We start from the raw sequence: 56,219 nt of genomic DNA, 5'->3' as shown, positions 1-56,219 counted from the left end.
TCTCAACGGTCTGGCAGGTTTTTATTACGCTCAAGGGAAATACGCAGAAGCAGAACCACTCCTGTTGCGCTCGCTGGCGATTACAGAAAAGCAATTAGGAAAAGAGCATCCTGATGTGGCGACCAGTCTCAACGGTCTGGCGAGTCTTTATCGGTCTCAAGGGAAATACGCAAAAGCAGAACCTCTCTTTTTGCGAGCGCTGGCGACTTGGGAAAAGCAATTAGGAAAAGAGCATCCTGCTGTGGCGACCAGTCTCAACAATCTGGCGAATCTTTATTACGCTCAAGGGAAATACGCAGAAGCAGAACCTCTCTTTTTGCGAGCGCTGGCTATTGATGAAAAAGTTTATGGGGAAAACCATCCATACGTTGCAAATGACATCAACGATCTGGCGAATCTTTATAAATTTCAAAGGAAATACGCAGAAGCAGAACCACTCTTGTTGCGAGCGCTGGCGATTTATAAAAAGCAATTAGGAGCAGAGCATCCTCATCTAGCGACCATTCTCAACAATTTGGCGAATCTTTATCACAATCAAGGGAAATACGCAGAAGCAGAACCTCTCTATTTGCAAGCGCTGGCGATTGGGGAAAAGCAATTAGGTAAAAATCATCCTAACGTGGCGAACAGTCTCAATAATCTGGCGAATCTTTATCACAATCAAGGGAAATATGCAGAAGCAGAACCTCTCTATTTGCAAGCGCTGGCGATTGGGGAAAAGCAATTAGGAGCAGAGCATCCTCATGTGGCCAACAGTCTCAACAGTCTGGCGAGTCTTTATCGCGATCAAGGAAAATACACAGAAGCAGAACCGCTTTATCAAAAAGCGATTGCTATTTGTTCGGAAAAATTAGGAGAAAACCACCCCGACACTCAAACAGTAAAAAATAATTATAATCTGATGCTTTCTCAACTTCCCGATGAGGAATTAAGCCAACGCTTTCCCCCTGAAATGGTGGAATATATCCAATCACTCCGTCATTCCTAGATTCTTTGTAATACCTTAATAATGCTCAAACTGCAATAAAATTACTCCAGCAGATAGTAAATGCCTAAAAAAATACGAGAACTCAAGTCTATACTTCTGAAAGCAGGGTTTACCTATCGCCCCGGTAAAGGTAGTCATACCGTTTGGAGCCATCCCCGTTTAGAATATAGCTTGACCCTGTCAGGCAAAGATAGTAGTGATGCTGATCGCTACCAGGAAAAAGACGTAAGAAATGCACTTCAGGAACTAGCAAACTTAAATCAAGGAGACAACCCATGAATTATTACTATAGTATTTTTATTCAATGGTCAGAAGAAGACAACAAATTTATCGCCCACCTCCCTGAATTTGGCCCCTATGCTCATACCCATGGTGAAACCTACCATGCAGCTCTACAAAATGCCCTTGAAGTTCTAGATCTCCTTATCGAAGACTACACTGCACGAGGCAAATCTCTCCCACCTCTCCGGGCTATTTCCGCATAGCCCAAATATTCTCAGTTCAGTAATATCTCCTAGTATTTAACCGTTCATAGAACATTTTATACCATGATCTCGGAAAAGCAAAAATAAACATTATGCAAGTTACGGCTTAGATCATTACTAAAGTTGTCATATCTCCTTCTTCTCGATCAGAACCAAAAAGCCCAAAATAAATAATGAAAACGTCAGCCAAGAAGCAATTTTTGCTTTATTATAAGACTAATCCCCACAAACCGTAAGCGATTTATGTATCAAGTCACCGTTGATTACGCCAAAGCCAACCTAGAAAAACTCTGCGATTGCACTGAAAAAGAACCCGATGGAGTAGTGATCGTTCGTGAAAATCGCAGTTATATTCTCATCACTCAAGAAGAATGGGAATCCTTAGCTGAAACCTCCGAACTCATGCAAGATTCCAAACTATTACAACATATTGCATCAGCACGACGAGAATATGCCGCAGGAGAAACCCTAACAATGGAACAAGTATTTGGATGACAACCTACACAATTGTCTTTTCTAAACAAGCGCGAAAAGATACCGACGAACTCACCCAAAAACAAAAAGTCAAACTTAAAGAAATTTTAACTAACATAATTGCAATTAATCCCTATATTGGCAAATCCTTAAAAGGCGATTTAGAAGGCTTGTATTCCTATCGCCTAAATCGAAAAGATCGTCTGCTTTATGAAATTTATGAAGACGATCAAACTATTCTGATTATTCGTACCAAAACACACTAGGGAGATTAGGTAAGAGCAGTCATAACGCCTGAAGTCATCCCCGTTTAGAATATAAGTACCTAAGCAAAATCAATTACACATATCTAACCCCCCCTTTGCCTCTTGCCTCTTGCATGAGTGCCTTTCTGCGCTAGGAAATTTATTTTGCACGACTACCTACTTATTTCACATTTATTCAGCAAACCCTAGTTAAATAATCTTTGCAGAAAAGTGCTTTGATCCCGCAGAAAAACCTGAGCGCAATTGCGCCCCGGCATTCCCGAAATTGAGCCGCCGGGGTGAGTTCCTGCCCCAGTTAAATAAAGGTTTTTAATGGGGGTTTTGTAGTTAGCTATTTCTGGCAAAGGACGCAGGAAAATCATCTGATCTAAGGTCATATCAAGATGATAGTAATTACCTTTATAGGAACCCAAACGATTAGCTAATTCGGCCGGACTTTCCACCCGACGGGCAATGATCGAAGATTTGAGATTGGGAGCATAATCGGCCAGTTTATCAAGAACTCGATCGGCCACGCGATTTTTTAATTCTTCCGTCCATCCCGTGCCGTTTAATCCTGTTCCCTCGGCCCCGGCAATCTGATAGGGGGCAAAAAATTCGATCCAGAGGGTATGCTTGCCCTGGGGAGCCATGGAGGGATCGAGAATAGTGGGTACATCTAGGTACATCGAGGGATTTTCGTCGGGAATCTGCCCCAAAATCGTTAAAGCGTGGGCTTGTTCAACGTGACGCACGGAATCGGCGATGAGAATCGTTCCCTGTAAATACTCCTCTTTGTGATCGTAAGCCTCGAACCTTGGCGCTTCGGCGAGGGCGCAGTCAATTTTAAGAATTGTTTCATTGTTATTGACAATTCGTCGTTCTACCCTTTCTCGCAATTCCGGATCGGCGGCATCCACATCGGCGGAGGCGACTAACTGTAAAAAAACTCGTCTAGCGTCAATATTAGAGATAACACCCGCTTTGGCCAGATATTCCTGTCCAGAGTCCACCCTAACCCCGATCGCTTGTCCTTCCTCGATTAGAATCTGTTTAACTTTCTGCTCGGTTAAAATCACCCCACCGAGACTAACAACACATTTCACCAGAGCCTCGGTTAGTGCGCCTGTACCACCACGAGGGCGAGCCACCCCGGGGGAATGACGCATCGCCATCATCATCATCCCAGAGGTAATGCCTTTTTGGGAGGGAGGAGCTCCAATTTCCGCCGCTAGACGAGCCAGGGGTGCTTTGACAAATTCGCTCTCAAACCACTCATTGAGGACATCTTCGGGGGAAGTAATCATCGTGCGGATGAAGTCGAGCAGTTTCTTTTTCGAGCCGATCGCTTTCCAGACACTAGCTAAGGCACTAGAGTTATAATTGCGGGCGATTCTGAGCAAATCTTGGGGCGGAGCGTTAAACCAGGGAGCGATCGCATTCATCAACTGCGCCCAATAGTCGATAAACTGAAGGTAGCGATCGGCATCTCGCGGACAAAACTGGGCAATTGCGGCGTGAGTTTTTTCCAGAGAGCGATAGGAAAGAAAATATTGGCCGGAGGGATGGGGACAGAAAACGGTAGGATCGAAGAATAAATACTCTAATCCGTGGCGTTTTAGCTCCAATTCCTCAATTACTGGTCCTAAAAAGATAAATTCGTGATCGATCGCACAGAGATTAAACTTAAAATCGGGGGCTAGATCCGGGATAACCGCTTCTGTGGTAGCCGCGCCTCCCGGTACGCTACGCTGTTCGAGAAGGAGGACGCGATAACCGGCTTTGAGGAGATAGGCGGCACAAACTAAACCATTATGCCCGGCACCGATGAGGATGACATCGTAACTTTCCATGCAGTTTCAAAAATTCCTATTTTTAATTTTGCGCTTTTCTTGACCCTAATATGTTAAAAATAGTTAAAGATTCGCTGCTATCAGCAGATTTCAGCGAGCAGTTATGAGTGAGCGGGTAGAAAACCTTTAATTTTTCCTTTTTTTTATGAGTTCTGCGATTAAAGTTATTCAACCATCCGGTATTTTAGATGGCAACCAAGCCAGCGAATTTCGCCAAGAAATTGCCGAAGCCGTGCAGGGAGGTTCCGAGGTTATTATCGTTGATTTCCAGAACGTCACCTTTATGGATAGTTCTGGTTTAGGGGCGTTAGTTTTATCCTTAAAAACCGTGCGTTCTGCGGGGGGTAAACTATTGATATGCTCGATTAATGATCAGATAAAAATGTTATTTGAATTGACTGATATGGATCGAGTTTTTGAAATTTTTAATAACCGAGAAGAATTAGAACAAAAAATTTTAGGAAGTTAAGTCAGCGAAAATCCACCTGCATAATCGAAAGATCATCCCTAAAATTGCCATCAAATTGTAAAGCTTGAATTTTTTTAATAAAATTATCGAGATTTTTGGCGTAATTACAATGATAATTTCGCAAAGATTGAATAAAGTTTTCTAGTCCCCACATCCTGCCATCAACACAATCGATCTCGTAAATTCCATCGCTAAAAAGATAAAGGCTACTGGGTAAATTCAGGCATTTAACCTGATTAATATACTCCGCTTCTGGAAACATCCCGATGGGAAAACCGGGGGCTTTCAGTCTGGTTTCAATCATCTGGCCAAAAGGTTTTTGAGTCAGGAGAACTGCTGGGGGATGACCGGCGCTGGCATAGGTTAACTGTTGTTGTTTCCGATCATAAATTCCGTACCAAATAGTAAAATATTTATCATTCTTAGGACTGATTTGATAAACTTGATTTAACCCTTGTAAAACCTGATTAGGTTGATAGTAATTCACCTGACTTAAACCACGGGAACGGAGTAAATTAATCACCGAAAGGGAAGGTAAAGCCGCTCGCAAACCATGGCCCGCCACATCTAAAAGATATAACATCAAATGATCCTTATCTAACCAATAATAATCAAAACCATCGCCCCCCAATCGACGAGAAGGAAGGAAGCGAAAATCGATAGCAAGTTTTGGAGAAATAAAAGGTTCTGGTAACAGCGATCGCACATAGTCCGCCGCCTCCGCTAACTCCATTTCTAGTAATTGTTTTTGCGCTTGCAGATCATGACTTAATTGATGCAAACGCATTCCCGCCCGCACACGCGCTTTTAACTCATTAATTTCGATCGGTTTGCATAAAAAATCATCGGCCCCCGCATCCAATCCCTTCACCCGATCCTCCACCGATCCCAAAGAAGTTAAGAGGATAAAAAAAGTCGTTGACAGTTGGGGATTAAGCTTAATTTGCCGGCAAACTTCCAACCCATCGATCCCCGGCATCATCCAATCACAAATAATCATCGCCGGTTTTAGTTGCCCCGCTTGCTTTAATCCCTCTTCCCCATCACTGGCAACAAAAACCTCGTATTCCTTCTGCAAGGCTCGTCTTAGGAACGTTTGAATTACTCCATCATCATCAATTACTAGAATTCGTACCATCTTTTTTATGACTTGACTATCTCAATCTTACTGCTTACCCCCGACCCCCTAAAAGATGACTTTGCTTATACCTCAAGAGAAGATTAAATCCAGAATCGAGCTAACACATCAGTCATAGTTTGGGAAAAATGGTATAACTTCTAGCGTAAGGCATTGCAGAGGTAAGCTGGGGGTGAAGATTTCTTTTCAGGTAGATAGCGATCTCAGGTCCTTAGATACCGTTTTAAAATATTTTGAGCAACTTGAACCAGCGGACATTCCCCAAAAAGACTGGCTCCAGTGTCAGCTTGCTCTTGCCGAAGGTTTTACCAATGCTGTCCGTCACGCTCACCGACACCTACCCCCCGAAATTCCGATCGAGATCGAGATTGAGATTACCCCTCACCAGATGGAAATTCGCATCTGGGATCGGGGTTCCGTCTTCGATTTAGAGGACTTTATCGAGAAAAACGCCTATCATGACTATAGTTTCTCTGGTCATGGGCAAGGACTGCCGATCCTCCGAAAAATCGCCGATCAACTCAGTTATACTCGCAACGAAGATCAGCGCAACTGTCTATTAATTATTAAACAATTTTCCCGCCATGAATCCGATCGCGCCCCTCGTTTCTCCTAGTTGGTTAGTTAACAATCTCGATCGCCCCGATCTGATGGTTATTGACTGTCGTTTTCAATTAAATGATCCCGATCTCGGTTATCAAGAGTATTTAGCCAATCATATTGAAAATGCCTTCTATTTACACCTCGATCGCGATTTATCGGCTCCCGTTGCCCGTCATGGCGGCCGTCATCCTTTACCGAATCCGCAGACAATAGCCGCTAAATTAAGCTCTTTAGGGGTGATTTCTGGTCAAACCCATGTCATCGCCTACGATGCCTCCCGTTTTGCCTTTGCCAGTCGTCTCTGGTGGTTATTACGTTATCTGGGCCATGAACGAGTCAGCATTCTCGATGGTGGTTGGCAAAATTGGTTAAATGCCGGTTATCCCGTCTCTAATCAGATACCTGTGCCGAAAACCGGCGCTTTCCTCCCCCAAGTTCAACAGGACTGGGTAGTGACGATCGAGGAGGTAAAAAGGCAAAAAGAGCAAGGGGGAGTGGTGTTAATTGATGCCAGGGAAAGCGATCGCTATCGGGGCGAAAGGGAACCGATCGATCCGATCGCCGGCCACATCGAGGGGGCGCTTAATTATCCCTGGTTGGAAGTCACCGATAGTCAGGGTTTTTCTCAACCCCTGGCCCAGCAAACACAACGTTGGCAAGAGCGGCAAGGCGATCGAGAAATTATCCTCTACTGTGGTTCAGGAGTGACAGCCTGTGTTAATATCTTTTCCCTGACCCTAGCCGGATACGAGAATGTTAAGCTATATTCTGGAGGTTGGAGTGATTGGTGTTCCTACCTGATCTAACCAGCCCTATTGATACCCATCTATCGAGAAAGATTATCAAAATGACCTAATTACTGTACAATCCCCCTATTATCACTTTTAATTATTCCGAAACTATTATCTAATTTGTCTCCCAGACAAAAAAGCTAATTTTTATTTTAGTTGCTATCCTTTTGCTCTCAAATCACCGCTATTCCCCAAAGAATAGTCGTTTCCCCCCGTAAAATTACTAAAAAGTAATTTTATAGTTAAACTGTATAAAAAATTAGGTATGTATTTTGTATGACAGAAGCCGGTCTTTGTCATTGTAATGGTGGCACCCGTCCGAAAGATCGCCTTTCGATTTTTGTGGATGGCAATAATATGTTTTATGCTCAACAAAAAAATGGTTGGTTTTTTGACCCGCGCAAGGTGTTAAATTACTTCACCAACGACCCGAATATTATGTTAATTAATGCCTTTTGGTATACGGGTTTAAAAGATTCCCAAGATCAAAGAGGTTTTCGCGATGCTTTAATTAGTTTGGGTTATACGGTGAGAACAAAAATTTTGAAAGAATATTATGATGATAGTTCCGGTCGTTTTTCCCAGAAAGCTAATTTAGATATCGAAATCGTCGTCGATATGTTTAATACCGTCGATCAATACGATCGAGTCATTTTATTTAGCGGTGATGGCGATTTTGAACGAGCGATCGAACTATTGCGCTCTAAAAATACTCATATTACCGTAGTTTCTACGGAAGGGATGATCGCTAGGGAATTGCGAAATGCCACCGATCGCTATATTGACCTGAATGATATTCGCAAAGATATCGAAAAAAGTGATTATTAACCGATCGTTGTGTCTTTAAACCGGCTATTTATCCCCTTTTTCCTTATTGGTAGTCCTCACCCCAAACCTTCTCCCAGAAGGGGATAGGTGAGGCAATTAACCATCTCTTGTTTATTTTTCCTTGAGTCGAAAGAGTAAAAACTGATTGACCTGATTCGGATTAAAATTATCATCGCTGACCAAAATCAAAGAGCGACTACCATCTGGTAATCTTGGACCGAGGGTCATTCCTTCCAAATTATCTAAATCAATCCCCAAAGTACCTAAATCTAGTAATAATTTTTTCCGCAAGGGTTGCACCTGTAAAGCTTCTAATTCTCCCGGTATTCTGGCGATTTTCGAGGTGTCAGTGGCACTCCCATTAACTACCTGAAATAGTTTCGCTCCAAAACCTTCTAAACCAAAAGTTCGCTCTAAACTGAGAAAATAACCCTCTTTTTCTAAAGCTAATAATTCCGTCAAACCGTAGTATCTCGCACCACTGGGTGGCTCATCTAACACATACAATTGTTCCGATACTAACACAGGCGCACCGATCGGATCGATCACATAATGAAGAAGTCGCACTCTGAGATTTTCTGCTCTTTTTCCCGTGGGACTATCTTGAATTAACGCGCTTTCTGTGGCAGTAAACAAACGAAAAGGATCGTCTTTGAGAGTGCTGGTAATCCCTAAAGTTAAGGATTCAAACCCTAAATTATCCTGTATTCCTTTTTGATTGCTATCATCCGGTAAAAAGCGATTAGGAATTAACAAAGACTCCTTTAATTGTCCCTGCAAATCAAATTCAGCAATAAAAGGAGCAATTCCCTCTTTAACCGCACCTTCACTGGAAATAAACAAAGTTTGTCGGGGCGAAAAAGCGATACCTTCCGAGTCGATCGATCCCTTTTTAAAAGTTTCTCCCTTGCCATCTTTTAGGAACGTGACCGCCTCTAAATTCACTTTTTCGATTTTTTCATCATTTATCTGCAAACTAGCCCGATAAAAGCGGGCTGGAGCTTTCTGAGAACGATCATCACTGAGCAGATAAAAGCGGTTATTGGCACGATCATAGGTAATTGCCGATAATCCCCCCACCCTTGTGTCTTGATAATCCGCTTGTGGTAATTGATATTCTCCCAAAAACTCGACCGAGAGGGGTAGAAACATTCGTTGTTCTGCCAAAACTTGTGGGGAGACACCACAGGCAGCCAGACTAAAGGTTACAATTAAACTAGCAATTAAACCCAAAATTGGGAAACGCAAATTTTCGGCAGTCAGTCTCTTATAGAATTGATCGATCACAAAATATAACCCTCTACTACGCTCTTATCAATCTATTATGCTACGTTTTTCTCTCGGTTTATGGCTCTGTTTGATCGGTACTTCCCTTCCTCTCCTAGCACAAACAGAAACCCCTGCACCCAATCCCCTCGAAACTCCCTTAAAAAGTCCTTTATTACCCGCAATCGATCGCCCTTTAACTCCCTTAGAGCGTCGTCAACTGTTATTATACATCGATCAACGCGATGCTGAAGCTCAAGCTAAATACGATGCGGGATTAAATGAGGAAGCTTTTCCTATCTGGTATGAAGTGATTAAATTAAATCGTTATTTAGGGGCCAAAGAAGAAGTAAAATCTTTGGGAAAAGTGGGGTTAGCAGCTTGGAATCGAGATCGAACCGAGGATGTTAAATTAATTACTGCTCGTTTAAAATCTCTGCAACAAACTGCGGAAACTAACCGGACAATGGACGGGGAATTATTAGCATTACTAGGTACATCCTATCAACAGGTACGAGCTTTTAATGAGGCGATAATCATCTATGATAAAATCCTAGCTAATGCCAGACAATCTGGCGATAATGCGGCAGTAGAAGCAACTTTAAATCAACTTGGTCAAATTCATTTATCCCGTTTTGATTATCAAAAAGCCGCCCCAGTCTATGAGGAATTATTAACTATTTCTAAGGCGCAAAATAATTCTTTAACTCAAGGGATATATCTGCAAAGACTAGCAGAAATTTATCGAGAATCTCTGCAACCAGCTAACGCAGTAAAAATTAAAGAAGAAATAGCTGAAACCGAGATCAGAAATCAGCAAATACAGTTAATTCCCGATCTAAAAATTCAAATTGGTTTAGATTATCAAGCTTTAAAAGATGCAAATAAAGCCAGCCAAAACTTTCAAGAAGCCTATTCTCTCGCTTTTGCTTTACAACAGTACGGCACCGCAGGAGAAGCTTTAAGTAAGTTAGCCGAACTTTATAAAAGTTATCAACAGGTAGATTATGCTTTACAAATCTATCAAGAATCAATTAAAGTCCATGAATTAGGCTATAATTACTACGGTTTAATGAATACCTACGATCAAATTGGTCAAATTTATCTAGAGAGAAAAAATTATCCCCAAGCTTTACTCGCTTTCCAAAAAGGTGCGGAATTAGCCCAAGCTATCCGTTATCGTGAACAATATTTTCAAACCCAAATCACCCAAATTAATCAAGCAATAAATAATCCTGAACAGTGATCTTTAAGTCTTTGAATAGTTAACTAATGGACAGAGAAATGGGGAAATGGGGACTAAGAAATATCTTCCCCAACACCCTAAAACCCTAAAACCCTAAAACCCAAAACCCAACCCACCAATGGAAAATTCCTATTCTGAATTAACCGAAGACTTGCTGAAATTGCTGCAACATTTGCCCCACTTAAAAGATAGTAAATGGATTCAAAGATCTCTGGAAGCAATAGTCAGAATTGCTGGCGAGGAAATCGATCGCCTCGATTGGAAAATTTTAACCTATGCGATCGAAGATCTAGAAAAGGGATTTCAGGTATTTTACCCCTACCGTCACATTCGTAAACTGACCATTTTTGGCTCGGCACGCATCAAACCCGAGAGCAGTGAATACCGTCTCGCAGTAGAATTCGCACGTCGTATCAGTCAATACGGTTTTATGGTGTTAACTGGTGCTGGGGGTGGCATCATGCAAGCAGGGAATGAAGGCGCCGGACGGGAAAATTCCTTCGGATTAAATATTCAGCTACCCTTTGAACAGGGGGCTAATCCCTATATCATAAATGATGCCAAATTAATCGATTTTAAATATTTCTTTACCAGAAAACTATTTTTTCTGCGGGAAAGTGACGCAGTAGCTTTATTCCCCGGTGGTTTCGGCACCCAAGATGAGGCCTTTGAGACGCTTACCCTCTGTCAAACGGGTAAATACGGACCTGCACCCCTAGTATTGATTGATGAGCCGGATGGGGATTACTGGCAAACTTGGCAAGAACAAATTAGTGAAAATCTGCAAAAAAGAGGACTGATATCCGCCGAAGATCGGAATTTTTATACTATTACCAACGATCTAGACCACGCTTGTCAAACAATTCGCCACTTCTATCGGGTGTATCACTCCAGCCGTTTTGTGGGAGAATCCTTTGTTATTCGTCTTAATCACGAACTAAGCAGGGAACAGATCGAACAAATTAACCAAAACTTCGGCGATATCCTAGTTAAGGGGAAAATCGAACCTAGTCAAATTCTAGAACGAGAGAATCGGGATTCCAGCCACCATTTACCTCGTCTAGTTTTTTACTTCAACGGCAAGAGTTACGGACGCTTGTATCAATTAATAGATCACATCAACGATTTAAGTCCTGTAGTTGCCCTTGAAGAGCATCCCGAGAAAAAATAAACCCTAGGCTAGAGTTTCCGGACAGTATCCTAAACCCTTAGTAAATTGTTGCCGAAAAGCCTCTATATCTTGCTGATCTGGGGTACCATGGGCAACGATCGCCACTTGGTAACGACGCATGACATCAATAGGAGATTGTCCTGTTTCCAAACTCCAAAAAACCATCTGGAGACGCATTTCTGGTTGATAGGGAATCCCTAACTCATTCATGTAGGCGCGAAAATCCCCGTGTTGGCAAGGAGTAAGCATTTGATTAAACTTTACCTTGACCACCCAACCGTTAATCTGATGAATAACCGTCATGACGGAGGAGGGTAGATGAGTCATCGATCGCAGGTATTCGGTGACTCGTAGCGTTAAACTAGCATTAGCAAGAAAATAGAGATAATCCATAGTGGCCGCTGGGCTGTTGGCTAATAGTCACAATTAGTGTTATATCTCTAGTCTGACGATAAACCGTTCCAGATACCAAGGGGAGAAATCCCCGATTTAGTGAAGTTCGCCTGGGTAGGATTACCCAACTTTTGCGAAGATCTTTATGATGATAACGACGATGATCCCTGACCAATCACTCTCCAGCTACGATTATCACCTTCCTCCGGAGTTAATTGCCCAAAATCCCGCAGAACCCCGAGACAGTTCCCGTCTTTTGGTAGTAGATTCTCCTAATAGTCATAATTTGGCTATTTTTCGGGATTTACCCACTTGGTTAGAGTCGGGGGATTTGCTGGTTTTCAACGATACTCGCGTGATTCCGGCCCGTTTATTTGGACGTAAAACCACGGGCGCCCCCATAGAAATATTACTATTGGAAGAACAGGATGACCATCGTTGGTTATCTCTAGTGAAACCGGGAAAACGCTTTAAAGTCGGTTCAGAAGTCCTTTTTTATCCGAAAACAGGGCGAACGGAAGACAAAGAAAAATTATGGTTAGCGAAAGTAATCGATCGAGATCTGAACACCAGTGGTCGTCTGCTGGAATTTCAACGTCATCCCGGACGCAGTTTTTGGGATATGTTGGAGGAGTACGGTCATATTCCTTTCCCCCCCTACGTCACCGAATCGGAGGCGGAAGAAGACCGTTATCAAACAGTTTACGCTGATAAACAGGGTTCTGTGGCCGCTCCCACGGCCGGATTACATTTTACTCCCGAATTATTCCATAAGCTCGCCCAGAAGGGTATAGATACCGCCTATATCACCCTTCATGTAGGAGTGGGAACCTTTCGTCCCGTGGAGGTAGAAAATATTACAGAACACCTAATGCACCAAGAATTTTTAGAGATTTCCGCCGAAACTGCCGAAAAAATTGCCCAAACAAAGGCTAGAGGTGGCCGGGTTATCGCCGTAGGAACCACGGTAGCTCGCGCCTTGGAAGGGGCAATTAAAGAAACTAAGAGCGATAAATTAACCGCTTTTCAGGGAAAAACCAATTTATTTGTCTATCCGGGTTATCAATGGCGAGTTATCGACGGCATGATCACTAATTTTCACCTACCCAAGTCCAGTTTGATGATGTTAGTCAGTGCCTTAGTCGGACGGGAAAGACTATTGGCATTGTATCAAGCAGCTATCCAAGAGCGTTTCCGTTTCTATTCCTTCGGTGACGCTATGTTAATCCTACCCAGCGCTTGCAGCAGTAATCGGTAAGTAGTTGGACAAAATTACATCCACACCCTAGAAAGAAGGAGGGCTAGAACTGCGGAAAGGGCAACAGGAAAAAGGTAAAAATATGTGTAAGCGGCCCGCGCATCTAAATTGGTCTAGGTCGATTATCGAACCACCTTTGGCCTGTTGTCTATCCTAACCAAGAAATGAAAAGAAAAGATATTAAAATCGGTCGCCGCTATTCTAGCAAACCCCTGCAAATATTTTTAATTATTGCCTTCATCGTCGCCGCTCCCTTTGCTATTTTTTATCTTATTGCCTTGGCTTATCTTTGGCAAGGCGATCGACTTTTGGCCGCGGGGGAGAAGGAATCGGCTCTGTCTGCTTACCGAACAGTTTTATCTTTTGACGAAAATTCAGTCCAAGCCCATATAAAAATCGCTCAGGTCTTGCAAAGTCAAAAACGCTATTCTGAAGCCTTAGAAGCCTATGATCGTGGCTTTATCGTTAATCATAAACCACCGATGGAACCCTCCCAAAGTAATTATTTAGTCGCTTTGGGAGATATCTTCGCGCAGGAAGAAAAATGGTCAGAGGCGATCGATGCTTACCAAAAAGCAATGATCATTAAACCAACTTTTAAAGCGCAATTTCAGCTAGGAAAAGCCCTCTATAGTTTACAACGTTGGGATGAGGCGGCGAAAGCTCTGCAAGCAGCGGTTTTTCTCGATCCTACTCAGGGAAAGGCCTATTTTTATCTGGGAAAGGCCTACAGTGAACAGCAACTCTGGCCAGAGGCCAGTTATGCCTATCAGCAAGCTCTAGAATTGACACCTAGTCAGGGTGAAACCTACAAAAAATTAGGAGAAACCCTAGCAAAACAGGGAAAATGGCAGGAAGCAGAGCAAATATATCGACAGGCTTTAATTTACGCTCCTAAAGATGGGGATATTTATAATTATTTAGGTAAAGCTTTAGCGGAACAGGGAAAACTAGGGGAAGCGATGGCAGTTTTTCAACAGGCACGCCAAATTAGTCCCAAAAATGCCGAGATTTACGAAAATCTCTGTTATATCTATATCAATAGCGGTCAGATCGATGCGGGTCTAAATTGGTGTCGGCAGGCCGTAGAAATCGATCCCAATTTATCAGAAGTTAGATTTATTTTACAGGAAATCCAACGGGGAAGATTAATTCACGACAATCCCGAATTATTAAAAATGCCAGAGATAATTCCCAGTGTTAAGAGTGATCCTCTGGTGAATTTAAAACGCTCAATTGTTAAAATTATCGTGCGCGGCAAAAATAACAATGGTATCGGCACAGGTTGGTTATTAAAACGAGATAAAGATAGAGCTTGGATCGTGACTAATCGCCATGTGGTCACGAATTCTCGTCAAGAAATCGATGCAGGGTCCCGCATTTTTGTGGAGTATTATAGCCAACCACCCCAGGGAAAAATTCGCAAGCGTTCAAAAGCTAAAATTCTCCACACTACCCCCGCTGACGACTGGCTCGATTTAGCAGTATTAGAGGTAAAAAATCCCCCCCCAGATTTAAAACCTTTAGCTTTAGCACCGCTACCTATTGCCCCTAATCAACCAGTAATCTCGATCGGTAATCCTTTTAATCAAAAAGATTGGACTGTCAGCAAAGGCACGGTTAATGATAATGACGAAAAATCCTTAAGTTTATCCATGTTTGTCGTTTCTGGACAGTCGGGAAGTCCAGTTTTAAACGATAAAAATCAAGTGGTGGGAGTGATTTCCCAAGCGAGTTTATTTTGTGATAATCCCTCCACTCCTAAACCCCTAGAAAATGCCGTTAAATTAGGCTGCGGTTTAGCGATTCCCATTGATAGAGTGCGAGAAAGGTTAAGGGAGTGGCAAGTTATTGTCAAGTAAAAATATGACAAATTTAATGATTAAGTAGGGATCATCTTATATTTAATTTCACCTCGCTTGCCCTGAACTAACTACATCCTTGCCAACTTGTTCGGCTAAAACTTCCCCAGTAAACTCGGCAATGGCAGCATCATAGTTTTTCACTTGATCGCACCATTGGAATTGAGAAGATAACTCATATAGCCTTTTTTCAGATCCTCCGGCTTTTCCCACTGATTTCTTGGCAAGCTTGCTGATTTAGCGATCGCCACCCAAAAGGCAATAACTAAGAAAAATTTGATAATCTTTTTCTGATTCATTAGACAGCTTTGGGGGTAGATTTATGGCTGTCATTGGGGAAAATAGATTTTATTTCAATTAAATAATAGCCTAAAATACAGGTAGCGACCACATTTTTTCTAACCATTATCAGTCTGATATTTAGAGTGATATAAGCTATCGGTTCCGATCTATACAATCTGTCAGTATTTGCATTTCGTAGGGAGTGATTGCGTGTTTTGGATCATTTTCTGGAATACCCGCCTCAGATGCACAATTTTTTACAAGCTTTGTCGCTGGATCATCCGCTTGTTGATATTCATCCCATTCTGAAGATGAGGGGGAATATGTTTCCTTTTGAGTTTCTGAAGATGAGGGGGAATATGTTTCCTTTTGAGTTTCTGAAGATGAGGGGGAATATGTTTCCTTTTGAGTCGGAAAATAACTATCGTTTATCCAAGCTAATGCGAACCCACCCAAAATAGTAAAAAAAATTATCCTCTTTATTGTTAGCGACATAACTCTATCCTGTTTTTTACAATAGCGTTACTATCCTACTTTAGTCAAGATAAGGGTTTAAAGGTATAGTGGTTAAATAAGAAAATAACCAATCTCCCCATTTTTCCCTCTCTCCAAGAAAAATTAATAAGAGTTAGACATAAGCGGGAATAGAATACATCCAATCTTATCATTATTTTTGACAAGAAAAACATAAAGAGTAACGAAGATCCTTATTAACCGCGAAAACGAGAGATGGTTTTCACCTGTCCTGGTGTTGCCTGATAACTGATAACTGATAACTGATAACTGGTCACTGATAACTGATAACTGCTATGCTACTCTAGGCAGAAAACCATTTGATCGAGAACACCGTGGCTAACCAAGAAGCAACTTCCCCCGCTATTCGTACCCCCTTATACAACTTAATTGCCCAACAAACCAGCAAATTTACCCCTTTTGCGGGTTGGGAGATGCCGATACAGTTTAGCGGCTTAAAAATCGAACATAATGCTGTCCGCAACGGTGTCGGGATGTTTGACATTTCCCACATGGGCAAATTTATCTTAACTGGAGATAATCTGGTTCAATCTCTCCAAACCCTAGTTCCTTCTAATTTAGCCCGTTTAAGGGCAGGAAAGGCACAGTATAGCGTTTTACTTAACCCAGACGGTGGCATCATCGATGATATTATCTTTTACTACCAAAGCGAAAGCCAAGGCGTATTAATTGTTAATGCCTCAACCACCGATAAAGATCGAGAATGGATTTTAGGCAATTTAGAGGGATCGGGGGTCAAATTAAAGGATTTATCGCGAGAAAGGGTCTTAATCGCCCTGCAAGGACCCAAGGCATCCACAATTTTACAGCCCTTGATCGGGGAAAAATTAAGCGATTTTGGCCTATTTAATCACTGGGAAAGCCAGCTTTTCGGGGAAAAAGTTTTTATCGCTAGGACCGGTTACACAGGAGAAGATGGCTTTGAAATTATGGCCCCTCCTGAAATCGGACAGCAACTTTGGACGGAATTCTTAAATTTAGGGGTGACTCCCTGCGGTTTAGGGGCGCGGGATACCCTGCGTTTAGAGGCAGCTTTAGCCCTTTATGGACAGGATATCGACGATAGCACGAGTCCCCTAGAGGCTGGCTTAAATTGGTTGGTTCATCTGCCAGAAAAAGGCGATTTTATCGGTCGCAATGTCCTTGAAGACCAAAAACTTAATGGTGTGAATCGGCACTTGGTGGGATTGCAGATGTCCGGCAAACATATCGCCCGTCACGATTATCCAGTAGTATTCGCTGGGGAAGTGGTGGGTAAAGTTACCAGCGGCACTTTATCACCAACTTTAAACACAGCGATCGCTTTAGCCTATCTTCCCACACCTTTCGCCTCGATCGGACAGGCGATCGAAGTAGAAATCCGCGGCACCACCTACCCCGCTACCGTCGTCAAAAAACCCTTTTATAAAAGTAAAAAGTAACGTAACTACCGAGGTCTTGACAAATTAGGAAAAAACCAGAACTTCCCCCTTGAGAACTTGAGTAAAAACTTGTTTGTTCTTTGTTCCTTCTTAAGTCCGTCTGTTGAGGGGGCTGAGAACTATTCTGAGTATTTAATCCCAGTCTCTTCTCCAGCTCGGCTATCTTTTCCCGCAGAGCTTGATTTTCCTTTTCTAATGCTTTAATTCTGTTGGCTTGTTCTTCGTAAGTCATGGTTCACATTCTACCGCCTTTTTTCTCTACCTCGGCAGTTACGATTTATTCAGCAAACCCTAAATAAGTAGTTGGACAAAAGTAAAGTTAACTTTGGGGTAAGGAGTCAGTAGCCGGTCGTCGGTCGTCAGTAAGAATTGCGGCAATTTACATTTCTTAAGATAGACAACAGAATTTATGTCCGACTACTTAGCAGTAAGGTTCTTGATGAGAGATAACCATTAGAAAGAGGTAAACTCCCAAACGCATCTACTGCTTATCGGCTCTCCTCGTTTCTGTGTGGAAGGAAGAAGAATAGGGATAATTTTCCAGAAATATACTCTTCAAATCTTCAAAGGGAGCATCTCACCTTTGTAACCCCCAAATCAGGTTTTATGTCAAGCTATTTTGAAAGCCTTGCTAGAAACCAGTTTTAGGGACAAGTATAATGACTCACTTGCATAAATGAGATGCTCCCGAATTGACTCTTCAAAGCCTTGCCGTCGCCAAGACTCCTACGAATGATCAGCACTGATGATCACACAAAGTCGAGAAGAGCAGCTTACCTTCTTGCTTAACATCCTAAACTTCGAGAAGAGCAGCTTATCTTCTCCCTTAACATCCTAAACTTCGATTGTCACTGCTGAAACTTACCCATATACTTGTGAACAAGTTACAACTATAGAGTAGATGCTAAAGTTTTCCCTTTAACATTTCTCTGGAAAATCCTTTGAATAATTGAATACCTTGGCTTATATACCGTGATTTTATCAAGGTTATTTTGAGTGCCAATGAGATAGTTGTAATTGCTAAATGACAATAAATCATAAGCTTTCGGGAAATACCGAAAAAAGACCTGGCTGGGTTCCGTCGCTCCTAGGATAACCAGATAGTTATCAAACACAATTATTGTCCTCAAAACAAGGAAAAAAATGCCGAAAACTCAAAGCGATAAAAGCGATAAAATCGCTAATCCTATAGCCGTTGTCGGGATGGGTTGCCATTACCCTGGTGCCAACCAATTAAGCGAACTTTGGGAGAATATTTTAGCGCGTCGTTGTCAATTTCGCCAGTTTCCCGATCAACGTTTACCACTCTCGGAATATTATGATCCCGATCCCGCCACTCCCGATAAAACCTACGGAACACGCGGGTCCTTCATTGATGGCTTTCAATTCGACTGGGTTAATCGTCGAGTTCCGAAAAAAACGGTCGATGGAACCGACATCGTGCATTGGTTAGCCTTAGAAGTAGCCGACAAAGCGATCGAAGATGCTGGGTATCGTCGAGATACCATTCCCACCCAAAAAACCGGGGTCATTCTCGGCAATTCCTTAACTGGAGAACATACTCGCTCGAATGTGATGCGGTTACGTTGGCCCTATGTACGAAGAGCCTTGCGAGCCGCTGCCGAAGTCAAAGGACTGTCTGGAACAATTGTGGAAGAACTTCTCGAAACAATGGAGAAATTCTATAAATCCGTTTTCCCACCCATTACCGAAGATACCCTAGCTGGAGGACTGTCCAACACCATAGCCGGACGAATCTGTAACTTTTTTAATTTTGACGGTGGTGGTTATACCGTCGATGGCGCTTGTTCCTCCTCCCTAATCGCCGTTGTCACTGCCGCCAACGCTTTAAGTAATGGCGATTTAGACATGGCCTTAGCCGGTGGCATTGATATCAGTCTCGATACCTTTGAATTAATTGGTTTCGCCAAAACCGGCGCACTGACGGCTCAGGATATGAGGGTTTATGATCGCCGTGCCAGTGGCTTTATCCCTGGGGAGGGAGCTGGTTTTGTCGTTCTCAAACGATTAGCCGACGCACAGGCCAATGGCGACTACATTTATGCCCTGTTGGACGGTTGGGCTCTGTCCTCCGACGGCAAAGGAGGCATTACCGCACCCTCCAAGGTGGGACAGTCCAAAGCCCTATTAAGAGCTTACGAAAAAGCCAGTTATAGTCCCCAGTCTCTTCATTTTATTGAAGGACATGGAACCGGAACCCCCGTAGGCGATCGGGCTGAAATTGAAGGGGTAGCCCTAGCCATGAACGCCTCGAAACCTGCCCCCCCTCGTTCCTGTGGCATGACTTCTTTTAAATCCCTAGTTGGTCATACGAAAGCGGCGGCCGGGATCGGGGGTTTCATTAAAGCGGTCATGGCGGTTAATCAGCGGATCGTTCCCCCTACCGTTAACTGTCAAGAACCGAATCCGGTTTTCGAGGAGAGCGCCCAATGTTTATATCCAGTGCAACTAGGGGAAATCTACCCGGAAACGGAGATTTTACGGGCGGGAGTGTCGGCGATGGGTTTTGGAGGCATTAACTCCCATGTGACCCTTTCTTCTGGTGATGCACCCTCCCCCCGGTTAAAACCCAGTTTAGACCAGCGTTCGCTTTTAGTCTCCAACCAAGATAGCGAAATCTTTGTCTTCGGGGCTAATTCTCTTGCCCAACTGCTGGAATATCTGCAAATTTTCTCAGAACAAGCCAAAGGGATGAGTTTAGCAGATATGGTGGATTTAGCAGCGCAGAATGCTCAAACATTGTCCCCTCAGACTTCAATTCGCGCCGCCATTGTGGCAGAAAACCCCAGAGAATTACTGGAGCGCTTGGAGCATTTAATCAACATTCTTCACTCTCAACCCCCAGCCGCGGGAGAAACATATATATCCCAGCGAAAAGACATCTGGCTCGCCCATCAAGTGCAGCGTTCTCGAGTAGCTTTTCTCTTTCCAGGACAAGGTTCACAAAAGCTGAACATGGCCCGGACTTTGGTGGAGCGATATTCTTGGGCAAGAGAGTTAGTGCAACAGGCAGATTTATGGCTGATTGAATCTGGTTTTGAACCGATTAGTCCATTAATTTACCGTCCTCTTGACCGCGCTGTTAACCAACAACAAGTAGAACAATGGTTTAACGCTCTCACCGATGTTGCACCGCAAGCAATCTGCTTGACTTCACTACTGTGGAAGCATTACCTGAAACGACTTGGACTGGAACCAGTGGCACTAGGGGGTCATAGTTTGGGCGAATTGACTGCTTTTGAAGCGGCTGGTGCTTATGATGAAAAAACCCTCCTTTGCTTTGCCGCAATGCGGGGAAAAGCAATGACAGTTAAGGGCGATTCTATCGGGACAATGGCGAGTTTAGCTTGCTCGGATGCCACCGCGCAAAAGCTCTTACAAGGGATTTCTGGTTATGTAACCGTTGCTAATATCAATAGTCCTCAACAGACGGTTATTTCTGGAGAAAAAACCAGTGTTGCTGCTGTTTGTGACCTGGCATTAGCCCAAGAAATTCAAGTCCGCCAACTTCCGGTAGCAAATGCTTTTCACTCCCAAATGGTGGCGAAAGCAGCTGAATATTTGCGAAAAGAAGCTCCCATTCCTGAGATTTTAGAACAGGTTTCTCTGCCTCTATTCACCAGCGTTAACGGACAGATAATTAATTCAGGACTCAACTTAAAAGAACACTTTGCTCATCAGATTGTTGCTCAGGTAAATTTTGTTTCTCTTGTTGAAAATCTGAAGAATAAATGTGACTTGATAGTTGAAGTTGGAATGGGAAAAGTGATTTCTGGTTTAGTGGGGGCAATAGTTCCCTCTCCCCTCTGTTTTCCCCTAGAGTCAAAACCGGGTATCGCTCGCGATTTGAATACTTTTTTAGCCGCTTACTTTGTGCAAGGAGGCGAAGTAAACTGGCAAGCTTTGTATGAACAACGATTGGTTCGTCCTTTTATCCCAGCTGCTGAGCGTCTGTTTATTGATAATCCCTGCGAACGATCTTTTCCAGTATCTCTTGAAGAGATGGAGCCGAGTTCTGCCTTTTCTTGGGAAAAGATACAACAGTCATCACCCAATCTGACTCTCGCTCATTCCTCTAATTTTGCCCAATCAGAAAGTCTTTTTGCAGATGATGAACTAACGACAGTCTTAGCAAATTACCTGCTGGAACGTGGTTCTTTTCTCTCTGAGTTAATCAGTGCCGATATCCAAAGCTTACCCTTTGTAAACACTCACAATGCCTAGAGGACATTATGACTTATTCTTCTGACTCCAAACAAGCAGTTGGCAATCAAGAGATTGTTAAACTTCTCTCCCATTACTTCTCTAACCGAAGCCAGTTTTTGTCCCAAGTTATCAAAGCAGATCTTCAGTCTTATATTTTGCTTAAAAGTCCAGCAACTAATCTGATTCCCTTTCAGAGCAGTGTTCAGGTAAATAGCACTGTTAATAGTAATGGTCATAGCACTGTTAATAGTAATAGTCATAGCACTGTTAATAGTAATAGTCATAGCACTGTTAATAGTAATAGTCATAGCACTGTTAATAGTAATAGTCATAGCACTGTTAATAGTAATGGTCATAGCACTGTTAATAGTAATAGTCATAGCACTGTTAATAGTAATGGCAATAGCAATGGTCATAGCAATGGTCATAGCAATGGTCATAGCAATGGCAATAGCAAGCGAATCCCAGAAACAACAGTAATCCAAACCAATTTAACTGTTGAAAAACGTTTAATTGAGTTAGTTGCAGAAAAAACCGGCTATCCAGTAGCCAGCATCAATCTTGATGCCAAACTACTAGATGATTTAAATTTAGATTCCATCAAAGCTGGCGAGTTAGTAGCGACAGCCGCCAAAACCTTTGGTGTGAGCGGAAAAATTGATCCTTCTGCTTTAGCTAATGCTACTTTGCAAGAAGTAAAACAGGCTATTGATGCCGTTGTTTCTGTGGAAATGCTAACGGAAGTTCCTGAGCAAATAGAGGTTGCGCCTCTGGTTTTGCCGCCTTCAGATTCCCTTGATATTACCCAAAAATTACTGGAATTAGTCGAAGAAAAGACTGGGTTTCCTAAAGATACCCTCAGCCTCGATTTGCGTCTTCTTGATGATTTAAACCTCGACTCTATTAAAGCAGCCGAGCTAGTTGCTACAGCAGTCAAACAAGTGGGAGCAACGGGAAAACTAGATCCCTCAGCCTTAGCGAATGGAACTTTAGCGGATGTCATTGCGGCGCTGGAGAAGGTATCAAACCAACCCTCTGTCAAAACTGCCGCTTCAGAGAAAACACCAGTGCTGCAAGGGAGCCAAAATAATCCCCCCCCGGAAAGCAACTGGGTCCGTAACTACGCCATTGAGTATGTGCCTCAACCTCTGACTCCTCCGACAATTGCCACTGATTGGTCACAAGCTCAAGTCTTAATTGTCTCTGATGCTGCCACATCGATTGCTCAAACTCTTACCAAGCAATTAGAGCAATTGGGCGCTCAAGTCCAACAAAAGACCTACGCCGAAATCGCAGCGGCAGAACCCGCCAGTATCGGTTTATTCTCCCACTATCTAGGGATTTTACCCGATATTTCCCCCTTGCCATCGGAATTACCCCTCGCCGCCATGGTAACTCGCCTCAGCATTGTTGCTACCATGAGCCACGCCAATCCCTCGGCAACTTTAGCTTATGTTCAATTTGGTGGGGGGCGTTTTGGCACTGGTGAGGGGGAATACAATCCCGCAGTCGCTTCAGCGGCGGCCTTTGCCCGCAGTGTTCATCTAGAGCGCCAAGAAGCACGAGTCCGGGTAATCGACCTAGCGGCAGCAATTGAACCAACCCAGGCCGGTAAATTAGTAATTCAGGAACTAGCCGGAGATGAGGGGATTACAACCGTTGGCTATGATGCGACACAAGTAAGGCTAATCCCCCAAGCTCAGTTACAGCAGCCGATTGATTATACGCCCCGTTCCCTCACCTGGTCGGCCTCAGACGTAATTCTGGTGACAGGTGGAGCCAAGGGAATTACCGCCGAATGCGCTCTCGCTTTAGGAAAAGAAACGGGAGTGAAAATGGCTTTGGTGGGGCGAGCAGCAGTGCCAGCAGCCGGAGATAGCAACAGCGAAATTGCCCAAACTCTCAAGCGCTTAGCAGCCCAAGGACTCACCGTTGCTTACTATCGCTGCAATATTGCTGAGCCTACTGAGGTCGGGCAGTTAGTTGACCAAGTGACTCAAGAATTAGGCCCAATCACCGGAGTAATTCACGGAGCCGGACTCAATCAACCCCGTCGCGTCGAACAAGTTAGACCCCAAGATGCTCAAGCAGAGGTCTCGCCCAAACTTTTGGGAGCTTACAACCTATTACAGGCATTAGCCTCTAACCCACCCAAGCTCTTTATCGCTTTTAGTTCGATTATCGGCGTTACCGGAATGCCTGGTAATGCTTGGTATGCCTTTGCCAATGAATCCCTGTCCTTGCTGTTACAACAGTACCAACGGCAACACCCCCAAACCCAGGTACTTGCGCTTGCTTATAGCGTTTGGGATGAAATCGGCATGGGAGCGCGTCTTGGCAGTGTCAAGCATCTAGAGCGCATGGGGATCAAGGCGATTTCTCCCCGTGAAGGAGTCAGCCGCTTTCTCCAGCTTTTCCAAACCGCACCAAGCACCTCACAGGTAGTGATTACCGCTCGTTTAGGTGGCTTAGATACCTGGTTACCAACCCCCTTACCCGCTCCCACCGGACTGCGCTTTATCGAAAATGTCCAATATGTGGAACCACAGGTAGCCTTGACTGTGCGGACTCATCTGAGTTTAGAGAAGGATCTCTATGTCAAGGATCACCTTTGGCGCGGTTCTTATTTATTCCCCACCGTGTTTGGGTTATGTGCCATGGCCCAAGCTGTGGCTTACCTGACAGGAACCGCAACCCCTGCAATTGTTCGCCTGGAAGATATTTCTCTGCGACGACCAATAGTCGTTAATCCAGAGACTGGGGTTGAGATTCAAATTGAAGCAGAAATTGCCGAAGCTACCAGCAATGGGGAACGTCGAGTTAAAGTGGGTATTTATACCGAGCAAACGGGCTTTTCTCTGGCTCATTTTTCTGCCTATCTCATTCTCGGAGAGTTGACTTCTGCTTCTCAGGAAAAACCCGAATTAGGCCAACCTCTCCCAATCGCTCCCAAAACCGATCTCTACGGGGATTTACTCTTCCAGGGAGAACGTTTTCAACGCCTGGGTGAAATTTACAGCCTTAGTGAAAAACAGAGTGTCTTCCGTTCCTACGCTCAGCTTTCTGGCGAAGATTTATCCAATCAAAGCTTTAGCCAGGGATTGAATCAGTCTTTAATCCTCGGCGATCCCTATTTTCGCGATGTCCTGCTCCAATCGGTACAGTTGACCATTCCCCAAGATATCTGTTTACCCGTGGAAATTGCCAAGATTGAGCGATTTAAACCGGCCAGCAGCGATCAAGGTCGCCGCATTGTCACCGTTAACCTATTGGCGCAGGAAGATCGGGAGTATATTAGTGAAGTGATTGCTACTGATGAGCAGGGGAACCTAATTGAACGCTTGAGTGGATATCGCCTACGGATTCTCGAAGAACACCCAGAAAATCCGACGGCGGCTGAGTTAGTTAATCCTGAAATTCGCGATCGCCAACACCTGCGACAAGTGTTACAGACAACTTGCCAGGGATTAGAGATTCCACCGCCTACCGTTGCGCTTGGTTATGCGCCTAACCTGCAAGGGAAATCCTTAGAACAGCGCCGCCAACAGGAAAAACCAATTGTAGAACGGGCGCTGAAAACTAAGCTAGGACTCAAACCCGAGCAAAACTTTGTGTTCGAGCTTGAGTCTCTCCCCTCTGGTAAGCCTCAACTGAGCGGGACACAAGTTTCTGGGTTAAATGTTTCTTTATCTCACTGCGATCGCTATTGTCTCTGCACTGTGGCTGAAACTCCCCAAGGTTGTGATATCGAAGCAATTACCCCTCGCAGCACCGAGGACTGGGTCGCCCTCTTAAGTGATCGCCGCAGTCAACTGATGGAGCAATTGGTGCGCCAAGGAGACACCCAAGAGCGGGCCGGTATGAGGATTTGGTCAGCCACAGAAGCAGTTCGCAAAGCTTTTAATGGTAGTGATCCGCAGTTTTCTCTAGTGGCGAAACAAGGGGATGGGGTCTTGTTATCCACCTCAACCCTGGAGGGTGAGTCTCAAGTGCTGACTGTCCCTGTCAAGTTAACCCGTCCACCGGAACGGATGGTGGCGATTGTGGTTTCCCACACCCCAGGGTCTGTCCCCACAGAAGCTAATTTCCAGTCTCCTCAAGCAACGGAAGCGGCGATTATCCCAGCGACACCGGGGAAAATTGACAGCCATAGCTCTCGCTACACCCATGATGGCCCGCAAGGACAATTAGTCTATGAGCAACGCTATCAAGTCAGTTTCAAAGATAGTGGTAGCATTAGCCGTCACGTTTACTTTGCCCAATATTTTCGCTGGATTGGCAAAATTCGGGAATTGCCGATGGAAAGTATTGCCCAGCAAATGTTAGCCGACTTCCTAACTGGAGATTGGGGCATGGTTACCAATTCCGTTAGCCTGCGAGTTGTGGGAGAAGCCACTTCCTATGATGTGATTCAAGCGCGAGCCTGGGTAGGCAATATTGTCGGCTCCTCCTTTGAGACTTACATCGAGTTTTGTAAGGTATTACCCGATAATTCCCTAGAGCGTCTGGCGATTGCCGAAGTTAAAGCCACTTGGGTGCGGTTAGTTAGCTATGGAGTTCCCGCTCCCATGCCTTTCCCGCCCTATCTCCAAGACTATTTGGCTCGCTTTGCCGCTGACAAACCCGCCAGCCTTGATTTAAAACACCCAGAAACCCTGCCTCTGGCTCCCCTACCTGCGGGCCTTGCTTCCCTCAAGCCGGGGGCTGTCATTGATGACATTCCACAACAAGAAAGCCGCTATGGACGGTTATTGCGGTCTGAGGTCTTCCAAACCACCCTGGAAGAATCGAATTTGGTCGGTAATGTTTACTACGGCAATTATTTCATCTGGCAAGGACGCATTCTCGACCTGTTTCTTTACTCAGTTGCTCCCGAATATTTGCGGATTTCTAATCCCTGTGGGGAAATGGTCTGTCTCTATACCCGCATGGACTATCTACGCGAAGCGATGCCTTTTGACCGCATTCGCACCCTTCTCTATGTGCGTTCAGTGTCCGAGTGTGGCGCATCCTTCAACTTTGAGTTCTTCCGGGAACAGCCTGATGGCACTTTGGAAAAACTCCATGTCGGTCAACAAGATGTGGCTTGGGTGGAGCGGCGAAAAGATGGAACGGCTGTAGCCGCACCCTGGCCCGAGGCGGTGAAGCAATCTTTAGTCGCAAGGGCGACCACCAGGGAAGCCGCTCTGTTAATGGTCTAGAAAAACCTGCTCTCTAGGATGGGGGGGGAAACCCATCCTCAGACCAACCTACTGACTAGATTCTGCTTTTTCACTTTTCTCCATCTACCCAGGAAAATTTGTCATGTACAAGCCGAATAAATCATTGAGAAGCCTACTCCGACTGATCCACATTTTGGCATCACTTCTGTTAGGGATTTTTATCTATTCCCCCTGGCGCAATCATCCAGGAATGCTGATAGCCGTCGGGATTGTTGTCTTTCCCCTCCTAAGCTTCACTGGACTTTGGATGTGGCAAGGGCGACGCATCGAAAAATGGTTAATGGAGAGCCGAACCATACTTTCCTCAGAGGATTCTCCCTCTTAATTGAACTAACTTAACGTAATTCTGGTTCTTCGGTGTGTGTTATGTAATAGACGGGGATTATACGCGATGAAAACCTTTGTGGTTGATCTAGAACCAACTAATCAATTAAGTCTCTTGTCAGATCAGGATTTAGTCGATTTATGCCCCCCGATCAAACCGGACCTAGTAACGAAGAGCCGGATTGCATTGCATCTTTCATATTCTGATCTGACAACGCCGCAAGGATTGCATTGCATCTTTCATATTCTGATCTGACAACGCCAAATTCCGCGTTCCTTTTAAGCTGGATACCTTGGCACTGAAGGTAGCTACCCACACTGTTTTCGGTTTAGTTAAGTTGAGTTGAATTGAGGTTTTTTCGCTCGCTTTCCCCTAATAATCCTCCCAGGTAATGTCTAAAGCCTGTTTTTTGGGCTTTGGTTTTGAGGCAACCATCGAAGCGTTGACACCAGTTGTCAAAGCAGGGGGGCATAGCCGATGGAGTGTTCTCTCTCATAGGGGCAGTCTCGATGTGAAACGTTAATCTGTCAATGATTATACCCTGATTTGCCTTTTGTTGTCGTTTAAGTCCCACTAACTCAGCTTAACTTCTTCTTAAAATCCTAAACATCTCTGGTCTTATCTCAAGAGTTTAGAGAAACTAAGACTCAGAGACATTCCAAAACTAAAACAACAAGTACAAGGAGAAACCAATCATGGAAGAATTTTTGATCAATTACGTCAACGGAACCCCAGGAAATGACCTCTTATTAGGCAGTAAAGGTAATGATGCTATTGATGGGGATGCTGGCAATGATATTTTAGTTGGTGGTTTGGGTGATGATGCTCTTAACGGCGGCGATGGCAATGATGCTCTCTTTGGCGGTGCTGGCACTGATGTTCTCAATGGCGGTCCCGGTGAGGACACAATGTTCGGAGAGGAGGGACTTGATGCCATGTTTGGCGGTGATGGTAACGATGCCATGTTTGGCGGAGCCGGTCAGGATGCCATGTTTGGCGAAGATGGTGACGATGCCATGTTTGGTGGGAGTGGGATTAACTCCATGGATGGAGGTAATGGTAACGATGCACTCTTTGGCGGTCAAGACAACGATATTCTCAATGGAGGTGCTGGAGACGATGGCTTGTTTGGGAATAAAGGCGATGACGTTCTCTTCGGCGAACTGAACAACGATGTCATGTTCGGCGGTGAGGGAAACGATCGTCTCAATGGAGGAGATAACAACGATGCGATGTATGGCGAAGCAGGAAACGACATCCTCATTGGTGGCAATCACAATGATATTCTGATCGGTGGAACAGGAGATGACATTTTGATTGGTGGTAATGGCACAGACGTTCTTACTGGTGGTAGTGGTGCTGATTTGTTTGGACTTTCTTCCGCAGGAGGAACTAAAATTACCGACTTTGTAGTCGCTGACGATACCCTCTTCGTTTCTGCTGCCGATCTCGGCGGTGGAATCTCCCCAGAAAATGTGGTGGCTGTCGCTCAGTTTGTCATTGGTACAACAGCTACTAATGCTAACGAACGCTTTATTTACGACAATACTAATGGGTCTCTTTACTTTGATGCTGATGGCATTGGTGCGACTCAGCAAATTCAGATAGCAAGTCTAGCCTCTGGTCTCACCTTGACTAACAATGACATCTTTGTTGTTGCCTAAAATAATCTTAACAGCAATAAGTTGTCGATTATTGCTGTTATTTTAGTACAATTCAAAACCACAAAGGAAATGGCAATGAAAATTTTCAGTCCGCGTGTGCATGGGTATCTAGACTATTTCGTAGTTATTGCTTTTTTGTTCGCCCCCATGCTTTTCAATTTTTCTGGCATACCAGCGAAGATTTCTTATGCAATTGCTGGCGTTCACCTATTGGTGACAATAAGCACGGATTTCCCCCTGGGATTAATCAAAGTAATTTCTTTCAAGTTACACAGCACCATTGAATTTATCGTGCCGTTCATTCTGATAGTCCTACCGTGGTTGCTTGGTTTTGCCTCTATTTCTTCAGCTCGTAATTTTTACTTGGCTGCTGGAATAACCATTTTTATAGTCTGGCTAATAACCGATTATAAAATTGCTAGATAGAACAAACTCGAAATACTCTAAGTCTTGATTAACCCCATCTCTCTCTCAAAGGAGTTTAAAATGTCCCGAACACAATCAAAATCTCTCGAATATGATGTAGTCATTATGGGTGCTGGTTTTGCTGGCCTATGTCAAGCGCGACACCTGATGCTCAAGATTCCCAATATCAAAGTTGCTCTAGTGGATCCTCGTCCCGAACAACGCACAGATAAGGACTTAAAAATTGGCGAGTCCACCATTGAAATTGCCGCTCTTTTTCTCGCTAAAGAATTGGGACTACATGATTACCTAATTGAAAATCATGCTCCCAAACAAGGGCTTAACTTTCACTGGCCCAAAAATCCAGCAAAAACTGAAACAATCGACGACTACTATCATGCTGGCTCGAACCGACAAGTTCCCATTCCCTCTTTTCAAATCAACCGCTCCAAGTTTGAACAAGACTTGCTAAAAATGGATAAAGCCATGGGAATCAACTTCTATAACGGGCAAGTTGTTGATGTTGATTTAACTCCTGGCGATGCCATTAAAACAGTTAAAATCAAGGTAGGCGATGAAAGAATGGAACTGCAAGCCAAACACGTTATCGATGCAGCAGGACGGAAATTTATTATCGGACGGAAGACTGACAACCTCCTATTTGGTCCAGAAAACTTAATGGGATTAAACACGGGTTCTGCCTGGGTGCGAGTCAAAAATGTAGATCGTACCATCTTTCACAGTGGCTACGATCCTCTTAATGCCTCAACCAGCCATTATTACTCGACTAATCACTATTTTGGCGAAGGACATTGGCTGTGGATGATTCCGATTGACACCCAAACAATGGAATTATCTATTGGCGTGATTCATCACCATGATGTGATTAATTCTACTCAGGTAAACAGCCGGGAAAAATTCCATGATTTCCTGCGAAATAACCACCAAATTCTTGCCAATATTATTGACAGTGGAGAAGCAGTAGATTTCCACTATTGGCCGAGGATTTCTCACACAAGCAAAACCCTATTTTCTCCCGATAATTGGTATGTCCTTGGCGACGCTGCTTACATCTTCGATGCTTTCTATTCCTACGGAACCACCACGATTGCTTTAGCCATTGAAGGGATAACGGAGATTGTGCGGGCCAAACTGGCAGGGGAAGAATCGGCGGAACAAAAACGGGCTGCTTACAATGAGTTTAACTTAGCCTACTCCCGTAGTGTCAACTGTCTCTATCGGGGACACGCCAAACAGTTAGGACAAGCCAGTGTGATGAGTTGGCGCATTTACTTTGAGTATATGTGGTGGTTTGGGGTGCAAGTTCCTATGTATGTAGGTAAATGGCATTTGGACCTCACCTATATTCCCATCTTTCTCAAAACTCTAAACAGCAATATTGATGGACTGTTTGCTGATTTAAATGAACAATTTACCGAACTAGCAGACAAGGATGTCAATATTGGCTTGATGGATTGTTACCGGGGCGATCAACTTTTCAAGGGTTATCACACTCTCAAACACTTTGATGACTTCCTAGAAAATACCAAGTTTGAACCGCGGCGGTGTAATGTCTTTGCTGGTTTAAAAGCTACCTGTTTTTATGCCGCTCTCTGGTATGCACTCTTTCAATGGAAAGGATTTGGTATCGAAGGTTGTCTCAATCCCAGCCATATTTACCATTTCTTGCGCCTATTAGGGTTATCAGGACAAGCAACTATCGGCGAGTTAATTTATAAGTTTAAAACCAAAGGACTGCCCGCCAACAGCGAAATTGAAGCGATGCGTCAAGAGTTTAAAACTTATCAATATCAACCAAAACTCCAGCCTTGGCTGGCAGAAGCTACCAATTCTTAAGGATTTTGACTTGCATCAAATTCAACGCTCTTCTCTCAATCATCTGTGAGTGTCAATTACCTCATCAACTATCAAGGAGTTAACCATGAATTATACCATTACTCAATCCCGAGAATACGATGTTGTCATTATGGGAGCAGGCTTTGCTGGACTGTGCCAAGCACGACATCTCATGCTCAACATCCCTAATATTCGGGTGGCACTAATCGATCCCCGTCCCGTTGAACGTACAGACAAAGATTTAAAAATCGGTGAGTCTTTAATCGAAGTTGCCGCTTTATTTCTCTGCAAAGAGTTGGGACTACATGATTATTTAATCGAAAACCACCCCCCCAAATCTGGTCTCAATTTCCACTGGCCAAAAGATCCAGCAAAAACAGAAACCCTTGATGATTATTATCATGTCTGGGCAAACCGTCAAACTCCAGTGGGGTCTTTTCACCTACAACGGGCTAAATTTGAGCAAGATTTACTGGTGATGAATTGTCAGATGGGAGCCGATTTTTACGAGGGACGGGTCAAAGATGTCGCTCTTACTTCAGGGGATGAGCTAAAAACAGTTTATGCCAAAGTTGGCGAGGAAAATATTACCCTTCAAGCCAAGCACGTCATCGATGCCGCAGGCAAGAATTTTATTATTGGACGCAAAACTGATAATGTGCTTTCCGGTCCAGAGAATCTCCTGGGACTCAATAATGGTTCAGCGTGGCTGCGGGTGAAAAATATCGACCGCACGATTTTCCACAGTGGCTATCATCCCGAAGGCACATCTACCAGCCATTATTATGCCACCAATCACTATTTTGGCCAGGGTCACTGGTTGTGGATGATTCCGATTGATAAGCACTCGATGGAACTATCTATTGGCATTATTCACCATCACGATGTTATTCCCGCCCAGAGCATAAATAACCTGGAGAAGTTTTCCAATTTTCTCAAGAGCAATCATACTATTCTCTCTCGATTGATTGAAAGTGGGGAAGTAGTTGATTTTCATTACTGGCCGAAAATTGCCCACAAAAGCAAAGTTCTTTTTTCTCCTGATAACTGGTACGTTATTGGGGATGCTGCCCATATTTTTGATGCTTTTTATTCCTATGGAACGACCATGATCGCTTTTGAGGTAGAAAGTGTTACAGAAATTATCCGTGCTAAATTGGCTGAGGAAGCAGCAGCAGAACAAAAACGATCCGCTTACAATGATTTCAACCTAGCTTATGCTCGTACTGTCAACTGTCTCTACCGAGATCATGCCTATCAACTCGGTCATGCTAGTGTTATGAGTTGGCGGATTTATTTCGAGTATATGTGGTGGTTTGGTGTCCATGTTCCCACCTATATTGGTAAATGGCATCTGGACTTAAATTTTATCCCCCGCTACGTGACAATTGCCGATGGCAATGTTAATGGAATTTTCGCTGATTTATGTCGGGAATTTCATCAATTAGTGTCACAGGGTGCTAATATTGGCTTAATGGATGCCTATCGGGCCGATCAATTGCTGGGTGGTTATGGAACCTTAAAACACTTCGACGATTTCTTAGAAAATACCAAGTTCGAGCCTCGGCGCTGTAATGTTTTTGCCAGCATGAAAGCCGCTTACTTCTACATTGCTATTTGGTATGCTCTCTTTCAATGGAAAGCTTTTGGCATCGCTGGTTGGTTAAATCCGAAACATTGGTATTACTTTGGTCGGATGTTGAAGCTATCGATTCAAGCCACAATCGCCGAAGTAATTTATAAGCGCAAAACCCGAGGAATAGCTGATAACAGCCAAATTGAGAAGATGCGTGAGGAATTCAAAAACTATCACTATCAACCGCAGAAGAAATCGCCTTCTGTTGTTCAAAACGTGGTCGGTGAAAGAGTAACAATTGAGTCTTTTCCTGCTTAGTAGGAGCGAATAGCTGTCACTGGTGTCAACTTAAGCAAAGCCAAACTATAATCTGTCATGGCGAGACGGCATTTTTGTCAATCCCCCCCTCGCTATGACATTCAAAAAATCATCATTTTTACTTAATTTGAGACTAATGATCGCTGTTCACCCGTAAAATTCCTGCTCTTAGTTGAGGTAATTATCATGGAATTAGCCACCTTTGTCTCATCCCAATTCATCTTAGAGCCTAATGAATTGCGCCGGGGAATTAACCGCATTGGCTTGAATCTTTCCGAATCAGAATTTAATGCACTCGTGCAGGGGAACTCAGTTGACTTGGAAGGTAGAGGACTGAGTGAAATTGGCTCAATATTTATCATGGCAGCCGCTGTTGCTCCACTTAATTTAGGTAAGCCGAGAACGCTGCTTAAGTTTTCTGATTTACCGACTCTTGTTGAGCCAAACATTCCGCCTGAAAATGCTAGTTGTCCTGGAATTCCGATTTACTGTTGGCTCTCTGACTTAGACAAAAAACGTTGTGTTTATCTCACCTTAACCGATAGTAAACCAGTTCTCCAGATCGGGTCTTAGCAGAGAATTTTATCAGTTAACTAATGAATCATAGGGAAAAAAGATGAAATTTTGGCTACTCGGCGGAATACTTATTACTTTGGTGGCACTACTGGTACTTTTAGGACTGGTTTACCAGCAAGTTGCCACAATTAAAGACCTAAGTAAGTATCCACCACCTGGTCAATTGATAGATGTAGGGGGTTATCGCTTGCATCTCCACTGTAAAAGTCAAGGTAGTCCCACTGTGGTGATGGATTATGGACTAGGGGGAATATCTCCCCTCTGGCATTGGGTTCAATCGGAAGTGGCAAAGTTCACCTCTGTCTGTGTTTACGACCGCGCTGGCTACGGCTGGAGTGAACCCAGTCCCCATCCTCGCACCAGCCTGATTATGGTTCAAGAACTACACACTCTACTAACAAAAGGGGGAATAGCCGGGCCTTATTTACTGGTGGGTCATTCCTTGGGAGGGTTGAATATGCGCCTGTTTGCCAGCCAGTATCCTTCAGAAGTAGTGGGAGTGGTTTTAGTGGATGCGGTACCGGCAAATGTCTATAGCCGTCTGGGGAATGAATTTAGGAAAAATATGGCAGCAACGCGGCAAATGTTCCGCAGTTTATCCATCATTTCTCGCCTGGGAATCTTGCGCCTCCTGCTTCAACTCAAAGGCAGTGATGTCGCTCCCGAATTTGTCCAAAAATTGCCCCCGTCTGTACAATCTGTTGTTTTAGCAAAGTTCCTACCCCAAAGCTTTAATACTGCCTTAGCCGAAAGCGCATTAATGAAAAAAGATGCTGCATTGGTCAGTAAAACTTCCTTTCCCTCTCACTTACCCTTAGTCGTAATTTCTCACGGACTGAATATGTTTTCCGGGCAAAATGTAGAAGTGTCTAAGTCTATCTGGCGGCAATTACAGGCAGAAACCTCCCAGCTTTCGACTTCGGGAAGCTTACAAATCGCTCACAGCAGTGGTCATAATATTCATATTGATCAACCTGAATTAGTTGTTGATGCAATCAGGAAAATCTTACAACAGACTAACCTCAAGGAGAAGATAAATGAAAAACTCTAAAATTAAAATACTGCCACTTGTTCCAAGCATTATAAGCTTAACAGTTTCCCTATTGCCAGGAGCAATCACTCCCGCCAATGCATCTTCTTTAAACTGTGGTTCAGGGAACAATTGGATTTCTAATTGCTCGAGCCAGATCTATAATTTTTTCAACACAGTTATCGTTAGTGCTAACTTTGGCTTTAGTCCAAATAATTTACCAGATTTTACCGCAATTCTTCAGGGAAACACCCAGATTTTATTAGGAAATCCCGTTGATGCCATTATTGGCGATCCTTTACTGGGTAATGTAGGCAGTGTTGATGGTATTGCCGACGTAGTTCAACTGGAAGTCTTGCACAATATATCTTCAGGTACTACTCCTTTTGTCCCCCTGATTACTGCCTTAGCTGGGGATGGAGTGCCGGATTTAGCTCCGACTCCTTCAGGGTCAACTTTACCCTATGTTTCCCTTTATTCTGCAGTAGCTATCAGCTGATAGATTTATCTATAACCGAGCTAACGCCACTTTATTCTTTGATGTCGATGGTGTAGGCGGAATCGCTCAAATTCAGATTGCTAAACTATCATCTGGACTTGATTTGACTAACAATAACATTTTTGTTAGTAATAACTTCGCAGTCTAAGCAGCGGCGTTCAACTTTTTATTTAAAGGCAAAAGTTTATGTTCAATTATCGCGGCAAAACAGCATTAATCACGGGAGCATCATCTGGGATTGGCGAGATATTCGCCCGCGAGCTTGCTAAACGTGGCATGAATCTCATTTTAGTAGCACGAACCGAAGAAAAACTACGCACAATAGCAACCGATCTTTATCAAGTTTACGGTGTCCGCACTGAAGTAATTGTTGTCGATCTCAGTCGTGAAAATGCTGCTCAGGACGTTTTCAGCGCTGTCGAGGAAAAGGCACTTACTGTAGATTTACTTGTTAATAATGCCTGGTTTCTTAACTATGCGCCCTTCGAGCAAATTCCCCTTGAGCAAGATCACGCACAGGTGATGGTTAACGTAGTGGATTTAGTTGATTTAACCCATAAATTTATCCCAGGAATGCTGGCTAAAGGGGAAGGAGCGGTAATCAATTTATCCTCTAGTGGAGCCTTTCAGCCCATGCCTTACATGGCCGTTTATGGAGCGAGTAAGGCGTTCGTCCTCTCCTTGAGTGAAGCGCTTTGGGCTGAGTATCGCCATCGAGGACTAAGGGTTTTAGCACTCTGTCCTGGACCGACAGCAACACGGTCTTTAGTTAAGATCTTTGATGATGGGAGTGCCACCTCTCCTCAGCGGGTGGTAGCAGTTGCTCTCAAAGCTCTTGAAGACGGGCGCAATTATGTCATTCCCGGACTAAAAAATTACTGGCTTGCTCACAGCGTTCCTCGCTTAATGCCACGCAGTATAACCGTGCAAATCTTGGAACGAATAACTCGACCGAGAAGAAAAGACCTCAATGAAACCAGATAATTAAAGAGAGTAAAGCTTCTTATGAAATCTCAGCTTTTTGTCAAACCAACTAATTGGCTACTTATTACCTGTCTCACCATCGGGACTATGGCAAGTGGCGCTGTAGCGACTTATTCAATTTGGCGCTATCAATCTTTAAAAACAACATCCCCGGCTGTCGCTTCCACTACTCCGAGAAAGCTGAAAGCCGTGGCGGCTTTAGGCTATGTAGAACCGGCGGGAGAAACAATCAAGATTTCTGCTGCTGCTTTTATGGAAGGGTCTCGCCTTGATAAACTGTTGGTAAAGCAGGGAGAGCAGGTTGAAGCCGGACAAGTTTTGGCTATCCTCGACAGTCGGGATAGACTCCAAGCAGCACTAAAACAAGCACAGGACGAAGTTCGCATCGCTCAATCTCTTTTAACTCAGGTGAAAGCTGGCGCAAAACAGGGGGATATTATTGCCCAAAATGCCAGATTTGAAGGGACTCGCTCCGAATTAGAAGGGCAAATTATCACCCAAAAAGCTACTATTGCCAGTTTAACGGCTCAATTACAAGGGGAGAAAATGGCTCAAGATGCTACTATTGAGCGGCTTAAAGCTGAGTTTCACAATGCACAAAAAGATTGTCAGCGTTACCACACTCTATACCAAGAAGGTGCGGTCTCAGAGCAAGAACGCGATCGCTTCTGTCTGATGGCTCAAACTAGCCAAGAAAGTCTGCGAGAAGCCAACGCTAATTTAAATCGAATTGTCACCACTCTAACCGCAAGAATTGATGAAGCTAAAGCTAATCTTCAGCGCACAGTAGCAACTCTAGATCAGAAAATCAAAGAAAATCAAGCGACCTTAGATGCGGTTGCGGAAGTCCGTCCCGTAGATGTTGAAGTTGCTCAATCCCAATTAATCGCCGCTGAAAGTGCTGTCCAAAAAGCAAAAGCTGATTTAGATTTAGCTTTTGTCAAAGCTCCCAAAGCGGGGCAAATTCTCAAAATTTATACTTGGCCCGGTGAATTAATTGGTGATAAAGGCATCCTCGATCTCGGTCAAACCAGTCAAATGTATGTCACTAGCGAAGTTTACGAAACCGATGTGAGTCGGGTTAAACTAGGACAACGGGCAAAAATTACCACCGATGGATTGATTGGGGAACTAAGGGGAACCGTCGCTGAAATTGGCTTACAAATTGGCAAAAAAGATGTCTTGGGTACCGATCCAGTTGCTGATGCAGATGCGCGAGTGGTGGAAGTCAAAATTCGTCTCGATCCATCTTCTAGTAAGAAAGTGGCTAACTTGACTAATTTACAAGTCAATGTGGTGATCGATACGAACAAAACTAATCTTTAAAAGATCTATCGAAAAATTATAACCCAATCACAGTTGGCTTTTAGGTTGTACGCTAACTAAATAGTTCTATATATGAAATGAATATCTATTTAGTTAAATTTCTTATCTAGAAAGACTTTTAGCCTTGAGATAATGTTAGGTCGAAGTCTCAAATAAGGAGTAGTATTTGTCAACAAGTCAGCCGCGATAAATCTAGAATCTTTAGGAGGAGCAAAAGATGAAAATATTCCACTGGAAGTTACCGACAGCTTGGTTGCAATTACGCTACCAAAAAACCAGGTTACTGGTGGCTCTATCGGGGGTTATTTTTGCGGTTGTAATTGTCTTTATGCAATTGGGGATTCGGGATGCTTTGTTTGATAGTGCTGTTCGGCTTCACCAAGCTCTACAAGGGGACTGTTTTTTAATTAGTCCTCGTACCACTTCACTAATTGGCATGGAAAGTTTTCCTCAACGGCGATTACTCCAAACCTTGGCTTTTGAAGAAGTAGATTTTGTCAGCCCGATTTATTTAGATTTTGCTCAGTGGAAAAACCCTGAAACTCGTAATTATTGGCGTAATATATTCGTGATTGGATTTGATCTTAAACATTTGGCATTTGATTTACCCGGTCTCGCAGAAAATATGGATCTATTAAAACTTCCCGATCAACTTTTATTTGATCAAGATTCTCGCTCTGAATTTGGTCCTATTGTTGCTGATTTTAAAAAAAATGGATCGGTTATTACTGAGGTTAGCAATAAGGGTAACAACCGCAAAATAGAAGTCGCTGGCTTATTTAAACTGGGAACTTCTTTTGGTTCAGATGGTAATTTAATCATGAGCCATTTGAATTTTTTAAGAATTTTTAGCAACCGTTCTTATGGATTAATTAATATTGGCTTAATTCGTCTAAAACCAGGAACTAATGTCAATAAATTTATCGAAGATATTCAAGCATATTTACCTCATGATATTAAAGTTTTATCAAAGCAACAGTTGATTCAATTTGAGAAGAATTATTGGCAAAGTAGTACGGCGATTGGTTTCATTTTTAATTTAGGTGTTATCCTGGGAATTATTGTTGGAATTGTCGTTGTCTATCAAATTCTCTATACAAATGTTTCGGAACATCTTTCAGAATACGCCACCCTAAAAGCGATGGGCTATCGTCATAGCTATCTCTTATCAATGGTTTTACAACAGGCTTTTTTAATTGCTGTTCTCGGATATATTCCAGGTTTTTTGATCGCTAATATTCAATATGAGTTTACTAAAAATGCCACCTTATTACCTGTCAATATGTCGCTTGATCGAGCGGTTTTTGTCTTTATCTTAACCTTAGTCATGGCCTTCGTTTCGGGAGCCACTGCTGTTAAAAAATTGCAAGATGCCGATCCAGCCGATATTTTTTAGAAGAAAGAAACAGATATCCACACCTCATTTCAAGGAAAGAGGCTGTCTATGGACATTATTGATATTCAAAACCTCAATCACTATTTCGGTCAAGGAACGCTGAAAAAACAAGTTCTGTTTCAGATCAACTTAAAAATCAAAGAGGGAGAGATCGTTATTTTAACTGGCCCCTCTGGTTCCGGAAAAACAACCTTACTATCCTTAATCGGTGGCCTACGCTCTGTTCAAGAAGGAAGCTTACAGCATTTTGAAAAAGAATTACGGGGGGCTAGTGAAGAACAATTAGTCCAAACCCGCCGTCAAATTGGTTATATTTTTCAAGCCCATAATTTGTTACCCTTTCTAACCGCAAGACAGAATGTACAAATGTCGATCGAGCTTCAGGAAAATCTCGGCGGGCGGGAAACAGAAGAACGCGCTGCTTTGATATTAGAAGAAGTCGGCTTAGGACATCGGATCGACTATTATCCAGATAGCTTATCCGGGGGACAAAAACAAAGGGTAGCGATCGCGCGAGCTTTGGCCGGTAATCCCCCATTAGTTTTAGCCGATGAACCAACGGCCGCCCTCGATAGTAAAACGGGACGAGACGTGGTGAATTTGATGCAACGTTTAGCCAAAGAACAGAGCCGTACTATTGTACTCGTTACCCACGATAATCGGATTTTAGATATTGCTGATCGCATTGTTTCCATGGAAGATGGACGCTTGTGCGGTTGCTAATGATCAACAAGCAATTTAAATGCGCGGGCAGCTGACCAAATCCGTTTTTAATTGAGGAAACAATTTTTTTGTTTTAGCCTTAAGTACCTAAGCAAAATTAATTACATATCTAAGACGTCAGACTTCGGCGTGAGATCAGTAGTTCGAAAAGCTCACTAACACGAACGCTTTTTGCTGTGATTAGTAAACAGTAATCATTAATCAGTGAAAAGACAGTAGGAAACGTCTATTCAATGCTGCTCACTTAAAACTCAAATCTGATAACTGATAGCTGTCTCCTGTCTCCTGTCTCCTGTCTCCTATCTCCTATCTCGACTAGGAAATTAATTTTGCACGACTACTTAGTGGGAAGCTATTATATTTTCATGCTTGGCGGTGCCAACTTTGGCATCGAGAAGATCTCCTGAATCCTGAAAATGCAATCCCTAGACTTTACCACCCTCAGCGCCACTTGTGCCGAAATTGCCGCCCCTTGGCTGCCGGCCAGACTAGAACAAGTGTATCAAATTGATCGCCAAACGATCGCCCTCTATTTACGAACCTTTGATCGCAAGGGATGGTTAATTATTTCTTGGCATCCCCAAGGGGCGCGGCTGCATATTGGTGATCCACCGCCAAAAGTCCCCGATACCTTCACTTTCAGCGATCAATTGCGTCATCAACTCAATGGTTTTGCGCTGACGAAATTAGCATTTGTGGCCCCGTGGGAAAGAGTCATCGATCTGCAATTTGCCAAACGTCCCGATGATCCAGCACTGTGGCATTTGTATATAGAAATTATGGGTAAATATAGCAATGTGATTTTAACTACGGCTGACAATCAAATTGTCACCGTTGCCCATCAAGTCAATGCCACCCAGTCCAGTGTTCGCACCGTACAAACGGGACAAACCTATCAACTACCCCCCGTTTTATTAGGAACAAATCCCAGCTTAGAAGAATCCTTGAGCAGTTGGCAAGCGAGGGTTAGTTTAATCCCTAAAACTATCGAAAAACAGTTAGTTAGTACCTATCGTGGTGTTAGTCCGGTCATTGCTCGATCGCTGTTGCAAAAAGCCAATATTAACCCGAAATTAAACACGGATCAGTTAGATACTAATGATTGGGAAAAGCTCTTTTCGGCCTGGCAAGAATGGTTAAAAATCCTTGAAAATAAAACCTTTCAACCGGGATGGACAAGCGAAGGTTATACAGTTATCGGTGGGGAGATGCTGGCGGCGGCTAAAAATGTCCAAGAATTATTAAACCGTTATTATAGCGACCAAATTAATCACGAAAGTTTTCGACAACTACAGCAAAAGTTAAATCAAAAAATCACATCTTTACTGACTAAAATGCAAACTAAAGCCGCAGGATTTCAAACAAGACTAGCAGAATCTGCTCATGCTGATCGCTATAAAGAGCAGGGAGATTTATTAATGGCAAATCTGCAGCAAATACAGCAGGGAATGACTAGCATTACTTTGGCGGATTTCCAGACAGGAAACCCTGTAATTATTCCTCTTGATCCCGAAAGAAATCCCGTACAGAATGCCCAATATTTTTATAAACAACATCAGAAATTAAAAAGAGCGCGGTTAGCGGTGGAACCTTTATTAGAGGAAGTGGTTAGTGAAATTAATTATCTCGAACAAGTGCGATCGAGTTTAAGTCAACTAGAAAATTATAGCAGCAGCGAAGATTTACAGACCTTAGACGAGATACAAGAAGAATTAATCCAACAGAAGTATCTAGAAAGCAATTACCAGCGTAATCGGACGAATAATCAAGAATCCGAACCCATGCGCTTTATTACTCCCTCTGGAGTAGAATTGTGGATTGGCAGAAATAACCGTCAAAATGATCGGCTAACTTTTCGTAGTGCCAGCGATTACGATATCTGGTTTCATAGTCAAGAAATCGCGGGTAGTCACGTTTTACTCCGTTTAACCCCCGGTACAGTTCCAGAAGCCGCCGATCTGCAATTTGCCGCCGATTACGCCGCTTATTATAGCCGCGCTCGCCATAGTGAACAGGTTCCCGTCGTCTATACCCGTCCCAAATACGTCTATAAACCCAAGGGCGCAAAGCCCGGTATGGTGGTTTACAAACAGGAAACGGTAATCTGGGGCTGTCCTCAGAGGGTTGAGGATTACCGCAAAAAATAATTTTTTAGCAAATTGTTTACTTTTTTTTACACAAAATGGGTATTGTCTGTTACAATTTTTGCTAGAGAGACAAATGCAGTTCAGGCGCTTGGGAACGCAAGAACTATATTTCCTCAGATTACAACAACAAACAACAGCAAACCAGTGGTAGCAGCCGATAGTCTGGTGAAAGACACAAAAAACCGACTATTTAGGTAGTATTGAAGCAACCACTGGTATTTTATATTTATTAACCAGATTTATAGCGTTTCCTGTTCGCAAAAGGTACATTATTAATGCTGAAAAGCTTAATCAGCAAAGGTTAAACTGTGCCAGACAGGTGTGAGAACTGCTATAGTATGAACAGTAAACAGTAATCAGTGAACTGCAGCAATTCTCAGTTTTAGACACAGCAAGCCTTTTAGGGATCTAAAGAACATTTTAAAGGGAGATTTTTGGGGCAACTTTGGGTGTACTATCACGTCAAAAGCCCGAAGACTCGTGAAATGAAATTCGCCATCCCATTGAATTTTACCCCGTATTATGCGAACTAACTCCCAAAAGCCTTGCTACAGGGCAAATTTAGAATTGCTGAGTGAACTGAAAACTCACATCTGATAACTGATAACTGATTCAAGGCTGCCTCCTGTCTCCTGACTTAGCCCTTCAGCAATAAATCGCCAATTTCCGACTGACAATGACCAATTAAACGATTAATCGCTGTTTTTCCTTGTTTACCTTGATAATCTGAGCGATCGCTTTCAGTAATTCCGTAGGGACGACCGATCGCCACCTTGACGCGATGATAAAATACAACGGGATGCCAACCATCTTGATCGAATAAAGGTTCCGTGGTATCTAATAAGCGCAGCAAACGCACGGGAAAAGGACTAATAGCAGTTTCCGACTCGGAGAGAATAGCCACAGGTAAGACCGATAGATTCTCCACGGGACAACGCAGGGCTAAATGGGCAAATCCGCTTTGAAAACGGCTAATTTGACGAGGAGCAGTCAAATTTAACATCGGCGATCCACCTTCTGGAAATAAACCGATCCATCGTCCAGACTGTAAAAAATCCGTTGCTTGCCGAAAAAAAGTCCGGTGGCGTTTTTCCGGGGTATCAAAGGGAAAACAGCCCAATTCTCCGATTAATTCCCGCAAAAGCGGCGTTTTTCCCATGTAGTGATGACAGGCGATCGGGAGAGTTTTGCCCAAAGCTTGAATTAAAATCGGCGCATCTAAAAAGCTACGATGGTTACTTACCACGATCGCCACTCCTTGGCTGGGTAGATTTTCTTGACCGACAGTAAACAGACTCGTGCGTGTGGTATCAAGAATTAAACGAGAGGTAGATAGGGGGGTAAGCAGCGTCATGGGAAAAAAAAATCGGCCTTAAGATTGTTTTTATTGACTTAGACTACAACTAAAGGATAAAACAGAATTAGAGGATCATAAAATATAAGGGATTATGTCCCAATCATCTATAGAACGCCACTGGGGCAGCCTTGTCTATTTAAAAAAATAAATTTCATGAATGATTTGAATGAGCGAAAAACATTTGCTTTAACAACACCCCTTTATTATGTCAACGATATCCCTCACATCGGTAGTGCCTACACAACGATCGTAGCGGATGTTATGGCACGATGGCAGCGGTTACAGGGCAATTCTGTCCTCCTAATTACAGGAACCGACGAACACGGACAGAAAATCGAACGAACCGCGGCAGCCAAAGGACTCAATCCCCAGGAACACTGCGATCGCATTGCCACCAGTTTTGCCAATCTCTGGGCAAAGCTACACATCCAGTATGATCGCTTTAGTCGGACCACTGCCCCCCGTCATCAGGCAATTGTTAACGAATTTTTTGAAAGAGTCTGGGAAAAAGGCGATATCTATCTCGATCGCCAACAGGGTTGGTATTGCGTCGCCTGTGAAGAATTTAAGGAAAAAAGAGAACTGTTAGATAATGGCTGTTGTCCCATTCATACTAACCTAGCCGCCGAATGGCGTGACGAGGAAAACTATTTTTTCCGTCTCTCTAAATACCAAGCACAACTAGAACAACTTTACCGAGAGCAACCCGATTTTATTCAACCGGAAAGCCGACGTAATGAGGTTCTCAACTTCGTCAACCAGGGACTACAGGACTTCTCCATTTCTAGGGTTAATGTGGCTTGGGGGTTTCCCATTCCCCACGATGGTCAGCATACCATCTACGTTTGGTTTGATGCCCTTCTTGGCTATGTTACCGCCCTTCTCGACCCCGAAGACGAACCCACCCTAGAAAATGCCTTGGCCAAATGGTGGCCGATCGATCTGCATCTGATCGGTAAAGATATATTAAGATTCCATGCCATTTATTGGCCGGCTATGCTAATGTCGGCGGGTTTACCCTTGCCCAAAAGAGTGTTCGGCCATGGCTTTTTGACCAAAGACGGGCGGAAAATGGGCAAAAGTCTCGGTAATACCCTCGATCCCTTCGATTTGGTTGAGCGCTATGGGGCCGATGCCGTCCGTTACTATTTCGTCAAAGAGATTGAATTAGGACAGGATGGCGATTTTCAGGAAACCAGATTTGTTAATATTCTTAACGCGGATTTAGCCAACGATTTAGGCAACCTCCTCAATCGCACCCTAGGCATGGTTAAAAAATACTGCCAAAATATCCCTCCCCAGTTGACTGGCGTAGATATCCCCAACGATAATCGTCTTAAGAATATGGGGATCAATCTAGGGGTCATTGTTGAACAGAAGTATGATGCGCTACAATTTAATCAAGCCTGTGAGGAAATATTGGCGTTAATTCGCGCTAGTAACAAGTTTATCGATGAGAGTGCGCCCTGGAGTTTATTTAAACAGAAACAACAGGCAGCAGTAGAACAAGTCCTCTACGCAGTTTTGGAATCAGTAAGACTCTCTGCCTACCTACTCTCACCGATAATACCGACCTTGAGCAGTAAAATTTATCAACAACTAGGTTTTGTTATTGATTTTAATACTTTCAGGTCGGAGGATGGGGAAAACTTCCCTGATGGTGTCTCTTTTTCCCAACACTGTCAATGGGGATTACCCACAAATCCACAACTAGGAACACCTGAACCGATCTTTTCTAAACTAGAACTGCCGTTAAACGATTCCTAAGGGAATTTTTTGATAACTCTATTTTTTAAGGTCTGTTGTCCTTTGGGACACAACTGGCAAACACCCAACACTAAACTTTTAACAAACGAGGAAAAATAAAATGTTTGATGATTATGACACGGCCCCAGTCTTCACCCCCGAACAAGTGCTAGAAAATCGCGGTCGTGTGGCGATTTTCATCGATGGTTCTAATTTATTTTATGCGGCTCTGCAATTAGGTATCGAAATTGACTACACCAAATTACTTTGTCGTTTAACTGCTGGTTCTCGTCTCTTGCGTGCCTTCTTTTATACTGGAGTTGATCGCACTAACGAAAAACAGCAGGGATTTCTCCTCTGGATGCGTCGCAACGGTTATCGAGTCATCGCTAAAGATTTAGTACAATTGCCCGATGGTTCCAAAAAAGCCAATCTCGACGTGGAAATCGCCGTGGATTTAATGGCGCTAGTGGGTTCCTATGATACCGCAGTAATTGTCAGTGGTGATGGGGATTTAGCCTATGCTGCCGATTCCGTCAGTTACCGCGGTGCGCGAGTGGAAGTGGTTAGTTTGCGATCGATGACCAGTGATAGTTTAATTAATGTAGCCGATCGCTATGTTGATCTAGATCAAATTAAAGAAGAAATTCAAAAAACCAGCAAACATCACGTTAGTTATAATAATTTCCCCGTCAGCGTCTTAGACCAAGATCGTAGCAGTCGCTAGAAAAATTCAGCAAAAATCAAGTTTAAGGTGGGTAATTCCCACCTTTTTCAGTGATCAGTGATCAGTTATCAGTTATCAGTGATACTAAATCCGGTTATTAAAGACTGATTATTTATTCCATCTTTTGCCTCTTACCTATTGCCTTTTGCCTGTCCTGATATGTAGCCTATACTCAACAGATTTACTATCAAGCAATACTACTGCGTTTTCTCGCTTCCTTATAAGATGTTCCCACATCCTGTAAACCGACTTTAATCATCTGTTGTTCCAAAAGGGCAAAAAAACGCAAGCGATCGCCACCTTTAATCACCGCTAAATTGTGCGCTTCCGCTAAGGCGATCGGATAACCATAACCTTTTAACACCTGGGCCAGTAAAATACTCAAAGAGCGATCGAGTAATGCTCCCTCCTCCACCACCCAAGCAGGAACCTCTACCCTAGCGATTTCCGTCCCCACATGGAGATAACAGAAGTAAATGCGATGTTCATCCCCATAAAGATCGAGTATTTTCAAAGAACTGCGCCAAAAAGGACTTCTTTGCCCTGGTTCCAATAAATAACCCCAGAGAGAAGCATCCCGGAGAGGATCGACAACGCGACAAGGGGTTTTTTCTGGGTCTAAATCACCGCAATTGATCAAGCAATTGGGAGTATCATGGGGACAAGATTGTAAACGCAGGAAATTTAAGCTTTCCGTGCTACGAGAAGCACTAATATAACCTATAAGCGGGATTTTAGCCGATCGCAAATCGTCCCAAGACTGAAAAATCGGTGGCAAAATTAAATCTTTTGCTTCCGGGGGGAGACTATCGATAAACCAATAGATCAAAGAACCATCCACAAGGGCTAAATTTGGTTCATAATGGGCGCCGGGGGGTTTTACCCAACGAGTAGCCATTTCCGCTAACATTTGGCTTTCTAATACCGTCCGACGATAACTCATCCACTCATCGACGCGAATACCCCACTGTTTAGAAATGTAGAGGTCTTCTGATTTGTAATAGACTTCGGGAATGCTATCGAGGAGCGGGTGCAAATTTTGGCCATAGTGCAACATGATCCTACCGATATTAATTAGATAACAGTAGGCGATTTCGTGGTGAGAAGGGGCAATTTGGGAACCATCCGTGGCAAAAACGCTATGACTTTCGGGAGCGGGAAGGATAGTAACGCGGGTGTCGAGAGGTTCGATCGGTAGCGCGACAGAGAAAATTAGGCGATCGTGCCAGTTATGATAGAGTTCTAGCAGTTTTTCCTGTTGCTGTTGAGCCTGTTCTAAAAGAATTTTAGCCCTTTGCACTCGCTCGCGACTAGCTGTCACTTCCTGTTGAAAATGTTGACTGATCCCCGGCATTTTTGCCGCTAATTTCGCAAGATCCAGCATAACTATCCTCTCCCTGACTTTTTTTGATTTTATCGCAATTTCCTGTCTCTAATGCTAAATTTGTCAATTATTGCCAAATTTAGCATTAGTAATCTCCGCTTACAGCAGTTATCTTAATGGTGAGATAGGAAGTTTTCCTTTTGGGGAGTCGCTCGTCAATACCAAAAAGGAATTCTGCGTATTTAGACAATATTTCTCCTTAAGATCATTATAGTTTTGATAAGAAGTAATTTGCTCATGTTGCATTCTACCAACAATAATACCAGGGTGTATTCCTAGTTGTTCGGCAAATTGATTAATAGCTTTTCTATTCAGAGAATTATTGGCGATAAATCTCTGCCAATCTCTGGGAGCAATTAAGAAATTAGCCGCAAAAACATCCGCCTCTTTTTCTTTAATTGTATCTTGAATATCTTGCCCCTCTAAAAATAAAGTTCGTTTCCCATGTAATAAAATATGACCAGCTTCATGAAAAAAAGAAAACCAAAAATGATCATTTGTTTTGTATCGATCGCTCAATTGAATTAAAGCTCTGTGAGAACCTAACCAACGGGTAGCACCGTGTACCATTGTTTTCGGAAGTTCAGGGACAAAGGCTAAGGCAACCCCCGCTGCCGCACAAAGCTCGATCATTTGCGGTTGAAATACCTCGATAGACTTAATAGTTAACGAACGAATTTGTCGCAAGGCATCTCTGAATTTCAACTCGTTGTAATCAGCACAATTAATTTTCGATGCTTCTATTTCTCCTTGACGTAACCATGCTGTTATTGCCCCTCGATCGCTATCAAATGCCTGAGACTTTCTAAAATCAATCGATAAATTTATCCCCCAAATCTCCTCCCATTGCTCAGGGGAGACAACGGCAAAAAAATTCAAGCTCTCTCGTAATTGCTCTATTTTATCCTCATCAAACTTGAGCCAGCCTAATTCAGTCATCTGGCGATAAGGAATTTGTTTTAACCATCCTAAATAACCTTTTAATCTTTGATTCTCATTTTTTCTCGCTAAATATTCCCGATAAAGTCTTTCGCGCTCTATCCAGAAACTGGCGGGAGTTCCTAACACTAACTGTATCTGTAAGGCGGTATCGATAGTAATCTCCGCTTTACCTTTTATTATCTCATTGATAGTCTTTTTTGGTCTGCCCATGCGTTGGGCGAGTTCCGATTGAGACATATTTCTTTCTTCTAGGATTTCGGCAAGGGTTTCTCCCGGTGGAGAAATAAAATCCGGTGCATATCTGTTCTCAATAGTATTAGTCATGGGTGTCATCTATGCCAATAATTACGACTGCGGTTACTTTCTTCCAATCAATTCCCCCGTCTGCTTTTTGAGGAATCGGTATATTAGCTGGCTCAAAAATTAGTCTGAGAGGATGAACTAAATCTAGAGATAGTTGTCCAGCACGGTTATGTAACAATTCGTGGCAACGTCCCGGCAGCGATCGCATTTCCTCCAGGACAATAACTGCTTTTAAGTCGTCGAGTCTTTGCCTGATTTTCTTAGCCATCTTCTCTCCATACTGTTTTTTCAGTAGTCTTTGGCTATTGCATTCGTTCTCAAATTTTTTTTCCTTAAATACAATATCCATTGTAGATGACCCTTGTAATATTGTTAACCTCAAAGGTTAACAATATTTTATGGCAGCACACCTGGGTTGCATCCAGTACAAACGCTCTAAATATATCGTTAAGAGCTAATAGTCTAGACACCAGTTCTGAAAATGAGGTTAGCTAGAGACAGTTTTTCAGATATTAGCCGATTAATCAGGTGATAATTATCGCTAAAATCGCACTATCAAGCCAAAACAACGAAGCTGTAATTTTATCGCCTAATAACGCCCGAATTGAGTGCCGCATCCGCCCAAGAAAAAGACAATCTCTAACATCTAAACCGAAGAAAAGCACAATCGCGGACTTGACAACAACAGCAACAATTTGCTATAATGACCTTTTGTCAACGATTTGACCTTCGGTAATAGGAGTTCAGAGTAACCTTAGATACAGCCCTATCATGCCCACCATTCAGCAATTAATACGCGACGAAAGATTCAAAGCGAAAAGAAAAACCAAATCTCCCGCCCTCAAACAATGCCCCCAACGTCGGGGAGTTTGTACAAGAGTATATACCACCACACCGAAAAAACCCAACTCAGCCCTACGGAAAGTGGCTAGGGTACGTTTAACCTCTGGATTTGAGGTGACAGCCTACATCCCGGGCATCGGTCATAACCTGCAAGAACACTCGGTCGTCCTCATTCGCGGCGGTCGGGTCAAAGATCTACCCGGAGTCAGATATCACATCATTCGCGGCACCCTCGATGCCACCGGGGTGAAAAACCGTCAAAAGGCGCGGTCCAAGTACGGAACCAAACGCCCCAAACCCGCCGCTAAATAAACAGGGAATTGATTAACCAAAAAAATACTCCCACCGAGTCGGTCAAAGTTAACCCAAGAGACTGAAAACTCGCAGGAGAGGGTTTGAGATGGGCTGTAATCATCCGACTGTCAAGCAAAAGTTAAAGTTAACCTAGAAAATTCAGGAATATTCCGATGTCTCGCCGTAAAAACGTCAAAAAACGTCCTATTCCCCCCGATCCCGTTTACAATAGCTGTTTAGTCAGCATGACCATCCGCCGGATCATGCGCTCGGGCAAAAAATCCCTAGCCGCTAATATCGTTTACGATGCCCTGAAAACCGTCGGCGAACGTACCGGCCAAGAACCCCTAGAAGTATTTGAAAAAGCCGTTAAAAACGCCACCCCCCTAGTGGAAGTGAAAGCCCGCCGGGTCGGTGGAGCCACCTATCAAGTCCCGATGGAAGTACGCAGCAATCGCGGTAGTACATTGGCACTACGTTGGTTAGTCCATTATGCCAGAACCAGAGGCGGCAAAACCATGGCTGGTAAACTAGCCAACGAGATCATGGATGCAGCCAATGAAACCGGCGGCACAATCAAAAAACGGGAAGAAACCCACCGGATGGCAGAGGCAAACAAAGCCTTTGCCCACTATCGTTACTAAGAAAGATACTTTAAAGATACTTTAAGGGCGGTGGACTGCACCGCTGCCGCCAAAAAACTGTCAAGAAAAGTATAGAATTGTAAATAGTGTAAAAAATCCTAGAACAAAATCCCATCACTGGCAAGCAAAGCAAGGAGGTTGCTGTGGCACGGACTATCCCGCTAGAGAGAGTGCGAAACATCGGAATCGCCGCTCACATAGACGCGGGCAAAACAACGACAACAGAAAGAATCCTGTTCTACACGGGAGTCGCCCATAAACTGGGCGAAGTCCACGACGGAACGGCAATTACCGACTGGATGGAACAGGAACGGGAGCGAGGAATCACCATCACCGCCGCCGCCATCAGTACCAGTTGGCAAGATCATCGCATCAACATCATTGACACCCCCGGTCACGTCGATTTCACCATTGAAGTGGAACGTTCCATGCGGGTACTCGATGGCGTGGTGGCGGTTTTCTGCTCTGTTGGTGGTGTACAACCCCAATCGGAAACCGTCTGGAGACAAGCCGATCGGTACAAAGTACCCCGGATTGCCTTTATCAACAAGATGGACAGAACGGGAGCGAACTTCTTCAAAGTTTACGAACAATTAAGAGATCGCCTTAGAGCTAACGCCGTTCCCATCCAAATGCCGATCGGCGCAGAAAGCGAACTGAGCGGGATCATCGATCTCGTCAAGATGCGCGCCTATATATATAAGGACGATCTGGGCAAAGACATAGAAGAAACCGACATTCCCGAAGACTTATTGAAAAAGGCCGAAGAATTCCGCGTACAGCTGGTGGAGGCTGTAGCGGAAGCCGATGAAGAACTCCTAGAAAAATATCTAGAAGGTGAAGAACTCACCGAAGCCGAAATCAAACGCGGTCTCAGGGAAGGGACAATCGCTGGTACAATTGTTCCCGTCCTCTGCGGCTCGGCTTTCAAAAACAAAGGGGTACAACTGCTCCTCGATGCCGTGGTAGATTACCTACCCTCGCCCTCGGAAGTAGCCGCCGTTAAAGGGATTCTTCCCGATGGCAGCGAGACAATCCGGGAAGCTAAGGACGATGCTCCCTTCTCTGCTCTCGCCTTCAAAATCATGGCCGATCCCTTCGGTCGTTTAACCTTCCTGCGGGTCTATTCCGGTGTACTAGCCAAAGGCAGCTACGCCTACAATTCCACCAAAGGAACCAAAGAACGGATCGCTCGCCTGATCGTCCTCAAATCCAACGAACGGATCGAAGTGGATGAACTGCGCGCCGGTGATCTAGGGGCGGCGATCGGACTGAAAAACACCATTACCGGGGATACCCTCTGTGATGAGAAAAACCCAGTTATCCTAGAATCCCTCTTTATCCCCGAACCGGTGATCTCTGTGGCGGTGGAACCGAAAACCAAACAGGACATCGAGAAACTCAGCAAAGCTCTGCAAGCTCTTTCCGATGAGGATCCCACCTTCCGGGTCAAAGTTGATCCCGAAACCAATCAAACGGTAATCGCCGGAATGGGAGAACTGCACCTGGAAATTCTCGTTGATCGAATGCTCCGGGAATACAAAGTCGAAGCAACGGTGGGCGCTCCCCAAGTTGCCTATCGGGAAACCGTCCGCAAACCTGTACGGGCCGAGGGTAAATTTATCCGTCAAAGTGGCGGTAAAGGACAGTACGGCCACGTCGTCATCGAACTGGAACCGGGTGAACCGGGATCTGGCTTTGTCTTCGTCTCCAAAATTGTCGGTGGTGCTATCCCCAAAGAATACATCAACCCGTCAGAACAGGGGATGAAAGAAGCTTGCGAATCGGGGATCGTCGCGGGTTATCCCGTCATCGACCTGAAAGCAACCCTAGTAGATGGTTCTTTCCACGATGTGGACTCCTCCGAGATGGCCTTTAAGATTGCCGGTTCCATGGCGATCAAAGAAGCGGTGATGAAAGCTACCCCCGTTCTCCTAGAACCGATGATGAAGGTGGAGGTGGAAGTACCCGAAGACTTCATCGGTAACGTCATCGGTGATCTTAACTCCCGTCGGGGACAAATCGAAGGTCAAGAAACCGAGGCCGGCATCGCCAAAGTGTCCGCTAAAGTTCCCCTAGCGGAAATGTTTGGTTACGCCACTGATATTCGCTCCAAAACCCAAGGACGGGGCATCTTCACCATGGAATTTAGCCATTACGAAGAAGTCCCCCGCAACGTGGCCGAGGCGATTATCACCAAAAGTAAAGGGAACGGCTAATCAGTGACCGGTGAGCAGTGAGCAGTGGGAATAAACCGATCATTTAAATTTGATCGGTCAACCCTAATAACTGCTAACTTAAAACTGATCTCCGGTGACTGATTAATGTTCACCCACCTGAAGAAGAAAAAAAAACAAAGGAACAGAAAGTAAATGGCACGCGCTAAATTTGAACGGACGAAACCCCACGTTAACATCGGTACGATCGGTCACGTTGACCACGGCAAAACTACCCTCACCGCCGCCATCACGATGACCCTAGCGGCTCTGGGTAATGCCCAAGCTAAAAAATACGATGAAATCGATGCCGCTCCCGAAGAAAAGGCTCGCGGGATCACCATCAACACCGCTCACGTTGAGTACGAAACCGCTGATCGCCACTATGCACACGTGGACTGCCCCGGCCACGCGGACTATGTAAAAAACATGATCACCGGTGCGGCACAGATGGACGGTGGTATTCTCGTGGTCTCGGCCGCTGATGGCCCGATGCCCCAAACCCGGGAACATATCCTGCTGGCTCGTCAGGTGGGGGTTCCTAACCTGGTGGTCTTCCTCAACAAAAAAGATATGGTGGACGATGAGGAGTTACTGGAACTGGTAGAACTGGAAGTGCGCGAACTTCTCACCAGTTACGACTTCGCTGGCGACGATATCCCCATTATTGCCGGTTCTGCGAAAGAAGCCCTCGACTACATGACCAAAAATCCCAAGGCCCAAAAAGGTGATAACGAGTGGGTGGACGCAATTTATGAATTAATGGAAGCGGTAGATAGCTATATCCCCACCCCTGAACGGGATATCGATAAACCCTTCCTGATGGCGGTAGAAGACGTATTCTCGATTACTGGTCGGGGGACGGTGGCTACCGGTCGGATCGAACGCGGTATTGTGAAAGTGGGTGATAACGTGGAATTGGTCGGGATCAGAGAAACTCGCCCCACCACCGTCACCGGGATTGAAATGTTCAAGAAAAGTCTTGACCAAGGGATGGCCGGTGACAACGCTGGTATCCTCCTGCGTGGTATCCAAAAAACCGACATCGAGCGCGGCATGGTGATCGCTAAACCGGGTACAATCAAACCCCACACCCAGTTTGAAGGTGAGGTGTATGTGTTAAGTAAAGAAGAGGGTGGTCGTCACACTCCTTTCTTTAAAAACTATCGTCCTCAGTTTTATGTGCGGACAACCGACGTAACTGGCACTATCCAAGACTACACCGCCGATGATGGCAGCAGCGTAGAAATGGTCATGCCGGGAGACCGGATCAAAATGACCGTGGAACTGATCAACCCGATCGCGATTGAAGAGGGTATGCGCTTCGCTATTCGCGAAGGTGGTCGTACCATCGGTTCTGGCGTTATCTCGAAAATTATTAAGTAGGCTAATCTACTAATTAATGGGGCAGTTAATGACAAAAAACTGCTCCGTTACTGTCTTTATTTTGTACCTTGACAATTGCAATAGGTGAAATTATGGCTACGTTACAACAACAGAAAATTCGCATTCGTTTGAAAGCTTTTGACCGGCGCCTACTCGATACTTCCTGTGAGAAGATTGTCGATACTGCCAATAGAACTAACGCCACGGCGATCGGACCGATTCCCCTACCGACAAAAAGAAAGATTTATTGTGTCCTGCGTTCCCCTCACGTTGATAAGGACTCCCGTGAACATTTTGAAACCCGCACCCATCGCCGCATTATTGATATTTACCAACCCTCTTCTAAGACAATCGATGCTTTGATGAAATTAGATTTACCCGCAGGGGTTGATATTGAAGTTAAATTGTAAAAAATGCCAAAAAGATGTTATCGCTAACATCTTTTTTTTTAGAGACTCTTTGTTATGGTGTTTCTCGTCTAGTTTTTGTGGACGAGAATCGCTATTAGATACCCCAGCAGCCCATCAAGGTGGCGGTTGCTCTTTAAATAGGGTTGGCTGAATAAATCTAAAAACCTTGTTGGTACTTAAGACTTTTAGACTTTTTTGACCTCAAAAAGTGCCAGCCATTGGAGGGATCGGGGCGAAAATTCAGGTACTTTTTCCCTGAAAATTAGGTAATTGACCGTCTGAAAATGGGTAAAACCCCACACCCCACACCCTGCCCCCACGAAAAACTTTTTCAGCAAACCCTAAATATTGATACTATTGGGGATGCGAGAGGGTTTCAGGAAAATATAAGGCGTAAATCGGGTTAAATTGCGCCGATCGATCTGATTTTCGATCGCTTTTAATTTAGCTTGGAAAACCGCCAAAATCGGGTAAGTGCGTTGATCTGGGAAAGCACTTCGGGATGGATAACCAAAACGGTTAAATTGAAAAGCTGTTAAAGTCTGCATAATTTCCAATTGATAAGCGGCCTGGGCCTGGGGCGGCAAAAGACGGAGAATATAATCTATATCCACCTCTTCAGCTGCTTTGGGAGGGGATTGATAACCCGCTAGGGGAATATTCGGGCAAAAGGCGAGATAATCGTATTGAGGATAATTAACCGCCGCGTGTTGTGGTCCGGCCACAAAAATTATCTGGGTGACAACTTCGACTAATTTGGCTAAAGTGTCTAATTGTCCGTCAAAAACTAATTTTTTGATGCCTCCACCTTCAGGTGACATCAATTTTCGCGCCCAAGCTTGTAATTCTGTATCCCCGTTTACATCCGCGTCGGAAGTATAGTAAAGACTTAGGTAATCTTTGACGTAGGTTTCCGTTGCTTGCCAAAGTAAGAGAGCATCGTCTCGGTAGGGGTAATCTGGTAGTAGCGAGGTATCCTGGACTTGGCGCAATGCTAATTCCTTTGGTAGGGCATAATCGGCGAAATTATCTAATCTTTGACGATAGGAACTCTTAATTAGCTCGATCGATGCTTCTAGCGTCCCCGCTAATAGACGATCAACAAATCCGCCGGGGTTAATTAACTCGCTCTCGGCTAAACTATTAATGGCGAGGGTAAATTGAAAATGAGGTCTTAATAGAATTGCCAGAGGATGATTGAGTGCTAACTCGGTAGCTGTGGCTAAAACAAAAGCTTCCGCTACTAAATGGGTATGGCTGAGGTGACTAACTAATTCATGGTGGTTTCCGTCGGCAATTTGCACGAAAATCTTCGCCATTAACCAATTAAGTCCGTCATCGGGGGTATAGATGCGCTGATTAGGTTGGGTCGGATCTTGATACAATTGAATGGCAACTGGTACTAATCCCCCTTGACCGCGTAAACCTCTAGCACGCCAACAGAAAAGGACAAGAGGTGCTGTCACAGCTTTCATCCCCCGTTGATAACTGCCTAAAGTTAGGTTGTTTAGGGGTGCATAATCTGCTAGAAATAAGTTACCCTTAGCGGCTTCCGAGGCAATGGTTTTATCCGGTCCCATGGCTTTTTGGAAGATAGTATCGCTGACGGGGAAATTATTTGGTAAGCTGCTAATCCCGCGAATTACCATGGGATTTGCTCCCGCTAATCTTTGGTAGGCAAAACCTGTGTTAGATTGCCAAGTTTTAATGCTTGTGGGTTTGGGAAGGATAGGAAAAAGTTCTTCGTAATCTTCTAATTTGTCGAAGGGATCAAAGACATTTTCTATTCTCGTGGCTACGCCATTGGCAATTAAAGCACTGAAACCTTTACCCCGCATTACTTGATAGGAAATAGAAAAGTTTTCGTGGGTAGGTAAATCTTTGACGAGGGTGATACCATTAACGGAATCATAAATGTACACTTGTTTTTGTCGTCTTAATAGATCTTGTCTTTTGACTGGATCAGAATCATTTTTTGGGAGCGATGGTGTCAGCAAAGTAACTCCTTGTCTAAAAAATTAGAACTTAAAAATTTTGGTCTTTTTCCTGGCACTAATAGGCTAGTCAAGGTAAGGAATTACCTCCAACAAAAGGGTCTTTTGAGGTAAATTACTGGCTAGATATAGTGCCATCTATTATATACAGTTATAACTGGGTTAGATTCCCGAAATATTGCCTCTGTTTGCAAAACTTAATATATTAATTCTCGCACCTATGAGGTGCAAAGTTACTGGTTTGAGGTTGGGGAGATTGGCTCTTCTAGGTTCTGTGTGAGCATGGTATAATAGTAACACAGAACAGGAGGTGGGTTATGTGGATAAATTTTGATCAACTCCTCGATTTACCAAATGTAACAGTGGTCAATTATCAAAAAATTGATGAGAC

The 56,219-nt window shown here is 43.9% G+C and carries 48 protein-coding genes and 1 pseudogene; 36 read left to right on the top strand and 13 right to left on the bottom strand.

Annotation, left to right across the window (positions count from 1 at the left end):
• The 5 genes from IM485_RS17785 to IM485_RS17765 all read left to right on the top strand — a co-directional run.
• A partial coding sequence (locus IM485_RS17785) for a tetratricopeptide repeat protein (protein WP_287744703.1) occupies nt 1–988 on the top strand: 988 nt, incomplete at its 5' end.
• 60 nt (nt 989–1,048) lie between these two features.
• A complete protein-coding gene (locus IM485_RS17780) occupies nt 1,049–1,267 on the top strand; it encodes a type II toxin-antitoxin system HicA family toxin (RefSeq protein ID WP_002737958.1) in 219 nt (72 codons plus the stop codon).
• Complete coding sequence (locus tag IM485_RS17775) at nt 1,264–1,473, top strand: type II toxin-antitoxin system HicB family antitoxin (protein WP_002737731.1); 210 nt, start codon at nt 1,264–1,266, stop codon at nt 1,471–1,473. Before IM485_RS17780 ends, IM485_RS17775 begins: the two co-directional genes overlap by 4 nt.
• A 243-nt stretch (nt 1,474–1,716) precedes the next feature.
• The gene (locus tag IM485_RS17770) at nt 1,717–1,968 is read left to right on the top strand and encodes a type II toxin-antitoxin system Phd/YefM family antitoxin (RefSeq protein WP_104398154.1); all 252 of its coding nucleotides are present in this window, start codon (nt 1,717–1,719) and stop codon (nt 1,966–1,968) included.
• Nucleotides 1,965–2,213: a type II toxin-antitoxin system mRNA interferase toxin, RelE/StbE family gene (locus tag IM485_RS17765; RefSeq protein ID WP_002751947.1), complete on the top strand. Its 249-nt coding sequence runs from the start codon at nt 1,965–1,967 to the stop codon at nt 2,211–2,213. The genes IM485_RS17770 and IM485_RS17765 overlap by 4 nt, the downstream gene beginning before the upstream one ends.
• Before the next feature lie 185 nt (nt 2,214–2,398).
• On the opposite strand, the gene crtO is transcribed toward IM485_RS17765, so the two are convergent.
• Nucleotides 2,399–4,045: a beta-carotene ketolase CrtO gene (crtO, locus tag IM485_RS17760; RefSeq protein WP_287744700.1), complete on the bottom strand. Its 1,647-nt coding sequence runs from the start codon at nt 4,043–4,045 to the stop codon at nt 2,399–2,401.
• A 145-nt stretch (nt 4,046–4,190) separates the two neighbouring features.
• Here crtO and IM485_RS17755 point away from each other — a divergent pair, with 145 nt between their 5' ends.
• Nucleotides 4,191–4,514 carry an STAS domain-containing protein gene (locus IM485_RS17755; protein ID WP_194014054.1) on the top strand — a complete coding sequence of 108 codons (324 nt, stop codon included), beginning with the start codon at nt 4,191–4,193 and terminating at the stop codon, nt 4,512–4,514.
• 1 nt (nt 4,515) lies between these two features.
• Here the strand turns inward: IM485_RS17755 and IM485_RS17750 are convergent, their stop codons facing one another.
• Nucleotides 4,516–5,652, bottom strand: a complete 1,137-nt coding sequence (locus tag IM485_RS17750; protein ID WP_287744698.1) for a SpoIIE family protein phosphatase — start codon at nt 5,650–5,652, stop codon at nt 4,516–4,518.
• A gap of 172 nt (nt 5,653–5,824) precedes the next feature.
• Between IM485_RS17750 and IM485_RS17745 the strand changes: the two genes are divergently transcribed.
• The 3 genes from IM485_RS17745 (at nt 5,825) to IM485_RS17735 (ending at nt 7,874) form a co-directional block, all read left to right on the top strand.
• Complete coding sequence (locus tag IM485_RS17745; RefSeq protein ID WP_287744695.1) at nt 5,825–6,268, top strand: ATP-binding protein; 444 nt, start codon at nt 5,825–5,827, stop codon at nt 6,266–6,268.
• Complete coding sequence (locus IM485_RS17740; protein WP_104398148.1) at nt 6,237–7,061, top strand: sulfurtransferase; 825 nt, start codon at nt 6,237–6,239, stop codon at nt 7,059–7,061. The genes IM485_RS17745 and IM485_RS17740 overlap by 32 nt, the downstream gene beginning before the upstream one ends.
• Nucleotides 7,062–7,322: 261 nt before the next feature.
• The gene (locus IM485_RS17735) at nt 7,323–7,874 is read left to right on the top strand and encodes a LabA-like NYN domain-containing protein (RefSeq protein ID WP_002751943.1); all 552 of its coding nucleotides are present in this window, start codon (nt 7,323–7,325) and stop codon (nt 7,872–7,874) included.
• Between the two features lie 111 nt (nt 7,875–7,985).
• Here the strand turns inward: IM485_RS17735 and IM485_RS17730 are convergent, their stop codons facing one another.
• On the bottom strand, nt 7,986–9,161 hold the full coding sequence (locus IM485_RS17730) for an esterase-like activity of phytase family protein (RefSeq protein WP_104398147.1): 1,176 nt from the start codon (nt 9,159–9,161) through the stop codon (nt 7,986–7,988).
• 37 nt (nt 9,162–9,198) lie between these two features.
• Here IM485_RS17730 and IM485_RS17725 point away from each other — a divergent pair, with 37 nt between their 5' ends.
• Nucleotides 9,199–10,386: a tetratricopeptide repeat protein gene (locus IM485_RS17725; RefSeq protein ID WP_104398146.1), complete on the top strand. Its 1,188-nt coding sequence runs from the start codon at nt 9,199–9,201 to the stop codon at nt 10,384–10,386.
• A gap of 118 nt (nt 10,387–10,504) precedes the next feature.
• Nucleotides 10,505–11,557 carry an LOG family protein gene (locus IM485_RS17720; RefSeq protein WP_287744689.1) on the top strand — a complete coding sequence of 351 codons (1,053 nt, stop codon included), beginning with the start codon at nt 10,505–10,507 and terminating at the stop codon, nt 11,555–11,557.
• 3 nt (nt 11,558–11,560) lie between these two features.
• On the opposite strand, the gene IM485_RS17715 is transcribed toward IM485_RS17720, so the two are convergent.
• Nucleotides 11,561–11,950 (bottom strand): hypothetical protein, encoded by a 390-nt coding sequence (locus IM485_RS17715; RefSeq protein WP_002782053.1) that lies wholly within the window; start codon nt 11,948–11,950, stop codon nt 11,561–11,563.
• A gap of 160 nt (nt 11,951–12,110) precedes the next feature.
• On the opposite strand from IM485_RS17715, the gene queA reads away from it, so the two are divergent.
• On the top strand, nt 12,111–13,208 hold the full coding sequence (gene queA / locus IM485_RS17710; RefSeq protein WP_104398144.1) for a tRNA preQ1(34) S-adenosylmethionine ribosyltransferase-isomerase QueA: 1,098 nt from the start codon (nt 12,111–12,113) through the stop codon (nt 13,206–13,208).
• 164 nt (nt 13,209–13,372) lie between these two features.
• Complete coding sequence (locus IM485_RS17705; protein WP_104398143.1) at nt 13,373–15,070, top strand: serine protease; 1,698 nt, start codon at nt 13,373–13,375, stop codon at nt 15,068–15,070.
• A gap of 140 nt (nt 15,071–15,210) precedes the next feature.
• On the opposite strand, the gene IM485_RS17700 is transcribed toward IM485_RS17705, so the two are convergent.
• Together IM485_RS17700 and IM485_RS17695 are read right to left on the bottom strand one after the other, a co-directional pair.
• Complete coding sequence (locus tag IM485_RS17700; RefSeq protein ID WP_155117891.1) at nt 15,211–15,369, bottom strand: hypothetical protein; 159 nt, start codon at nt 15,367–15,369, stop codon at nt 15,211–15,213.
• A 136-nt stretch (nt 15,370–15,505) separates the two neighbouring features.
• A complete protein-coding gene (locus IM485_RS17695) occupies nt 15,506–15,847 on the bottom strand; it encodes a hypothetical protein (RefSeq protein ID WP_069474035.1) in 342 nt (113 codons plus the stop codon).
• Between the two features lie 353 nt (nt 15,848–16,200).
• Here IM485_RS17695 and gcvT point away from each other — a divergent pair, with 353 nt between their 5' ends.
• Nucleotides 16,201–17,307 (top strand): glycine cleavage system aminomethyltransferase GcvT, encoded by a 1,107-nt coding sequence (gcvT, locus tag IM485_RS17690; protein ID WP_104398142.1) that lies wholly within the window; start codon nt 16,201–16,203, stop codon nt 17,305–17,307.
• On the opposite strand, the gene IM485_RS22815 is transcribed toward gcvT, so the two are convergent.
• Nucleotides 17,276–17,539: a DUF6444 domain-containing protein gene (locus IM485_RS22815; protein ID WP_104398141.1), complete on the bottom strand. Its 264-nt coding sequence runs from the start codon at nt 17,537–17,539 to the stop codon at nt 17,276–17,278. The genes gcvT and IM485_RS22815 overlap by 32 nt on opposite strands.
• A 911-nt stretch (nt 17,540–18,450) precedes the next feature.
• On the opposite strand from IM485_RS22815, the gene IM485_RS17685 reads away from it, so the two are divergent.
• The 3 genes from IM485_RS17685 (at nt 18,451) to IM485_RS17675 (ending at nt 27,081) form a co-directional block, all read left to right on the top strand.
• Complete coding sequence (locus tag IM485_RS17685; RefSeq protein WP_104398140.1) at nt 18,451–21,552, top strand: type I polyketide synthase; 3,102 nt, start codon at nt 18,451–18,453, stop codon at nt 21,550–21,552.
• An 8-nt stretch (nt 21,553–21,560) separates the two neighbouring features.
• Nucleotides 21,561–26,735 (top strand): SDR family NAD(P)-dependent oxidoreductase, encoded by a 5,175-nt coding sequence (locus IM485_RS17680; RefSeq protein WP_287744684.1) that lies wholly within the window; start codon nt 21,561–21,563, stop codon nt 26,733–26,735.
• 154 nt (nt 26,736–26,889) lie between these two features.
• Complete coding sequence (locus IM485_RS17675; RefSeq protein ID WP_002733463.1) at nt 26,890–27,081, top strand: hypothetical protein; 192 nt, start codon at nt 26,890–26,892, stop codon at nt 27,079–27,081.
• A 349-nt stretch (nt 27,082–27,430) separates the two neighbouring features.
• On the opposite strand, the pseudogene IM485_RS17670 reads toward IM485_RS17675, so the two are convergent.
• Nucleotides 27,431–27,577: pseudogene (locus IM485_RS17670) on the bottom strand (IS701 family transposase); the annotation flags it as partial.
• Between the two features lie 199 nt (nt 27,578–27,776).
• Between IM485_RS17670 and IM485_RS17665 the strand changes: the two are divergent.
• The 12 genes from IM485_RS17665 to IM485_RS17610 all read left to right on the top strand — a co-directional run bounded on the left by IM485_RS17665 (nt 27,777) and on the right by IM485_RS17610 (nt 41,582).
• Nucleotides 27,777–28,745, top strand: a complete 969-nt coding sequence (locus IM485_RS17665) for a calcium-binding protein (protein ID WP_238142103.1) — start codon at nt 27,777–27,779, stop codon at nt 28,743–28,745.
• A 21-nt stretch (nt 28,746–28,766) separates the two neighbouring features.
• Entirely contained in the window at nt 28,767–29,171 is a 405-nt protein-coding gene (locus IM485_RS17660; RefSeq protein WP_202861436.1) for a hypothetical protein, read from the top strand.
• Between the two features lie 60 nt (nt 29,172–29,231).
• A complete protein-coding gene (locus IM485_RS17655) occupies nt 29,232–31,007 on the top strand; it encodes an NAD(P)/FAD-dependent oxidoreductase (protein WP_287744679.1) in 1,776 nt (591 codons plus the stop codon).
• Between the two features lie 85 nt (nt 31,008–31,092).
• Nucleotides 31,093–32,901, top strand: a complete 1,809-nt coding sequence (locus IM485_RS17650) for an NAD(P)/FAD-dependent oxidoreductase (protein WP_104398134.1) — start codon at nt 31,093–31,095, stop codon at nt 32,899–32,901.
• 186 nt (nt 32,902–33,087) lie between these two features.
• A complete protein-coding gene (locus IM485_RS17645) occupies nt 33,088–33,474 on the top strand; it encodes a hypothetical protein (RefSeq protein WP_002731634.1) in 387 nt (128 codons plus the stop codon).
• 43 nt (nt 33,475–33,517) lie between these two features.
• On the top strand, nt 33,518–34,528 hold the full coding sequence (locus tag IM485_RS17640) for an alpha/beta fold hydrolase (RefSeq protein ID WP_287744677.1): 1,011 nt from the start codon (nt 33,518–33,520) through the stop codon (nt 34,526–34,528).
• A complete protein-coding gene (locus tag IM485_RS17635) occupies nt 34,515–35,006 on the top strand; it encodes a hypothetical protein (protein WP_238142102.1) in 492 nt (163 codons plus the stop codon). The genes IM485_RS17640 and IM485_RS17635 overlap by 14 nt, the downstream gene beginning before the upstream one ends.
• Nucleotides 35,007–35,192: 186 nt before the next feature.
• Nucleotides 35,193–35,990, top strand: coding sequence for an SDR family NAD(P)-dependent oxidoreductase (locus tag IM485_RS17630; protein WP_104398132.1), 798 nt, complete (start codon nt 35,193–35,195; stop codon nt 35,988–35,990).
• Nucleotides 35,991–36,011: 21 nt separating this feature from the next.
• Nucleotides 36,012–37,316, top strand: coding sequence for an ABC exporter membrane fusion protein (locus tag IM485_RS17625; RefSeq protein WP_104398131.1), 1,305 nt, complete (start codon nt 36,012–36,014; stop codon nt 37,314–37,316).
• Nucleotides 37,317–37,533: 217 nt separating this feature from the next.
• Entirely contained in the window at nt 37,534–38,712 is a 1,179-nt protein-coding gene (gene devC / locus IM485_RS17620; RefSeq protein ID WP_104398130.1) for an ABC transporter permease DevC, read from the top strand.
• Nucleotides 38,713–38,760: 48 nt separating this feature from the next.
• Complete coding sequence (locus IM485_RS17615; RefSeq protein ID WP_104398129.1) at nt 38,761–39,435, top strand: DevA family ABC transporter ATP-binding protein; 675 nt, start codon at nt 38,761–38,763, stop codon at nt 39,433–39,435.
• A gap of 416 nt (nt 39,436–39,851) precedes the next feature.
• Nucleotides 39,852–41,582 (top strand): Rqc2 family fibronectin-binding protein, encoded by a 1,731-nt coding sequence (locus IM485_RS17610; protein ID WP_287744672.1) that lies wholly within the window; start codon nt 39,852–39,854, stop codon nt 41,580–41,582.
• 637 nt (nt 41,583–42,219) lie between these two features.
• Here IM485_RS17610 and IM485_RS17605 read toward each other — a convergent pair.
• The gene (locus IM485_RS17605; RefSeq protein WP_104398127.1) at nt 42,220–42,936 is read right to left on the bottom strand and encodes a lysophospholipid acyltransferase family protein; all 717 of its coding nucleotides are present in this window, start codon (nt 42,934–42,936) and stop codon (nt 42,220–42,222) included.
• 156 nt (nt 42,937–43,092) lie between these two features.
• On the opposite strand from IM485_RS17605, the gene metG reads away from it, so the two are divergent.
• Together metG and IM485_RS17595 are read left to right on the top strand one after the other, a co-directional pair.
• Nucleotides 43,093–44,706, top strand: coding sequence for a methionine--tRNA ligase (gene metG / locus IM485_RS17600; RefSeq protein ID WP_287744668.1), 1,614 nt, complete (start codon nt 43,093–43,095; stop codon nt 44,704–44,706).
• 100 nt (nt 44,707–44,806) lie between these two features.
• Nucleotides 44,807–45,412 (top strand): LabA-like NYN domain-containing protein, encoded by a 606-nt coding sequence (locus tag IM485_RS17595; protein WP_002743578.1) that lies wholly within the window; start codon nt 44,807–44,809, stop codon nt 45,410–45,412.
• A 187-nt stretch (nt 45,413–45,599) separates the two neighbouring features.
• Here IM485_RS17595 and IM485_RS17590 read toward each other — a convergent pair whose 3' ends face one another.
• From IM485_RS17590 to IM485_RS17580, 3 genes are all read right to left on the bottom strand, one after another.
• Nucleotides 45,600–46,796, bottom strand: a complete 1,197-nt coding sequence (locus tag IM485_RS17590) for a DNA double-strand break repair nuclease NurA (RefSeq protein ID WP_104398125.1) — start codon at nt 46,794–46,796, stop codon at nt 45,600–45,602.
• 108 nt (nt 46,797–46,904) lie between these two features.
• Nucleotides 46,905–48,062: a HigA family addiction module antitoxin gene (locus tag IM485_RS17585; protein WP_104398124.1), complete on the bottom strand. Its 1,158-nt coding sequence runs from the start codon at nt 48,060–48,062 to the stop codon at nt 46,905–46,907.
• Nucleotides 48,055–48,390 carry a type II toxin-antitoxin system RelE/ParE family toxin gene (locus tag IM485_RS17580; protein WP_002800095.1) on the bottom strand — a complete coding sequence of 112 codons (336 nt, stop codon included), beginning with the start codon at nt 48,388–48,390 and terminating at the stop codon, nt 48,055–48,057. Before IM485_RS17580 ends, IM485_RS17585 begins: the two co-directional genes overlap by 8 nt.
• A 422-nt stretch (nt 48,391–48,812) precedes the next feature.
• Between IM485_RS17580 and rpsL the strand changes: the two genes are divergently transcribed.
• The 5 genes from rpsL to rpsJ all read left to right on the top strand — a co-directional run bounded on the left by rpsL (nt 48,813) and on the right by rpsJ (nt 53,834).
• Complete coding sequence (gene rpsL, locus IM485_RS17575; protein WP_104398123.1) at nt 48,813–49,196, top strand: 30S ribosomal protein S12; 384 nt, start codon at nt 48,813–48,815, stop codon at nt 49,194–49,196.
• A gap of 155 nt (nt 49,197–49,351) precedes the next feature.
• Nucleotides 49,352–49,822 carry a 30S ribosomal protein S7 gene (rpsG, locus tag IM485_RS17570; protein WP_002758831.1) on the top strand — a complete coding sequence of 157 codons (471 nt, stop codon included), beginning with the start codon at nt 49,352–49,354 and terminating at the stop codon, nt 49,820–49,822.
• A gap of 143 nt (nt 49,823–49,965) precedes the next feature.
• The gene (gene fusA / locus IM485_RS17565; protein WP_104398122.1) at nt 49,966–52,041 is read left to right on the top strand and encodes an elongation factor G; all 2,076 of its coding nucleotides are present in this window, start codon (nt 49,966–49,968) and stop codon (nt 52,039–52,041) included.
• A 153-nt stretch (nt 52,042–52,194) separates the two neighbouring features.
• Nucleotides 52,195–53,424 carry an elongation factor Tu gene (gene tuf, locus IM485_RS17560; protein ID WP_287744662.1) on the top strand — a complete coding sequence of 410 codons (1,230 nt, stop codon included), beginning with the start codon at nt 52,195–52,197 and terminating at the stop codon, nt 53,422–53,424.
• A 92-nt stretch (nt 53,425–53,516) separates the two neighbouring features.
• On the top strand, nt 53,517–53,834 hold the full coding sequence (rpsJ, locus tag IM485_RS17555) for a 30S ribosomal protein S10 (RefSeq protein ID WP_002800099.1): 318 nt from the start codon (nt 53,517–53,519) through the stop codon (nt 53,832–53,834).
• Nucleotides 53,835–54,175: 341 nt separating this feature from the next.
• Here the strand turns inward: rpsJ and IM485_RS17550 are convergent, their stop codons facing one another.
• On the bottom strand, nt 54,176–55,756 hold the full coding sequence (locus tag IM485_RS17550; RefSeq protein WP_238142101.1) for a lipoxygenase family protein: 1,581 nt from the start codon (nt 55,754–55,756) through the stop codon (nt 54,176–54,178).
• Nucleotides 55,757–56,219: the final 463 nt, after the last annotated feature.

The sequence above is a fragment of the Microcystis sp. M169S2 genome, assembly GCF_020245865.1.
Taxonomy (GTDB): Bacteria; Cyanobacteriota; Cyanobacteriia; order Cyanobacteriales; family Microcystaceae; genus Microcystis; species Microcystis ichthyoblabe_A.
Note: the sequence above shows the minus strand (reverse complement) of the source record. Positions and strands in the feature narration are given on the sequence as shown.

What these genes read in the sequence shown, in the direction of transcription:
- IM485_RS17780 (WP_002737958.1), top strand. Translation starts at nt 1,049, where the DNA reads ATGCCTAAAAAAATACGAGAACTCAAGTCTATACTTCTGAAAGCAGGG.
- IM485_RS17605 (WP_104398127.1), bottom strand. Translation starts at nt 42,936, where the DNA reads ATGACGCTGCTTACCCCCCTATCTACCTCTCGTTTAATTCTTGATACC.
- IM485_RS17585 (WP_104398124.1), bottom strand. Translation starts at nt 48,062, where the DNA reads ATGACTAATACTATTGAGAACAGATATGCACCGGATTTTATTTCTCCA.
- IM485_RS17655 (WP_287744679.1), top strand. Translation starts at nt 29,232, where the DNA reads ATGTCCCGAACACAATCAAAATCTCTCGAATATGATGTAGTCATTATG.
- IM485_RS17665 (WP_238142103.1), top strand. Translation starts at nt 27,777, where the DNA reads ATGGAAGAATTTTTGATCAATTACGTCAACGGAACCCCAGGAAATGAC.
- IM485_RS17645 (WP_002731634.1), top strand. Translation starts at nt 33,088, where the DNA reads ATGGAATTAGCCACCTTTGTCTCATCCCAATTCATCTTAGAGCCTAAT.
- queA (WP_104398144.1), top strand. Translation starts at nt 12,111, where the DNA reads ATGATCCCTGACCAATCACTCTCCAGCTACGATTATCACCTTCCTCCG.
- IM485_RS17595 (WP_002743578.1), top strand. Translation starts at nt 44,807, where the DNA reads ATGTTTGATGATTATGACACGGCCCCAGTCTTCACCCCCGAACAAGTG.
- IM485_RS17705 (WP_104398143.1), top strand. Translation starts at nt 13,373, where the DNA reads ATGAAAAGAAAAGATATTAAAATCGGTCGCCGCTATTCTAGCAAACCC.
- rpsG (WP_002758831.1), top strand. Translation starts at nt 49,352, where the DNA reads ATGTCTCGCCGTAAAAACGTCAAAAAACGTCCTATTCCCCCCGATCCC.
- IM485_RS17720 (WP_287744689.1), top strand. Translation starts at nt 10,505, where the DNA reads ATGGAAAATTCCTATTCTGAATTAACCGAAGACTTGCTGAAATTGCTG.
- metG (WP_287744668.1), top strand. Translation starts at nt 43,093, where the DNA reads ATGAATGATTTGAATGAGCGAAAAACATTTGCTTTAACAACACCCCTT.
- IM485_RS17740 (WP_104398148.1), top strand. Translation starts at nt 6,237, where the DNA reads ATGAATCCGATCGCGCCCCTCGTTTCTCCTAGTTGGTTAGTTAACAAT.
- IM485_RS17635 (WP_238142102.1), top strand. Translation starts at nt 34,515, where the DNA reads ATGAAAAACTCTAAAATTAAAATACTGCCACTTGTTCCAAGCATTATA.
- IM485_RS17650 (WP_104398134.1), top strand. Translation starts at nt 31,093, where the DNA reads ATGAATTATACCATTACTCAATCCCGAGAATACGATGTTGTCATTATG.
- IM485_RS17775 (WP_002737731.1), top strand. Translation starts at nt 1,264, where the DNA reads ATGAATTATTACTATAGTATTTTTATTCAATGGTCAGAAGAAGACAAC.
- IM485_RS17765 (WP_002751947.1), top strand. Translation starts at nt 1,965, where the DNA reads ATGACAACCTACACAATTGTCTTTTCTAAACAAGCGCGAAAAGATACC.
- IM485_RS17750 (WP_287744698.1), bottom strand. Translation starts at nt 5,652, where the DNA reads ATGGTACGAATTCTAGTAATTGATGATGATGGAGTAATTCAAACGTTC.
- IM485_RS17640 (WP_287744677.1), top strand. Translation starts at nt 33,518, where the DNA reads ATGAAATTTTGGCTACTCGGCGGAATACTTATTACTTTGGTGGCACTA.
- devC (WP_104398130.1), top strand. Translation starts at nt 37,534, where the DNA reads ATGAAAATATTCCACTGGAAGTTACCGACAGCTTGGTTGCAATTACGC.
- IM485_RS17770 (WP_104398154.1), top strand. Translation starts at nt 1,717, where the DNA reads ATGTATCAAGTCACCGTTGATTACGCCAAAGCCAACCTAGAAAAACTC.
- rpsL (WP_104398123.1), top strand. Translation starts at nt 48,813, where the DNA reads ATGCCCACCATTCAGCAATTAATACGCGACGAAAGATTCAAAGCGAAA.
- IM485_RS22815 (WP_104398141.1), bottom strand. Translation starts at nt 17,539, where the DNA reads ATGACTTACGAAGAACAAGCCAACAGAATTAAAGCATTAGAAAAGGAA.
- IM485_RS17625 (WP_104398131.1), top strand. Translation starts at nt 36,012, where the DNA reads ATGAAATCTCAGCTTTTTGTCAAACCAACTAATTGGCTACTTATTACC.
- IM485_RS17580 (WP_002800095.1), bottom strand. Translation starts at nt 48,390, where the DNA reads ATGGATATTGTATTTAAGGAAAAAAAATTTGAGAACGAATGCAATAGC.
- IM485_RS17700 (WP_155117891.1), bottom strand. Translation starts at nt 15,369, where the DNA reads ATGAATCAGAAAAAGATTATCAAATTTTTCTTAGTTATTGCCTTTTGG.
- IM485_RS17610 (WP_287744672.1), top strand. Translation starts at nt 39,852, where the DNA reads ATGCAATCCCTAGACTTTACCACCCTCAGCGCCACTTGTGCCGAAATT.
- IM485_RS17755 (WP_194014054.1), top strand. Translation starts at nt 4,191, where the DNA reads ATGAGTTCTGCGATTAAAGTTATTCAACCATCCGGTATTTTAGATGGC.
- IM485_RS17680 (WP_287744684.1), top strand. Translation starts at nt 21,561, where the DNA reads ATGACTTATTCTTCTGACTCCAAACAAGCAGTTGGCAATCAAGAGATT.
- IM485_RS17685 (WP_104398140.1), top strand. Translation starts at nt 18,451, where the DNA reads ATGCCGAAAACTCAAAGCGATAAAAGCGATAAAATCGCTAATCCTATA.
- crtO (WP_287744700.1), bottom strand. Translation starts at nt 4,045, where the DNA reads ATGGAAAGTTACGATGTCATCCTCATCGGTGCCGGGCATAATGGTTTA.
- IM485_RS17715 (WP_002782053.1), bottom strand. Translation starts at nt 11,950, where the DNA reads ATGGATTATCTCTATTTTCTTGCTAATGCTAGTTTAACGCTACGAGTC.
- IM485_RS17590 (WP_104398125.1), bottom strand. Translation starts at nt 46,796, where the DNA reads ATGCTGGATCTTGCGAAATTAGCGGCAAAAATGCCGGGGATCAGTCAA.
- rpsJ (WP_002800099.1), top strand. Translation starts at nt 53,517, where the DNA reads ATGGCTACGTTACAACAACAGAAAATTCGCATTCGTTTGAAAGCTTTT.
- tuf (WP_287744662.1), top strand. Translation starts at nt 52,195, where the DNA reads ATGGCACGCGCTAAATTTGAACGGACGAAACCCCACGTTAACATCGGT.
- IM485_RS17735 (WP_002751943.1), top strand. Translation starts at nt 7,323, where the DNA reads ATGACAGAAGCCGGTCTTTGTCATTGTAATGGTGGCACCCGTCCGAAA.
- IM485_RS17630 (WP_104398132.1), top strand. Translation starts at nt 35,193, where the DNA reads ATGTTCAATTATCGCGGCAAAACAGCATTAATCACGGGAGCATCATCT.
- IM485_RS17695 (WP_069474035.1), bottom strand. Translation starts at nt 15,847, where the DNA reads ATGTCGCTAACAATAAAGAGGATAATTTTTTTTACTATTTTGGGTGGG.
- IM485_RS17725 (WP_104398146.1), top strand. Translation starts at nt 9,199, where the DNA reads ATGCTACGTTTTTCTCTCGGTTTATGGCTCTGTTTGATCGGTACTTCC.
- IM485_RS17615 (WP_104398129.1), top strand. Translation starts at nt 38,761, where the DNA reads ATGGACATTATTGATATTCAAAACCTCAATCACTATTTCGGTCAAGGA.